This is a genomic window from Pseudomonas sp. McL0111 (genome assembly GCF_052567255.1).
Genome location: NZ_CP199585.1, coordinates 5,548,929 through 5,604,648 on the forward strand (window position 1 = coordinate 5,548,929; position 55,720 = coordinate 5,604,648).

General features: G+C 58.8%; 54 protein-coding genes and 4 tRNA genes (1 of these 58 running past the window's edge). 21 read left to right on the top strand and 37 right to left on the bottom strand.

Going from position 1 to position 55,720, the window contains the following annotated elements:
* From ACTWLJ_RS25140 to ACTWLJ_RS25150, 3 genes are all read left to right on the top strand, one after another.
* On the top strand, positions 1–81 hold the 3' portion of the coding sequence (locus ACTWLJ_RS25140; protein WP_445178915.1) for a DUF6124 family protein. Its footprint begins 258 nt before the window's first position; only the last 81 of its 339 coding nucleotides appear in the window; its start codon lies off the left edge, out of view; its stop codon occupies positions 79–81.
* A 481-nt stretch (positions 82–562) separates the two neighbouring features.
* Entirely contained in the window at positions 563–1,714 is a 1,152-nt protein-coding gene (locus tag ACTWLJ_RS25145) for a M14 family metallopeptidase (protein WP_445178916.1), read from the top strand.
* 149 nt (positions 1,715–1,863) lie between these two features.
* Entirely contained in the window at positions 1,864–3,063 is a 1,200-nt protein-coding gene (locus tag ACTWLJ_RS25150) for an MFS transporter (protein WP_445178917.1), read from the top strand.
* Here ACTWLJ_RS25150 and ACTWLJ_RS25155 read toward each other — a convergent pair.
* A complete protein-coding gene (locus tag ACTWLJ_RS25155) occupies positions 3,060–3,605 on the bottom strand; it encodes a cytochrome b (RefSeq protein WP_445178918.1) in 546 nt (181 codons plus the stop codon). The two genes, ACTWLJ_RS25150 and ACTWLJ_RS25155, sit on opposite strands and share 4 nt — an antisense overlap.
* A complete protein-coding gene (locus ACTWLJ_RS25160) occupies positions 3,602–4,696 on the bottom strand; it encodes a catalase family peroxidase (RefSeq protein ID WP_445178919.1) in 1,095 nt (364 codons plus the stop codon). Before ACTWLJ_RS25160 ends, ACTWLJ_RS25155 begins: the two co-directional genes overlap by 4 nt.
* 157 nt (positions 4,697–4,853) lie before the next feature.
* On the opposite strand from ACTWLJ_RS25160, the gene ACTWLJ_RS25165 reads away from it, so the two are divergent.
* Positions 4,854–5,360 (top strand): RNA polymerase sigma factor, encoded by a 507-nt coding sequence (locus ACTWLJ_RS25165; protein ID WP_401215608.1) that lies wholly within the window; start codon positions 4,854–4,856, stop codon positions 5,358–5,360.
* Entirely contained in the window at positions 5,357–6,109 is a 753-nt protein-coding gene (locus ACTWLJ_RS25170; RefSeq protein WP_445178920.1) for an anti-sigma factor family protein, read from the top strand. Before ACTWLJ_RS25165 ends, ACTWLJ_RS25170 begins: the two co-directional genes overlap by 4 nt.
* Before the next feature lie 138 nt (positions 6,110–6,247).
* On the opposite strand, the gene ACTWLJ_RS25175 is transcribed toward ACTWLJ_RS25170, so the two are convergent.
* The 7 genes from ACTWLJ_RS25175 to ACTWLJ_RS25205 all read right to left on the bottom strand — a co-directional run bounded on the left by ACTWLJ_RS25175 (position 6,248) and on the right by ACTWLJ_RS25205 (position 12,874).
* Positions 6,248–7,219, bottom strand: a complete 972-nt coding sequence (locus tag ACTWLJ_RS25175) for a Csu type fimbrial protein (RefSeq protein ID WP_445178921.1) — start codon at positions 7,217–7,219, stop codon at positions 6,248–6,250.
* The gene (locus tag ACTWLJ_RS25180) at positions 7,216–9,573 is read right to left on the bottom strand and encodes a fimbria/pilus outer membrane usher protein (RefSeq protein WP_445178922.1); all 2,358 of its coding nucleotides are present in this window, start codon (positions 9,571–9,573) and stop codon (positions 7,216–7,218) included. The genes ACTWLJ_RS25175 and ACTWLJ_RS25180 overlap by 4 nt, the downstream gene beginning before the upstream one ends.
* 256 nt (positions 9,574–9,829) lie before the next feature.
* Positions 9,830–10,618: a fimbrial biogenesis chaperone gene (locus ACTWLJ_RS25185; RefSeq protein ID WP_445178923.1), complete on the bottom strand. Its 789-nt coding sequence runs from the start codon at positions 10,616–10,618 to the stop codon at positions 9,830–9,832.
* Between the two features lie 34 nt (positions 10,619–10,652).
* Positions 10,653–11,153: a Csu type fimbrial protein gene (locus tag ACTWLJ_RS25190; protein WP_445178924.1), complete on the bottom strand. Its 501-nt coding sequence runs from the start codon at positions 11,151–11,153 to the stop codon at positions 10,653–10,655.
* Positions 11,154–11,157: 4 nt separating this feature from the next.
* The gene (locus tag ACTWLJ_RS25195; RefSeq protein ID WP_445178925.1) at positions 11,158–11,691 is read right to left on the bottom strand and encodes a Csu type fimbrial protein; all 534 of its coding nucleotides are present in this window, start codon (positions 11,689–11,691) and stop codon (positions 11,158–11,160) included.
* 20 nt (positions 11,692–11,711) lie between these two features.
* Entirely contained in the window at positions 11,712–12,245 is a 534-nt protein-coding gene (locus ACTWLJ_RS25200) for a Csu type fimbrial protein (protein WP_445178926.1), read from the bottom strand.
* A 107-nt stretch (positions 12,246–12,352) separates the two neighbouring features.
* Positions 12,353–12,874: a Csu type fimbrial protein gene (locus ACTWLJ_RS25205; RefSeq protein ID WP_445178927.1), complete on the bottom strand. Its 522-nt coding sequence runs from the start codon at positions 12,872–12,874 to the stop codon at positions 12,353–12,355.
* Positions 12,875–13,125: 251 nt separating this feature from the next.
* Here ACTWLJ_RS25205 and zapE point away from each other — a divergent pair, with 251 nt between their 5' ends.
* Complete coding sequence (gene zapE / locus ACTWLJ_RS25210) at positions 13,126–14,256, top strand: cell division protein ZapE (RefSeq protein ID WP_445178928.1); 1,131 nt, start codon at positions 13,126–13,128, stop codon at positions 14,254–14,256.
* A gap of 215 nt (positions 14,257–14,471) precedes the next feature.
* On the top strand, positions 14,472–15,785 hold the full coding sequence (locus ACTWLJ_RS25215) for a protein kinase (protein ID WP_445178929.1): 1,314 nt from the start codon (positions 14,472–14,474) through the stop codon (positions 15,783–15,785).
* Positions 15,786–15,911: 126 nt separating this feature from the next.
* Here the strand turns inward: ACTWLJ_RS25215 and ACTWLJ_RS25220 are convergent, their stop codons facing one another.
* Positions 15,912–16,616: a YebC/PmpR family DNA-binding transcriptional regulator gene (locus tag ACTWLJ_RS25220; RefSeq protein WP_445178930.1), complete on the bottom strand. Its 705-nt coding sequence runs from the start codon at positions 16,614–16,616 to the stop codon at positions 15,912–15,914.
* A 220-nt stretch (positions 16,617–16,836) separates the two neighbouring features.
* Between ACTWLJ_RS25220 and ACTWLJ_RS25225 the strand changes: the two genes are divergently transcribed.
* Positions 16,837–18,225: a type VI secretion system Vgr family protein gene (locus ACTWLJ_RS25225; protein WP_445178931.1), complete on the top strand. Its 1,389-nt coding sequence runs from the start codon at positions 16,837–16,839 to the stop codon at positions 18,223–18,225.
* Between the two features lie 273 nt (positions 18,226–18,498).
* On the opposite strand, the gene ACTWLJ_RS25230 is transcribed toward ACTWLJ_RS25225, so the two are convergent.
* The gene (locus ACTWLJ_RS25230; protein ID WP_445178932.1) at positions 18,499–18,858 is read right to left on the bottom strand and encodes a DUF6124 family protein; all 360 of its coding nucleotides are present in this window, start codon (positions 18,856–18,858) and stop codon (positions 18,499–18,501) included.
* 120 nt (positions 18,859–18,978) lie between these two features.
* Positions 18,979–19,353, bottom strand: coding sequence for a DUF6124 family protein (locus ACTWLJ_RS25235; RefSeq protein WP_445178933.1), 375 nt, complete (start codon positions 19,351–19,353; stop codon positions 18,979–18,981).
* Between the two features lie 866 nt (positions 19,354–20,219).
* Here ACTWLJ_RS25235 and ACTWLJ_RS25240 point away from each other — a divergent pair.
* Complete coding sequence (locus ACTWLJ_RS25240; protein ID WP_445181413.1) at positions 20,220–20,330, top strand: hypothetical protein; 111 nt, start codon at positions 20,220–20,222, stop codon at positions 20,328–20,330.
* Positions 20,331–20,443: 113 nt separating this feature from the next.
* On the opposite strand, the gene ACTWLJ_RS25245 is transcribed toward ACTWLJ_RS25240, so the two are convergent.
* Both ACTWLJ_RS25245 and ACTWLJ_RS25250 read right to left on the bottom strand, forming a co-directional pair.
* A complete protein-coding gene (locus ACTWLJ_RS25245) occupies positions 20,444–21,835 on the bottom strand; it encodes an FAD-dependent oxidoreductase (protein ID WP_445178934.1) in 1,392 nt (463 codons plus the stop codon).
* 71 nt (positions 21,836–21,906) lie between these two features.
* On the bottom strand, positions 21,907–23,232 hold the full coding sequence (locus ACTWLJ_RS25250) for an MFS transporter (RefSeq protein WP_445178935.1): 1,326 nt from the start codon (positions 23,230–23,232) through the stop codon (positions 21,907–21,909).
* A 278-nt stretch (positions 23,233–23,510) separates the two neighbouring features.
* Here ACTWLJ_RS25250 and ACTWLJ_RS25255 point away from each other — a divergent pair, with 278 nt between their 5' ends.
* Positions 23,511–24,383 carry a LysR family transcriptional regulator gene (locus ACTWLJ_RS25255; RefSeq protein WP_445178936.1) on the top strand — a complete coding sequence of 291 codons (873 nt, stop codon included), beginning with the start codon at positions 23,511–23,513 and terminating at the stop codon, positions 24,381–24,383.
* A gap of 29 nt (positions 24,384–24,412) precedes the next feature.
* On the opposite strand, the gene ACTWLJ_RS25260 is transcribed toward ACTWLJ_RS25255, so the two are convergent.
* Entirely contained in the window at positions 24,413–25,273 is an 861-nt protein-coding gene (locus tag ACTWLJ_RS25260; protein ID WP_445178937.1) for a LysR substrate-binding domain-containing protein, read from the bottom strand.
* Between the two features lie 112 nt (positions 25,274–25,385).
* On the opposite strand from ACTWLJ_RS25260, the gene ACTWLJ_RS25265 reads away from it, so the two are divergent.
* From ACTWLJ_RS25265 to ACTWLJ_RS25275, 3 genes are all read left to right on the top strand, one after another.
* Complete coding sequence (locus ACTWLJ_RS25265; RefSeq protein ID WP_401215573.1) at positions 25,386–26,495, top strand: 2-aminoethylphosphonate--pyruvate transaminase; 1,110 nt, start codon at positions 25,386–25,388, stop codon at positions 26,493–26,495.
* Between the two features lie 144 nt (positions 26,496–26,639).
* A complete protein-coding gene (gene phnX, locus ACTWLJ_RS25270) occupies positions 26,640–27,467 on the top strand; it encodes a phosphonoacetaldehyde hydrolase (RefSeq protein WP_445178938.1) in 828 nt (275 codons plus the stop codon).
* A gap of 188 nt (positions 27,468–27,655) precedes the next feature.
* Entirely contained in the window at positions 27,656–28,210 is a 555-nt protein-coding gene (locus ACTWLJ_RS25275; RefSeq protein ID WP_401215570.1) for a cytochrome b, read from the top strand.
* A gap of 176 nt (positions 28,211–28,386) precedes the next feature.
* Here ACTWLJ_RS25275 and ACTWLJ_RS25280 read toward each other — a convergent pair whose 3' ends face one another.
* Both ACTWLJ_RS25280 and ACTWLJ_RS25285 read right to left on the bottom strand, forming a co-directional pair.
* Positions 28,387–29,304 carry a 1-aminocyclopropane-1-carboxylate deaminase/D-cysteine desulfhydrase gene (locus ACTWLJ_RS25280; protein WP_445178939.1) on the bottom strand — a complete coding sequence of 306 codons (918 nt, stop codon included), beginning with the start codon at positions 29,302–29,304 and terminating at the stop codon, positions 28,387–28,389.
* 151 nt (positions 29,305–29,455) lie between these two features.
* On the bottom strand, positions 29,456–31,495 hold the full coding sequence (locus tag ACTWLJ_RS25285; RefSeq protein ID WP_445178940.1) for an oxidoreductase: 2,040 nt from the start codon (positions 31,493–31,495) through the stop codon (positions 29,456–29,458).
* A gap of 208 nt (positions 31,496–31,703) precedes the next feature.
* On the opposite strand from ACTWLJ_RS25285, the gene ACTWLJ_RS25290 reads away from it, so the two are divergent.
* Together ACTWLJ_RS25290 and ACTWLJ_RS25295 are read left to right on the top strand one after the other, a co-directional pair.
* Positions 31,704–32,834 carry a carbon-nitrogen hydrolase family protein gene (locus ACTWLJ_RS25290; RefSeq protein WP_445178941.1) on the top strand — a complete coding sequence of 377 codons (1,131 nt, stop codon included), beginning with the start codon at positions 31,704–31,706 and terminating at the stop codon, positions 32,832–32,834.
* Between the two features lie 3 nt (positions 32,835–32,837).
* Positions 32,838–33,878: an AraC family transcriptional regulator gene (locus tag ACTWLJ_RS25295; protein WP_445178942.1), complete on the top strand. Its 1,041-nt coding sequence runs from the start codon at positions 32,838–32,840 to the stop codon at positions 33,876–33,878.
* A 3-nt stretch (positions 33,879–33,881) separates the two neighbouring features.
* Here ACTWLJ_RS25295 and ACTWLJ_RS25300 read toward each other — a convergent pair whose 3' ends face one another.
* The 12 genes from ACTWLJ_RS25300 to ACTWLJ_RS25355 all read right to left on the bottom strand — a co-directional run bounded on the left by ACTWLJ_RS25300 (position 33,882) and on the right by ACTWLJ_RS25355 (position 44,729).
* Positions 33,882–34,070, bottom strand: a complete 189-nt coding sequence (locus ACTWLJ_RS25300) for a hypothetical protein (protein ID WP_401215560.1) — start codon at positions 34,068–34,070, stop codon at positions 33,882–33,884.
* A 194-nt stretch (positions 34,071–34,264) separates the two neighbouring features.
* A complete protein-coding gene (locus tag ACTWLJ_RS25305) occupies positions 34,265–35,104 on the bottom strand; it encodes a DUF2242 domain-containing protein (RefSeq protein ID WP_445178943.1) in 840 nt (279 codons plus the stop codon).
* Between the two features lie 225 nt (positions 35,105–35,329).
* Positions 35,330–37,201, bottom strand: a complete 1,872-nt coding sequence (locus tag ACTWLJ_RS25310) for a SurA N-terminal domain-containing protein (protein ID WP_401215556.1) — start codon at positions 37,199–37,201, stop codon at positions 35,330–35,332.
* Between the two features lie 232 nt (positions 37,202–37,433).
* Positions 37,434–37,706, bottom strand: coding sequence for an HU family DNA-binding protein (locus ACTWLJ_RS25315; RefSeq protein ID WP_008077714.1), 273 nt, complete (start codon positions 37,704–37,706; stop codon positions 37,434–37,436).
* A 148-nt stretch (positions 37,707–37,854) separates the two neighbouring features.
* On the bottom strand, positions 37,855–40,251 hold the full coding sequence (lon, locus tag ACTWLJ_RS25320; RefSeq protein WP_401215555.1) for an endopeptidase La: 2,397 nt from the start codon (positions 40,249–40,251) through the stop codon (positions 37,855–37,857).
* A gap of 162 nt (positions 40,252–40,413) precedes the next feature.
* Positions 40,414–41,697 carry an ATP-dependent Clp protease ATP-binding subunit ClpX gene (gene clpX, locus ACTWLJ_RS25325; RefSeq protein ID WP_008048848.1) on the bottom strand — a complete coding sequence of 428 codons (1,284 nt, stop codon included), beginning with the start codon at positions 41,695–41,697 and terminating at the stop codon, positions 40,414–40,416.
* Positions 41,698–41,809: 112 nt separating this feature from the next.
* Complete coding sequence (gene clpP / locus ACTWLJ_RS25330; protein WP_017339698.1) at positions 41,810–42,445, bottom strand: ATP-dependent Clp endopeptidase proteolytic subunit ClpP; 636 nt, start codon at positions 42,443–42,445, stop codon at positions 41,810–41,812.
* 92 nt (positions 42,446–42,537) lie between these two features.
* Complete coding sequence (tig, locus tag ACTWLJ_RS25335) at positions 42,538–43,848, bottom strand: trigger factor (RefSeq protein WP_445178944.1); 1,311 nt, start codon at positions 43,846–43,848, stop codon at positions 42,538–42,540.
* A gap of 401 nt (positions 43,849–44,249) precedes the next feature.
* Positions 44,250–44,325 (bottom strand) — tRNA-His (locus tag ACTWLJ_RS25340).
* A 76-nt stretch (positions 44,326–44,401) separates the two neighbouring features.
* Positions 44,402–44,486 (bottom strand) — tRNA-Leu (locus ACTWLJ_RS25345).
* A 58-nt stretch (positions 44,487–44,544) separates the two neighbouring features.
* Positions 44,545–44,620, bottom strand: a tRNA-His gene (locus ACTWLJ_RS25350).
* A 32-nt stretch (positions 44,621–44,652) separates the two neighbouring features.
* Positions 44,653–44,729, bottom strand: a tRNA-Arg gene (locus ACTWLJ_RS25355).
* Between the two features lie 275 nt (positions 44,730–45,004).
* Here ACTWLJ_RS25355 and folD point away from each other — a divergent pair.
* On the top strand, positions 45,005–45,859 hold the full coding sequence (folD, locus tag ACTWLJ_RS25360; RefSeq protein WP_445178945.1) for a bifunctional methylenetetrahydrofolate dehydrogenase/methenyltetrahydrofolate cyclohydrolase FolD: 855 nt from the start codon (positions 45,005–45,007) through the stop codon (positions 45,857–45,859).
* Between the two features lie 228 nt (positions 45,860–46,087).
* Complete coding sequence (gene pbpG, locus ACTWLJ_RS25365) at positions 46,088–47,026, top strand: D-alanyl-D-alanine endopeptidase (protein ID WP_445178946.1); 939 nt, start codon at positions 46,088–46,090, stop codon at positions 47,024–47,026.
* 81 nt (positions 47,027–47,107) lie between these two features.
* Here the strand turns inward: pbpG and ACTWLJ_RS25370 are convergent, their stop codons facing one another.
* The 3 genes from ACTWLJ_RS25370 to ACTWLJ_RS25380 all read right to left on the bottom strand — a co-directional run bounded on the left by ACTWLJ_RS25370 (position 47,108) and on the right by ACTWLJ_RS25380 (position 48,292).
* On the bottom strand, positions 47,108–47,314 hold the full coding sequence (locus tag ACTWLJ_RS25370) for a hypothetical protein (RefSeq protein ID WP_445178947.1): 207 nt from the start codon (positions 47,312–47,314) through the stop codon (positions 47,108–47,110).
* A 12-nt stretch (positions 47,315–47,326) separates the two neighbouring features.
* Entirely contained in the window at positions 47,327–47,533 is a 207-nt protein-coding gene (locus ACTWLJ_RS25375) for a DUF6021 family protein (RefSeq protein WP_445178948.1), read from the bottom strand.
* Between the two features lie 90 nt (positions 47,534–47,623).
* A complete protein-coding gene (locus ACTWLJ_RS25380; RefSeq protein WP_445181414.1) occupies positions 47,624–48,292 on the bottom strand; it encodes a peptidase C39 family protein in 669 nt (222 codons plus the stop codon).
* A 235-nt stretch (positions 48,293–48,527) separates the two neighbouring features.
* Between ACTWLJ_RS25380 and ACTWLJ_RS25385 the strand changes: the two genes are divergently transcribed.
* Complete coding sequence (locus tag ACTWLJ_RS25385) at positions 48,528–48,695, top strand: hypothetical protein (protein WP_401218279.1); 168 nt, start codon at positions 48,528–48,530, stop codon at positions 48,693–48,695.
* A 73-nt stretch (positions 48,696–48,768) separates the two neighbouring features.
* Here the strand turns inward: ACTWLJ_RS25385 and ACTWLJ_RS25390 are convergent, their stop codons facing one another.
* Positions 48,769–49,512, bottom strand: a complete 744-nt coding sequence (locus ACTWLJ_RS25390) for a TerC family protein (RefSeq protein ID WP_401218276.1) — start codon at positions 49,510–49,512, stop codon at positions 48,769–48,771.
* 28 nt (positions 49,513–49,540) lie between these two features.
* Positions 49,541–49,783 carry a hypothetical protein gene (locus ACTWLJ_RS25395; RefSeq protein ID WP_445178949.1) on the bottom strand — a complete coding sequence of 81 codons (243 nt, stop codon included), beginning with the start codon at positions 49,781–49,783 and terminating at the stop codon, positions 49,541–49,543.
* 134 nt (positions 49,784–49,917) lie between these two features.
* Here ACTWLJ_RS25395 and nhaR point away from each other — a divergent pair, with 134 nt between their 5' ends.
* Complete coding sequence (gene nhaR, locus ACTWLJ_RS25400) at positions 49,918–50,817, top strand: transcriptional activator NhaR (protein WP_445178950.1); 900 nt, start codon at positions 49,918–49,920, stop codon at positions 50,815–50,817.
* Here the strand turns inward: nhaR and ACTWLJ_RS25405 are convergent.
* Entirely contained in the window at positions 50,812–51,975 is a 1,164-nt protein-coding gene (locus ACTWLJ_RS25405; RefSeq protein WP_445178951.1) for an MFS transporter, read from the bottom strand. The genes nhaR and ACTWLJ_RS25405 overlap by 6 nt on opposite strands.
* A 337-nt stretch (positions 51,976–52,312) precedes the next feature.
* On the opposite strand from ACTWLJ_RS25405, the gene sstT reads away from it, so the two are divergent.
* Positions 52,313–53,545: a serine/threonine transporter SstT gene (gene sstT, locus ACTWLJ_RS25410; protein ID WP_445178952.1), complete on the top strand. Its 1,233-nt coding sequence runs from the start codon at positions 52,313–52,315 to the stop codon at positions 53,543–53,545.
* A 158-nt stretch (positions 53,546–53,703) separates the two neighbouring features.
* Here sstT and ACTWLJ_RS25415 read toward each other — a convergent pair whose 3' ends face one another.
* Positions 53,704–54,213, bottom strand: a complete 510-nt coding sequence (locus ACTWLJ_RS25415; protein ID WP_445178953.1) for a DUF1993 domain-containing protein — start codon at positions 54,211–54,213, stop codon at positions 53,704–53,706.
* A gap of 125 nt (positions 54,214–54,338) precedes the next feature.
* Between ACTWLJ_RS25415 and ACTWLJ_RS25420 the strand changes: the two genes are divergently transcribed.
* Positions 54,339–54,986, top strand: coding sequence for a YceH family protein (locus tag ACTWLJ_RS25420; RefSeq protein ID WP_445178954.1), 648 nt, complete (start codon positions 54,339–54,341; stop codon positions 54,984–54,986).
* A gap of 140 nt (positions 54,987–55,126) precedes the next feature.
* On the opposite strand, the gene ACTWLJ_RS25425 is transcribed toward ACTWLJ_RS25420, so the two are convergent.
* A complete protein-coding gene (locus tag ACTWLJ_RS25425; protein ID WP_445178955.1) occupies positions 55,127–55,645 on the bottom strand; it encodes a cupin domain-containing protein in 519 nt (172 codons plus the stop codon).
* Positions 55,646–55,720 lie beyond the last annotated feature (75 nt).

Genomic DNA, 55,720 nt, shown 5'->3' on the forward strand with positions numbered 1-55,720 from the left:
GATCTGGCGTTTTCGGTAGTGCATATGGTGGATATGGCGAAAGCGATGGTGGACCGTTCGCTGGATGGCGATAGAGATTGAGGGACGGCAGTCCCGACGGACGGGAAAGAATTTTCCAATCGCGCAGATAAAAACATTTGACTTGCAAATGATAATGATTATTATTGCATGCAGCTGGTCGCGAGATCAGTCGATGGACCAGAGACCTTAGGTCGGTCTTCTGGACTATCTCCTCATCAGGCTAATCACGGTTTTTGACCCGGCTTTTTGCCGGGTCTTTTTTTGCCCGTTTTTCGGGCTTATGTCTTCAGGCTAATGAAGTCTTCAGGTACTGCAAATTCGATGGCGCGGATAATATCAAAAGAATATCGCTTGGCAAGAGATGCCCGACGCCATTGGGGCAAACTAATGACAATTAGCACTTGAGAATCAATTGCACAGCCTCTAAGCTGCATCCGCGTCATGGAGGACGCCCCCCGCCACAGCCCCGCAATATCCCTCGGTTCTACCCTCTCCTTGCGTGTAAAGTAATCGCCATAAAAATCATATTCAGGAACCGATTATGACCGTGGCTAAATCTTCGTTCGACATCAGCGCCAATTTCGACAGCGGCAACATCCAGGTTATCGATATCAGCAATCCGCTCAGCCCGGTTCTGGCCATTCGCCCAGACACCCGCAGCGCGCATTTTCAATGGTTCCATTTCAAGGCCAGCGGCCTGCATGTTGGCCAGGAACACTGGTTTCGCCTGAACAACGCCAGCCAGTCTTCGTACAACAAGGCCTGGACCGGATATCAAGCGGTCGCATCCTACGATCACGTCAACTGGTTCCGTGTGCCGACTATTTTTGAAGGCGACTGCCTGCGCTTCGGCCTCGAAGCCACGCAGACTCACGCCTGGTTCGCCTATTTCGAACCTTACAGCCGTGGTCGCCACGACTGGCTGATCGAACAGGCACTGACCAAGGCCGGCACTGAATTGCTGGCCACCGGCAAGAGCGTCGAAGGTCGTGATATTCAACTGCTGCGCAAAGGCACGGGTGCCGAGGGCCAACGCAAGATCTGGATCATCGCCCAGCAACACCCGGGCGAGCACATGGCCGAATGGTTCATGGAAGGCGTGATCGAACGCCTGGAAAAGCAAGACGATCCGGTATTGAACAAATTGCTCGCCAGCGCCGATCTGTATCTGGTGCCGAACATGAATCCCGACGGCGCTTTCCACGGCCACTTGCGCACCAACGCCATGGGCCAGGATCTGAACCGCGCGTGGCAAAACGCCAGTCAGGAAGTCAGCCCGGAAGTCCTTTTCGTACAGCAACAGATGGAAAAGTACGGCGTCGATCTGTTCCTCGACGTACACGGTGATGAAGAAATCCCTCACGTCTTCACCGCTGGCTGCGAAGGCAATCCGGGTTACACACCACGCCTGGAGAAACTCGAAGAGCATTTCCGCAGCCACCTGAAACGCACGACCAAAGACTTCCAGACCAAGTACGGTTACACCCGCGATGAGCCGGGTCAGGCCAACATGACACTGGCCTGCAACAGCGTCGGCCAGAAATACGATTGCCTGTCGCTGACACTGGAAATGCCGTTCAAGGATCACGACGATGCACCGAACCCGGAAACCGGTTGGTCAGGCAAACGCTCGAAACAACTGGGCAAGGACGTGTTGACCACCATCGCCGACATGGTCGATACCTTGCGCTGATCCCTCCCCGTACCACCAAAAGATCGCAGCTTGTCTGCGATCTTTTGCTTTGCACCATCACCTCTTTTCGCCCAATCAGGTTGCAATATAAAACCAGCTAGCCTAACGTGACTCTGGTTTTATTTTGAAACCTGAAAAGGACATCGGACATGCAATCCCATTCACTCAGCAATGCCGTAGTGCTGCTGTTCTCCGTCGCCTGTGGACTGGCGGTTGGCAACGTCTACTACGCCCAGCCCTTGCTCGACGCTATGGCGGAAGCATTCGCCATGTCGCCGGCAACCATCGGCATCGTCATTACCCTGACTCAGGTTGGCTACGGCATCGGCCTGGTGTTGCTGGTGCCGCTCGGCGATCTGCTCAATCGGCGGCGACTGATCGTTACGCAAACCCTGTTGTCGGCAGCGGCCTTGTTAATCATCGCTTTCGCGCCAAACAGCGCCTGGCTTTTGCTCGGCATGACTCTGACCGGTCTGTTGGCGGTGGTCACTCAAGTATTGGTGGCTTACGCCGCAACGCTGGCAATACCGGCGCAACGTGGCCGAGTGGTCGGTGTGGTGACCAGCGGCATCGTCGTCGGTATTTTGCTTGCGCGTACGGTTGCCGGCGGCATGGCTGATCTGGCCGGTTGGCGGGCGATTTATCTGCTGTCGGCCGGGCTGACACTGCTGATGGCGCTGCTGTTGTTGCGTGTACTGCCCAAGGATGAAGCCCCACAACCCGCGACCACCTACACCGCGTTGATCACATCAGTATTCAGCCTGTTTCGAGAAGAACCGGTGCTGCGCCAACGAGCAATTCTCGCCCTGCTGACCTTCGCCAGCGCGATGGTTTTGTGGACGCCGATGGTGCTGCCGCTGGCCGCGCCGCCACTGTCGCTGTCACACAGCGAGATCGGCTTGTTCGGCCTGGCAGGCGCAGCGGGTGCATTGGCCGCGGCGCGAGCGGGGCACTTGGCAGATCGCGGCCTTGGCCAATGGGTCAGCGGAATGTCGTTGTTACTGATGCTCGGCTCATGGCTGCCAATCGCCCTCACCCAGTCCTCTTTGTGGGCACTGCTGCTGGGGGTGATCACTCTGGATCTGGGCTTGCAGGCCGTACACGTCACCAGCCAGAGCATGATCTATAGCGTTCGCCCGCAAGCGCAAAGCCGCTTGACCGCCGGCTACATGCTCTTCTATTCGATCGGCAGCGCTTTGGGCTCAATCGGCTCGACCGCGATCTACGCATGGGCCGGCTGGACGGGCGTGTGCCTGCTGGGCGCGGCGATCAACACTGTGGCGCTGGGTTATTGGTGGCTGACGTTGAAAAGTGGCGCACCCTCACGATGCGCCACTGAGGCCGGTTAACCGCGATCCCGCCCGCGCAACATGCTGTCGAGCACCTCGTCGCGGCGCACCCAGCCATGGAACAGCGCCGCTGCCAGGTGCAACAGCACCGTCAGGAACAGCAGGTACGCCAGATACCCATGCGCCTTGCGCAATATCGCAAACACCTGCGCATCAGCCGGCAGAATCGACGGCAACTGCAACGAATTGCCGAGCATCACCGGATCGCCCGCCGCACTGATCATTGCCCAACCGAGCAGCGGCAACACCAGCATCAACGCATACAGCAACACATGCGAAGCCTTGGCGGCCATCACCTGCCAACCGGGCAGATCCGACGGCAGCGGTGGCTGGCGAGTAGAAAAACGCACCAGCAATCGCACGATGACCAGCGCCAGTATCGCGATGCCCAACGGTTTATGCAGATGGATCAGCCATTCATGCCGTTCCGAAATCGAGGTAACCATGCCAGCACCAATAAACAGCATGGCGATGATCATCAGCGCCATCAGCCAGTGCAGCAGCCGCGCCGCCAGAGCAAAATGAGTCGGTTGCGTGCTCATGGACGAGCCTCCTGTTTGGCGGCGGGCAATTGGCTGACTTCGCTGGTGCGACGCAGGTAGGAATCGGCGTAACCGGCTGAACGAGCTGCGAGCAATGGGTCGTCGGAACCTTCGATCCCTGCAGGCAGCACCAGCGGGTCATAGTTGATATCGCGGCACTCACCGCTGAGTTGCGGCTGGGTTTTCTCCAGCACCAGCGTGCCGGCGTTCAACACTTTGCGCCCGTCAGGCCATTTTTTGCTGGCGTCATTCACCGGGTCAGCGAGATCGGCCAAGGTGATATTCAACTGCCAGCGCAGCGGCCCTTCGGCCAGACGTTGCACCAGATCCTTCTCCAGATAATCAGCGCCCTCCCCAGCCTTGGCGCCTGCCGCGTCCTGCACCAACGGCGTCATGCTCCAGCGCACCGCCTGCTTCTGACCGCTGGCGTTGACCAGATAAAACGCGTTGACGCTGTTATAGGTCTCGGTCACGTAACTGGCCGATGGCTTGGCGGTCTTCACCCACGTCAGAAACGGCACGGTTTCCGGGTGCGAGGCAAAGAATGCGGGGACTTTGGTTGGATCGGGTTTGCCGGTAGCGGGATCTGGCGACTGCGCCTGTTGCAACTGGTAGAAGGCCTCGGGCGTTCCCACCGGGAACACCGGCATGCTGTTCATCCCGGTGCGCCACTGCTGACCATTGGCCTGGGTGAAACGCAGAGCCATGCTGCGGATCGGCACACTGTTGTCCGGCGCATAAGGATTGCCCGCTGGCAACGCGAAACGTCCGACCACCGGAGTGCGTGACTCATTGAAGACTTGCGCGACAGAAAATGCCCGAACCTCCCCACTGCTCTCGAAATGCCCGATCACGCACACACCTTTGGCGTGATTGCGACGAAATCCAGGATGCACACCGTTGTTTTTTTCCAGCACATCGACCAGCGCCTTGGGCGTCAGACGTTGTGGGTCAAAGGTGCCATGCACGTAGGCAAACGCCGCGGCCACTGCGCCGACGACCACGGCAATGCCGGCCAGACGCAATACCATGCTCGCGGCGCTCAATGGCGGGCGTTGCGGCCCCCCGGGCGGTGAGGTGCGATCAACCATGAACGACTCCAGGGCCAGCGGCCACAAGTAGGAAGAATCAGCAAGACGCACCCCGTGGGGATTTATTCCATGGCCCGGTATTTATTTTTGCGAACGTGGAATAACCTCGAACGGCATGCGTCTCCCTAGTCCACAGCGTAGTGACTAGCAGAATTTCATGAGCGAATTCGACGAACAACTGAGAGAAATCATTCCCAGATTGCGCCGCTTTGCCGTGTCGTTGACGCGCAACAGCAGCAGCGCCGACGATCTGGTGCAGGCCAGCCTTGAGCGGGCCTTGTCGAGTTGGGGTGATAAACGCGCCGACGGAGATCTGCGTGCCTGGCTGTTTTCGATCCTCTATCGCCAGTTTCTCGATGCACACCGACGCTCGCGGCGTTATGCGCGGATGCTCGAATTCTTCACCGGTCGCGACGATTCCGAACCTTCGGCCGAGCGCACGGTGATCGCTCAATCGACCCTGCAAGCCTTTGATCGTCTACCTACCGAGCAGCGTGCCCTGCTGCTGATGGTCTCGGTGGAAGGCTTGACCTATAAGGAGGTCGCCGAGATTCTTGGCGTCCCCACCGGCACCGTGATGTCGCGCCTGTCCCGCGCCCGCCAGGCCTTGCGCCAAATGAGCGACGGGGAAATCAGCAGCCCTTCTTTGCGGATACTCAAATGATCAGCATGCCCCCTAGCGAGCACGACCTGCACGCTTACGTTGACCACCAACTCAGTGAAGCCGACCGACGCGTGCTAGACGCCTGGCTGGCCAATCACCCGGAACAGGCCGAACAGGTCAGAACCTGGCAACAGGATGCCCAGCAACTGCGTGCAGCCCTCGGCGGTGCGCTGCAGCAAACCGCCAATCCGGATCTTGATCCGGCCATTATTCGCCAGCGCCTTAAACGTCAGTCACGGCGTCACCTGGCCAGTGCTGCGGTGTTGTTGATCGCCGTTGGCATTGGGGGATTCAGCGGCTGGCAGGCTCGCGAGCTAACCATGATTCACCCGGCGCTGCCGATGACTGACGCTTTGCAGGCCTATCGCTTGATTGCTCAGCAAGGAATGTTGCCGGCGGATTACAAAGTCGAGGGCAAGGGTGACATTCAGCAATGGCTCGACCGGTTTTTCACCCAGGCCAATCGCTTGCCGGACCTGACGGCTGCCGGGTTTCAACCGGTCAGCGGGCGTCTGCTGAGTACCGATGAAGGGCCTGCGGCGATGGTCATGTATGAGGATGGTGGTGGGCACAAGGTCAGTTTTTACGTACGTCCGCCGGGGCCAAAAAACACCTTTTTACCGCGTGGCAGTCGCAGTGATGGCGGGTTACAGGCTGAGTATTGGTCGGGCAGCGGTTACAACTATGCGATGGTCAGCCCGGTTGATACGCCGGTGTCGAACCAACTCAAGCAATCGCTGCCGTTCTGACAACACCGAAGATCCCTGTGGGAGCGGGCTTGCCCGCGATAGCAGTGTGTCAGCCACTGGAAACAATGGATGTGCCGACGTCTTCGCGGGCAAGCCCGCTCCCACAGGTATTGTGGTGCTCAAGAAAATTACTGACCGTCAGAAACCTACGTCGAGCACCACATTATCCAGATACGTCCCGGCCGGTGGCGTGGTCTGATCGGTGTAGATCTTCGCGTTGTAATTGAAGATCTGGCTGCCGGTACCCAAACCATTGCCCGGATTGACCTCGGCATCGGTGCTGGATCGTCGCGCGCTGCCGACACTCCCCCAACGAGTAGTGCCGGCGCTTTTGAAAATGTCATAAGCCAGATAGTTACCGCTGGAAATCATCCGCCGCCGGCCACCGACGCTGATCGGGTTTTGCCCGTCGCTCAGGCCCACGGTATAGGCGCTGCCCTTGGTACAGGCCAGGTTGATGGTCAGCCCGGTGACCGGAGTGAAAGCGCTGATCACCGGCGCACTGCCGAACGCGATGTTCGGCGCAGTGATTGTGCAATCGTTGCTCACCGTCATGTTGACCGTCAACGTCGTGGTGCCGCTGTTGATGTCACGTCCGAGACAGACACTGCCAATGCCGATCCCGGAGCAATAATTCCAGTTCCAGAAAATGCTCAGGGTTTCGCTGTAAACCCCGGCGGCGACATTGCTGCCAATGGTTGTGCCCAGATACAGCGGCACGGTTTTCGGCGTCGTGCCACCGAGTAATCCCAAGGCATCGATGATGCCGTTGCGGGCGAAGTCATAAGCGGTGCCGCGAGTCAGCGGATAGCTGGTGCTGTTGTTGGCGTAGATCGTGTAGCTGATCACATCACCCGCCGGCCCGAGCAAGCCACTCTGAGTCGACGTGACCGTCGCCCAGAAATGGTCGTTGCTGGTCAGTAATGACAGCAGCGAACCGGTACAACTCAATCCGCCATTTAACGTCGAGCTGGGTTGCGTTGTAGTGCGCACGGCAATCGAACTGATCGAGCCAAATCCCGCTGGCGCGGTAGTGACCACCGAGCACAAGGCCTGCGCCGCCCCCGGCAGCATCAGCACCAGCCACAGACAAATCCGCGCACCGGTCATTGACACACCAACGGGCCAATCAGCGGGATCTGCGTCTGGTTCATGTCCACGCTGAATTTCACCTGACAGGTCTTGCCGTCCGCCAGACTCACCTGCAATGCGTTGTCTGCCTGAAGGTTCTCCAGATAGACCAGACCGTCCCAACCCACCACCGTGCGCGTGCCGCTCTGCTCATGCAGCACACCAGCGCCGAGTGGCAGTTCGCGTTGTTGCGCATCCACCAGCACGATGCTCGCGGCAACCACCCGGGTCAGCGGAAATTCCAGCAGATAACCGCTGCCACGCCGCACGGCGATGCGTTGTTCAACGTTAGGGCTGCGCACGTTGGCCGGCAGGTTCAGCGGATCGATCTCGTATTTCCCGCGGTAATAGGCACTGCTCCATGGCACCAGCAAGTGGCCATTGCTGTCGGTCTGACCGACCTGCTGGTTTTCGTAACGCACGGGGATATTGGCAAAGCCGTCAGTGCTGACCACCACAAACGCGTCGTCGATGCGATTGGCGGCGAACACCTGCCGATCCATCCACACCAGCGATCCGCTGGCGTCAGCCCAACGGGTTTCGGCATCGGAAGTGCCATAGACACCCGCCTGCAACTGCACCGCTTGCAGGCGCCAGGTCACGTCAGCCTGACGGTAATCGGCGCCGTCACCCTTGGCATAGCCGAGGTTGAAACCGACCCCGCCCTCGGTCGGCACCGCACGACTGTAGTTGACCCGTTGCTGACTTTGCCCGGTTTTGCTGCGCTCGCTGCTGACCGCCAGACTGCCGCGCAAATCGAACGGAATCACCAGTTGCGCCTGCATCGCCCAATTACTGTCACCGATCTCACGGTTGGCCGACAGATAGAAACTGCTGTTGCGCCACAGCGGTTTACTCCAGCTCAGGTTGAGCAATCGGGTACGTGAATCATCCGCTGCGCGCACGTCGAAATAGCCGGCACCGAGGCTGCCCCAACGGTCGAGATTGACGCTCAGGGTGACCTGCTCGCTGCGGCGGCTGAGGCTGATGTAAGGGCTGTCGACCACGGTCAGGTCGGCGTATTGATCGCGACGTTGCAGACGCTGATAAGAAAAGGAGTAGCGCTGGCTGCTGTACTGATAGCCGAGGCTCAGTTGCTCGCCGCCGTCGCCATCGAAACGACTCTGGCTAATGGCACTGTTGAGCACACCGAAGTTGCCCAGGCGCCAGTTGCCACCGATGCCGCCGAGGGTCAGCGAATCAGAGGCTTCGGCATGGCTTTCCAGGGTGAAGCTGTCACTCACGCCGTAGCGCAGACTGCCCGAAGTCACGCCGGGACCGTAGCTGAAATCCTTCAAACCATAGTCGCGGCGCAAGCTACCACCAGCCACCGAAAAATCGCTCAAACCTTTTTGCAGCAGAGTGCTGGTGACGTAGAACGGCACGGTGGTGGAGACTTGCCGACCGAGCGCGTCAGTGGTGACGACCACCGCTTCCCCGGCGCCATTGATGAACGGAATATTGGTCAGGGTGTAGGGGCCCGGTTGCAGATCAGCGCTGCTGGATTTGTAGCCATTGATGAACAGATCCACCGAAGACGGCACCGCCGCTTCCCCGGCAAACTGCGGCAGCGGATAGGTCACCAGATCCGGACGCACCGCGAAGTCCCGGGAGAACTGCACACCGCCCAGCCGCACCGAGCTGCTCCAGGGCAACGCGCCACTGATGACGTCACCGGCCTCGTAAGTGAGCATTCGCTCGTCATCGGAGAAGCGCCAGGTGGTGTCGTAACGCAGATAACCGTTGTTCAGCGTATTGACCGAATCCCCCGACAACGTGCGCCGGTACTGCCCGGTGTTGGACAAGGTGCCCCAACTGTCGAACAGCCGCACTTCATTCCAGGCCGCCAGATACGTTCCGCCATCGTCGGTGTCATTCAGATAAAGGTCATAGTTGAACAGTGCGCCGAAACTGCTCAGCGCCGGCGTGCGCGGATACGCCTGGCGGTTGCCGATAAACTGCTCGGGCAGCCACTCTGGCGGTACATCCAGCAGCAGTCGCTGACCGACGCTGTCGTAATCGCTGTGCATCCCCGACAGGCTGTCGAGATCGACCTCGGCTCCGACGCCGTCAGGCAGTTTCATCCCGGTTTCGCGCAACACGGTCGCTGGCAGAAACAAGCGCCCGCCGCGCTGACCCACCGCTACCACCCGCCCGGTATTCATCTGGTTGACCACCAGTTCCAGAAACAACTGAGCATCACTGACGGCCTCCATGCCGCTGGGCGGCGGCGGCAGTTCGCCGGCCCCGGATGATTGAACGAATACCAGGCAACACGCGCCGGTCATGAGCCACAACGGACGCTGAATACGACGAGCCCATCCTCGGCTCATACACGGTTTACGTCCGTCACTGGACTGAATCCTCCTGATTCAACTGTTGTCCTGGCACTATTTCACGGTGATGAAAGCTTTTGTGGTGAGGGGATTTATCCCCGTTCGGCTGCGTAGCGGTCGTGAAGCCATTCAACTTGTTCTGTCTGATGAACAGGTGTGCTGGACTGGGGCTGCTTCGCAGCCCGACGGGGATAAATCCCCTCGCCACAGGAGTCCATCGTCAACAGAAATGCCTCCGCCAACAAAAATCGTCTCACCGAGCTGGCGTAATGCTCTGCACTTGCGGCGCGCCGTTGACCCGCACCTGCAACGCCGACTCCTGCGCCAACGCACTCGGTGCCGGCCAGCGCATCACAGCGCCCGGCAACACATAACCCAGCAGCCCTTCGGCCAGCGGTTTGCTCTGCCCGCCCTGTTTGATCGCTACATCAGTCAACCGCGCATGCACCGCCCCCTGATTGCGCACTTCGACAAACGGCCGACCGTCCACCGCCACGGTGCGCCAGCTCAATTGCGGCAAGCCAATACCTTTCGGGTCACGCGGGCGAGTGCTGTCTTCCTTGCTCCACAGCCCTGCGCCGTAGGCAAACAGCGGCACGGAATAACGCATCTGGAAACGGATTGCTGCCGCTGTCTTGCCACCGTCGGCAGCGGGCGGTTGAGCGGAAGGAATTTCATCGATGATGATGCGGTAAGCCAGTTCCTGACCTGGCGGCACGTCTTTGGTTCGGGTCAGGCGTACCAGTTGTTTCTGCCCCGGCTCGATCTTCGCCACTGGTGGGCTGCCAATCACATCGCGCTGGTTCTGGTACTGCTCTTCAAACCCGCTCTGGCTCCAGCCGAACACGCGAATTTGCAGGTTTGCCGTCTCGTTGCCACGGTTCTCCAGCCACAACGCGCTGGCCTGTTGATCGGCTTCCAGCACCGGATCGATCGGCCAGATCAGCACCGAACTGGCGGCATGCGCATTGACCGCCCCCAACATGACCCCAACCGACATCGCGCACTGCACGAACAAGCGTCGTAACGTTACTGCCCCCATCAACCTGCTCCTTGTCGGCAATTCAAACTACGCCTTACCACGACAGTTGCACCTGCAACACGTCGCTGTACGTCCCCCCAGGCTGATTGCCCGGTAACTGCACCTGACCGTAAATCGGCAGGCTGATGTTGTTCGCATCGCTATAAGCCACCGCCACGCTCTGGCCGATACCCAGGCTCTGGCTGTAAGCCGCATCGCGGAACAGCGCATAGGCCACCCGCGAACTACCGCTGTTGAGCTGCATGTGCCGCCCACTGCTGTTGTATTGGCCGCCATCGACGCTCATGTTCAGCGTCACTCCCGGCGTGCATTGCAACTGCACACCGCCGGTCAGCGCCACTTGCACGGTGCCGGTGGCCAACGCCGAACGCGAGCCGAAGTTCAGCGCGCCATAGTTCGATACGCCGCCAACCACCAGACATCCTGGCGTCACCGTCGCGCTGACCTGAAAGCTCTGACTGGTCGCGGCCGTTAGCGGCGACGGCACACTGCCTGCGCAGAGCAAAAGCAGCGCGGCACAGCCATGGCGGACCATGACACTAGAACGTCAGTTCGACGGCGACAGTGTCGGTGTAGGTGCCCGCCGGCAATCCGGCCTTGCCCACCGCCTGACCGTAGATGTTCACCGTTTGTGCCACACCCGTACTGGCGGCGAGGTTGATCGTCCCGTCGATAGCAAGCAGCTGCGAATGCCCTGCATCGGTGTAAAAGTCGTACGGCACATAGTTGGCGACCCCGTCGTACAGCGCCCGCGTGCCACCCGGAGATTTCCCATCGTTGGCGCCGGCACGCACCTTGACTGTCGGAGTGGTGCCGCTGGAGCAGAGAATCGACAGCGCCCCGCCGCCACCGCCCAGCACTTGCCCGGTGGCCGTGGTGAACAGACTGTTGGCGGTGCCGAAGTTCAACGCGCCGAAGTTCAAGCCAGTCGAGCCGCCGGAACCGTTGACCTGGCAACTGCTGATCAGGATCAGGCTGGAGGTGATCTGGCCGGTGACAGTGGTGGCGGCGTTGGCACTGGAAACCAGCGCCAGGCCAAGCAGCGACAAACCAATCCTTGATGCAATACGCATGGTGTCCGTCCTCTACGGTTTTACCAGTCGAGCGTCACCGTCAGGGTGTCGGTATAGACCCCTGCCGGAACCGCGCGGGTATTCGCCACCACCGAGCCAAATACCGGAATGGGTATCTGCGCACCGCTGGTGACAGCGAAATTGTGTGTTTGACCAATGCTGTAGCTCTGCCTGCCCGAGGCATCGAGAAACAGTTGATAAGGGATGGTCTGGCGGCCATTGCTCAGGCGCCGGGTGGTGCCGTCACCGTGAGTACCGCCGTTGATGGTGACGGTGAAGCCGGTGACCGAAGGGTTGCAGGCAACGTTGAGTTTGCCGCTGCTGTCGTTGTCGAGGCTGGCCTTGATCGGCGCACTCCAGGTCGGCCCCTGCTGACCGAAATCAAGGGTGCCAAAGTCGCTGACCGGACTGCCGGGGTTGGCACCGTTGGTCACTTCGCACGCGGCGATCAGGATCAATCGCGCGTGGATCTGCCCGCTGACCATCGCCTGCGCATCCTCGGCGAGCAACAGCAGCGAACCTGCGGCGACGACCATCCAGTACTTGCTTGTCATTGCGCCCGCCCCTACTCCTTCAGGATCTATCGAACACCACGCTCGTCATTGAGCGCTCCTTCCTTGCGCAGCCCGAATCCGCCGGGTTGCCATCTGTAACCCTGTACTCACCAGGTGACCGTCACCTTGACCAGATCCGAATAGCGGCTGACCCGCGGCACCTGCGCCAACTGTTCGATCCGTGCATACAACGGCAACTCCACGCTGCCACTGTCCGGCACCCGCCCGCTGATGGGCACATCGACCATCAGCGGCACCTGTCGTGCGGCATCCCGATACAACTTGTAAGGGATCGGAACACCGCCAGCACCACCCGCCATGTAACGGACTTCACCGACACCGCCGTGCAGGCCGCCATCGACGCGCATCTGATACGGCGTATCAGGGTTGCATTCCAGACGCGGCAAGCGCTGATTGAGCAGCGCCGCGCCCAGTGGCCCGGCCGGATCATCCAGTCGCGCCGTGCTGCCGAAATCCAGCACACCCAGTTGCTCAATACCCGCCCCGCGCTGCTGGCCGATCAACTGGCAGCCGCGCAGTACATCCACACGCACTTCGACCTGAAGCTCCGCTGCATAAGCGGGTGCAACCAGCGCTGCCAACAATCCCATGACCACACGTGCATTCACTGCCCCATTCCTTGTCAGGGAGTCGCCCGGATAGCGTTACTGTGTTTCAGGTTAGCAACGGACCACGAATCCGCCAGTCGCTTGGATCCATCGGTCTGTCGGGATATGTTTCGAAAGGTTGGCAACATCTGGAATGTGTTCAGTTATCGCCCAGTCTCGACCAAGCGCAATGGAACGTCGGGATGCCGGCCAGTTAAACTACGCCGCCGCGCTCTGGGGAGCCGGTTTGACCGATACGGAGTGATTGCCCAGTGACCGTCCGCCCGCCCAATCGACCGCGCCTGAGCCAACGCTGGCCGGTGCTGCGCCGCCTGTTGGGCAAGGGCATGCCGGCCAATGCCGGTCACGATGACGGCGCCCAAACCATCCGCGATTATTTCCGGCACAAGGCGCTCGACCAGGGTTACACCCTTAGCCACGGACAGCAACGGGTGATCGACTGCATGGCGCAGCAAGCGGCCGTACTGCTCGGCGCCAATACAAAAACGCCGCCGAGTCTGTACCTGTATGGCGCCGTCGGGCGCGGCAAGAGCTGGCTGCTTGATGGCTTTTTTCAGGCGCTGCCCATCGAGCAAAAACAGCGTCTGCATTTCCATGAGTTCTTCGCCCGGTTGCATCAGGACATGTTCCGCCATCGCCAGCAGGATGACGCGCTTGCCGCCGCCCTTGATGAGCAGTTAAAGGACTGCCGAGTGCTGTGTTTCGACGAGTTTCATGTGCATGACATCGGTGATGCGATGCTGATCACGCGGCTGTTCAAGGCATTGTTCCAGCGCCGAATTCTGTTGCTGGTGACCTCTAACTACCCGCCCGAGGGATTGCTGCCGAATCCGCTCTATCACGCGCGCTTCAAACCGGTGATCGAGCTGATCAACACTCGTATGCAGGTGATGGAAGTCGGTGGCCCACACGATTACCGCAGTCAGGCGCGCAATCATGCGCATCAGCTGTTCACCCAGGGCAATTACGTGTGGCCCGCCTCGGCGGCGCAACGCCAGACCTTGAATCTGCCGCAGCAGAACGCGCCGGCACTGCCATTGACCGTCGGCACCCGGCAGTTTCAGGCGCGCCTGTGTGATGACCGCAGCGTCGGTTTCACCTTCGATGATCTGTGCGAGCAACCGATGGCGGTGATGGATTATCTGGAACTGTGCCGACGCTTCGACCGCTGGATCATTGACGATCTACCGCAATTGAGCGAATGCTCGACCGCCGCGCAGCAACGTTTCATCAACCTGATCGACGTGCTTTACGATCAGGACAAGCACCTGACCCTGCTCAGCCCAATGCCGCTGCACGAGAGCCTCGGTGGCAATGCTATCGATCTGGCTCGCACGCGTAGCCGTTTGGGGCAACTACAGGAAAAACACAAACCAGACTGACCGCCACAAATCCTCTGTGGCGAGGGAGCTTGCTCCCGCTGGACTGCGCAGCAGGCCCGAAAGTTGACGATACCCTTTACCTGACACGCTACGGTGGCCGCAATTGCGACTGCTTCGCAGCCGAGCGGGAGCAAGCTCCCTCGCCACAGTTTTAGTGAGCTTTTGCGGCTATCATGTCGGCCATTCTCAGCGACCTCTTTATTGCGAACTCATACATGCATACCCTTGCTCAATTGCGCGCCGGCGAGTTGTCGGGCATCACTCGGCTGGATCTGTCCTGCGGTCTGACCGAGTTTCCGCCGGAGATCTTCAATCTGGCCGATACGCTGGAAGTGCTCAATCTCAGCGGCAACGCCCTGAGTAGCCTGCCCGACGACTTGCATCGCCTGACCCGCATGCGCGTGCTGTTCTGCTCTGATAACCAGTTCACCGAGTTGCCCGAATGCATCGGCCAATGCGCCGCGCTGACGATGATCGGCTTCAGGGCCAATCGCATCGTCAACGTCCCGGGCGCCGCCCTGCCGCCGCTGTTGCGCTGGCTGATCCTCACCGATAACTGCATCGAAACCCTGCCTTCTGAGCTGGGCGAGCGACCATTGCTGCAAAAGTTCATGCTGTCCGGCAATCGTCTGCAAACGCTGCCGCCATCGCTGAGCAATTGTCATCGGCTGGAACTGCTGCGCATCGCCGCCAACCAATTCACCGAGTTGCCGCAGTGGCTGCTGACATTGCCGAGCCTGACGTGGCTGGCCTACGCCGGCAATCCGCTGGAAACCGAGGCCGATGCCGCCGCGCTTGAAGCGACTCCGCTGATCGACTGGTCGGCGCTGCGTCTTGAGGAGCGCTTGGGCGAAGGCGCTTCGGGGGTGATTTCCCGGGCGATCTGGCAACGCGCCGATCACTCATCGCAAGCGGTGGCGGTAAAGATCTATAAAGGTGAAATGACCAGCGACGGTTCGCCGCTGCACGAAATGAATGCCTGCATTACCGCCGGGCTGCACCCGAATCTGATCCGCGTCGAAGGTCGCATCAGCGGTCATCCTGACGGGCAGCAAGGGCTGGTGATGCAACTGATCGACCCGAGCTATCGCAACCTCGCGGCCCTGCCGAGCCTGGCGTCCTGCTCGCGTGATGTTTACACCGAGGATTGCCGTTTTACTACCGACGTCGCACTGCGCATCGCCCGCGGCATTGCCTCGGCTGCCGAACATCTGCATCAGCAAGGCATCACCCACGGCGATCTCTACGGTCACAACATCATGTTGAACGACCAGGGCGATTGCCTGCTTGGGGATTTTGGTGGCGCATCATTCCATGCCACCGAGGACACGCTGGAAACCCGAGCGCTGCAACGCATCGAAGTGCGGGCCTTCGGGATTTTGCTGGAGGAATTGCTGGTGCGCATCGACTCGGGGTTGAGTGATGAGTTGCGCGGGGGGCTGGAAGGGTTGGTGCAGCGTTGCTGTCAGCCGGATGTGCTGGCACGGCCGGGGTTCAACGAAGTTGTAGCGGTATTGCAGAAACTGTGACCGCTACGCGGTCAATCGCGGGCAAGCCCGCTCCCACAGGTTCAGCGGCGTGCACACATGTTGTATACGACGCGAACCCTGTGGGAGCGGGCTTGCCCGCGATAGCAATCTTACTGAAACCGTAAATCAGCCAGCCAGACCAACAAACATATCCTGCACGTCATCATGGTTGTCGAGACCTTCAAGGAAGGCTTCAACTTCTGCCATCTGCTCATCGCTCAGGCCACTGACCGGGTTTTTCGACTGGTAGCCGAGTTTCGCCGACAGCACGGTGAAGCCTTGCTCCGGCAGGGCTTTCTGCACGGCGTCGAGGTCGGTTGGTTCAGTCAGGAACAGGGTCGCGCCCTCTTCGCCTTCTTCAAAATCCTGTGCACCGGCTTCGATAGCGGCCATTTCCGGATCAGCGTCCGGGGTATCGGGGGACGCTTCGATCATGCCGACGTGGTTGAAATCCCAGGTGACCGAACCGGAGGCGCCCAGTTGACCCTTGCGGAATGCCACGCGGATTTCCGCCACGGTGCGGTTGATGTTGTCGGTCACGCATTCAACGATCAGCGGCACCTGATGCGGGGCGAACCCCTCGTAGGTCACGCGATGGTATTGCACGGTCTCGCCCAGCAGACCCGCGCCTTTCTTGATGGCGCGGTCCAGGGTTTCCTTGGGCATCGAGGCTTTTTTAGCCTGTTCAACGACCAGACGCAGGTGTGCGTTGGTGGCGATATCTGCACCGTTGCGGGCAGCAATGGTGATTTCTTTCACCAGTTTGCCGAAGATTTTGCCCTTGGCGTTGGATGCCGCTTCTTTGTGTTTAACCTTCCACTGTGCGCCCATTACTCACTCTCTTGATCTGTGGCGCCGAGACATCTATTGGCCGACGCATGGCGCCAAGTTTATACGGCCTAAAGTCGGCAATCGACCAAAAAAACACATCGATGAATCGACATCTTCACCACAGCTTGTAGGGCGATTCTGAAAAGCCCATTGGTCATGACCATTCGGTCGCGCGGTTTCGTACCCTCTGTCATCCGTATTGCCTACAGAGCCCGTGCAAATGCGCAATGACAAGGAAAGTCCGTTTACCCTGACCCTGACCGACAGCCAACTGTGCCTGCCGGTACTGCGGTTCAGTGGCCTGGAAGCACTCAATCAGCCTTTCCGTTTCGAGATCGAGGTGATTGGCCTGGCGCCTGCCATGCCTCCCGATCAGCTCTTGCAGCGACCGGCGTTTCTGCACTTGGATAAACATCACGGGATTCACGGCGTGATCCACAGTGTCAGCTGCGAACATCGCGGCACACATCGAATTGGCTATCGTCTGGTATTGGTGCCGTACCTTTTGGATCTGGCACAAACACTTGAACGCCGGGTGTTTACGCAATCGAGCGTGCCGCAGATCCTTGAGCAATTGCTCGCCGAGCATGCCGTGCCGGCAGACAGTTACCGAATCGAACTGACCGTCGGCCATTACCCTGCCCGGCCGTTCTGCATTCAGTACGATGAAAGCGCGCTGGATTTGCTGCAACGTCTGTGTGAAGAGGAAGGCCTCCACTATCACTTCAAACATCAGCCGGGCGGGCACGTCGTGGTGTTTGCCGATGACAGTCAGAGCCTGCCGCAGGAACCACTGACGATTGCTTTCGATACAGAAGACGCATCATCGCCGTGCGTCAGTGCATTGTTCCAGCGTCATGACCCACCACCAGTCATGACCACACAAAGTGTTCGCAATCGTGGGCAACAGGCTTTCATCGAGGATGCGGCCAATCAAAATGTACCCAGACCTGCGCCGCTGAGCGCTTCATCCGAACAACGTCATGCAGAACAACGCAGCCGTCGTTATCTGGAGCGCCAGCGCTGCCACTATCGTTCGATTCAGGGTCGTAGCAACTGCACCGATTTACTCAGCGGACATTTGCTACAAGTCACGGAACACCCGGTCAGCAGTTTCAACGAGCAATGGCTGATCACCGAACTGCGGCATCAAGGACAGCAGCCATCGATCCTCGAGCCCACGCTTGCCAGCCGCCGCTATCACAACGATTTCACCGCCCAGCCGTGGTCCACCGATTTTCGCCCAGCGCTGAAACAGCCACGCCCGAATATTGCCGGCTATCACTTGGCGAGAGTGCTCGGCTCACCCGGGCAGCCCCCACAAATGGATGACCAGGGACGCATCGGTGTCAGTCTGTGGCCCTCGCCAGAGGTACAAACCAATGACGGCATCTGGCTGTCGATTGCCCTGACCAGCGCCAACGGCCGTATCGCTCCCCACGAGTTGCCGCGCGCCGGTAGCGAAGTGTGGGTGAGTTTTCTCGACAGTGACCCGGACCGCCCGATTCTGTGCCTCGGCACCCAACGCCATACGCCACCACGCGATACGCACCCAGAGCCGGAAAGCAGCCTGCTACTGGACTGGCTGCTCAACAGCGCCGAACGCTGAAAACGCCACCCCTGTAATTAAATGGACTCGCCCAAGCCGAGGCGTCCGTGCGCCAAGGTGGCATTCTTATAAAAGCCAGCGACAGCGAGGGTGAGGCCTTCGGGCTTGCCCAGCTCCTGCACCCGGTTCTCTAACCTGCGCCGAACCGGTCTTGGCGAGGGGATAAGCCGTTTGATTGATCGGTTACCATCGCGAGCAGGCTCACTCCTACAGGCGATCTTTGTAGGGCGTATAACCGTGAGCCTGCTCGCGATGAGGCCGTAACTGTTGCGCCTATTCCTTTGGCACAACGTTATCCAGTGCCTGATTCACCGCCAACTCCCCCAGCATCACAACCTGGGCAATGCCCAGCGCCGTGTTGCGACCCGGCCCCTCCAGTGTTCCGGCGAAATCACCGAGCATCACCGTGGCCGAAGCCAGGGATTCGCAGGCGTTGGCCAGCAGGGATTCGGTGTCGGTTTGCGGGTTGACCATGAACATGCTGCTGGGGGTGTAGGGAGTTGCCATGATTTGCGCGGGAGTGAGGTAGTGGTCGAGGGCACGTTCGGCGGCTTCGTGGAGTTTTCTTGAGTTGAGGGATTCGTACGGCGATACCGAATCCGTTATCGGCGGGTTGGGTGTAGTTTCGGGCATCAGCTGGAACTCCGGACAAGTACCCATCGAGGTACTTTGAAAGAATGACTTCCTGTCGTTGCCGCAGGCTGCGATCAAAGGATCGTAGCCTGCGGCAGCTTCTACAGGGATACCGGGTAACTAGTTCGGTAAGCGGCGGCTATCCAGTACCCGGTTCACCATGAGTTCACTCAACATGATCACCTGATGCAGCATCAGCATGGCCCGGCGCTGTGAGTCGTCGAGCGCGCTGCCGATATCGCGGGCCATGTCGCTGGCAGCCGCTAATGATTCGCAGGCTTCGACGAGCAGTGTTTCTTCGTCCACGGTGGGATCGATGAGGAAGATCCTGCTCGACTTGCGTAACGGTGTTGAAGGTATCGAGACCTTCAGTGAGCCAGGGCTGAGGTAGAAGTTGATGGCGCGATCGGTCGCCTCTTTGATCTTCTGGGGGTCGAGGGCTGGATCGTACGGGATCGGGTCTGTGTCTGGGGGATTGGGTGTGGCTTTGAACATAGGTGACTCACTGTTTTTAAATAATGAGGAGCCATCACTCTCGCTACCAAACGAAGGGTGGCGGCCATGCGTGGGTTGGTAGACCGGACAAAACAGTAAACCCGGCGCTCCCGAAGGAGCCCCACGCATGGCCACCATAAAAACAGAGTCCCAAAAGCGGACTTTATAAAATGGCAGTACACGACTGTAATGTAACGGGCTACCAAACCCGATCACTGTTTTGCAGTGACAGGCAAACGATATAGCCCGGCCCATAGTCGTGTAAGCCGGCGGATTCTGGCGTACGCGTAGGTAACGGCGCAAGGCGTTGTAGCCTTTATGGCGTAACGGTTCGTGTACTTTAAACATGCGCGTCGGATTACGTTTAGGGACAGCTGATACACCGCTTTCGCGAGCAAGCTCGCTCCCACATTTGGGACGGGTGCATCAGTGAGGGGGTGGTCGGCTCGTAGGCCGCTATCGCTGGCAAGCCAGCTCCCACAGGGATTGAGTGAACCTGCAAGGGATTGGGTGGCTGTCAGGCCGCTTTCGCGAGCAGGCTCACTCCTACAGGGGATCTTTGTCGGGTACAAAATAGGTGACCATCACAAATCCACTGTGGGAGCGAGCTTGCTCGCGAAGGCTGGGTAACAGACACCCAATTTCTTCCAGACATAAAAAAACCCGCCGTCCCGATCAACCGGGGCGGCGGGTTTTGTTGTTCAACGATCAGGTCAAACCGTATCCACCTTCAACGAATGATCATTCAACATCCCGCTGATGATCGTCGCCGTGTCGTGCCCGCTGGCGATCACCCCGCCCGCTCCCGGAGTCACGCCGTAGTGGCTGGCGAGGACTAAGGCTCCGCTGTCAGTGACGGCGAATCCCTGGCCTCGGCGAAGGTGATGGCCAGTGACTTCGCCGGTTTTCTGGACGGGCCGCAGCGCAAGACGCTGCTGGGGGTTGCGCAGCAGTCGTTAAAGCTGAGTACGCGGTGAAACTGATACACCGCATACTCAGATTTCAGGGTCGCCTCTCAACCCAACGGGGATAAATCCCCTTGCCACAGTCGACCTTACTGCACAGGCAGCTACAGGATTGAGGTGTCCTTTCAGGCTTTATCAGCCTTGCCCGCCGCTGCGGCGAACTTCGCCAGGCGCACGTCCAGATGTCGGGGGCGGTTGCCGTGATCCTCGGCGCGCTCCTTGCGGCGGATGGCGTTGCGCACCATCAATGAACCGAGGTAGCGAATCGGCTCCGGCGGGAAGTAGCCAAGCGGCCCGTTGACCAGTGGCGAGCGTGTCCACGGGTTATCGAGCCCTTGCACCAGCGAGGCAAGTATCTGCCCGCCCATGTGACACGGGCCGACACCGCTGCCGGAGTAGCCGAAACCGTAAAACACGTTGCCACTGGCGCTCATCTGCCCGAAAAACGGTAACCCGGTGACGGATCGATCCGAGGGACCGTTCCAGGTCGCATCGACTTTGACGTCGGCGAACGCCGGGAAAAAATCGCCGAGACTGCGCTTGAGCAACCCGGCATACGGCGATGGCTGATCGAACACCGGCAACATCCGCCCGCCATAGGCGAAAGTGTTGCCGCCCTTGCCGAGCATGATCCGGCCGTCCGGAGTGTTGTGGTAGTAGTGCACGAAAATTCGCGAGTCGAGCACGGTGACGCCGCTGGTCAAGCCTATTTCCTGCAACAAATCCGGGCGCGGTTCGGTGATCAGCATGTCGCTGGAAACAATCGCCACGCTGCGCTCGAACTGCGGAAACGCCCGGGCCATCCACGCATTCATCGCCAGCACCACGCGGTCGGCAACGATGCTGCCGTTGGCGGTTTGTATCCGCGCTGGGGTTCCTTCTTCGAGACCGGTCATCGCGGTGTTTTCGTGAATTTTCACACCAAGCTGCAACGCCACCCGACGCAATCCGCGCACCAGTTTGCCCGGTTGCACACTGGCAGCCGCCGGCGAGAACCAGCCCTCCAGATGCTTGGCCGAACCAGCCATACGCTGCACATCGGCGAGCGGACGCTGGGTGAACGAGTTGATACCGTTGCGCTCAAGCGCGGCGATCACTGCATCGGTCGAACCGACCTGCGCCCGGTTGGTCGCGGTGTACAGCGTGCCGTCGAGGCGGTAATCGGCATCTACGCCGTACTGCTCGCAGAACTCGCCGATGGCGTGAATGCTGCGCTCGGATTCCTTGACCAGGCGCACCGCTTCTTCGACACCGAACAAGCGCTCAAGGGTGAAATACTTGGCCGACCACGACAGCGCACAGCCACCGTTGCGACCACTGGCCCCGGCGCCGCAGATGTCGGCTTCGATCAGCAGCACATCGAGTTCCGGGTTCTGTTGTTTGAGCATGATTGCCGTCCACAACCCGGTGTAGCCGCCGCCAACAATGCACACATCGCTGCGCACTTCGCCTTGCAACGGCGGGCAAGTCTCGGACGTGTCGGCCTGCAAGGCCTGCTCCAGCCAAAACGGTCTCATGGGATTCTCCAGTCATCTGGCCACGACACAGCCTGCCGCGAATGCCGCAGCAGGCCGCGAGGCAAAGGTTTTCAGGTACGCAGGGGTTTGATTGTCAACGCACGATTGGGGATCGACGCACGCGGTTCCATCACGCCGGCCGGGCGACTGTTCCAATGTGGAATCAGCACCAGCGCCGAGAACAAAGCGCAACCGGCGAACACGATGAACACCGTCACCGAGTCGAAATAGCCCGGCAGCAAGCCACCGAGTACGGCACCGACCGAGCCGCAGCCGTTGACGAATCCGGCAGCGGTGGCGCCCGCCTTGGCTTTGCCGAAGTCGATGGCGGCCGCACCGCTGATCATCGAGTCCGGTCCGTACAAAGTCAGGCCCATGACAAACAGCAGCGCCACCACCAACAACACGCTGCCGGTGTGCAAGGCGCCCATGAACAACGCGAGCGTCACGGTCAGTGCCAGCAGACTGATCACGCAGGCCGGCATGCGTCGGGCGCCGAACAGTTTGTCCGAAGCCATGCCGATCATGATCGGGCCGAGCAGCCCGGCCAGCTCAAACGAGGTCGGAATGATCGCCGCGCCGACTTTGCCAACGCTGGGCATTTGTTCGAAAACTATCACCGGGCCCCACAGCAGAATCGCGTAACGCGCCGGTTTCAGCATGAAGTACGCCAGCCCGAGCACCAGCACCGTGCGGTTGCGCATGATTTCCTTCAAGGGCTCCCAGACGCTGAGTTTGCTGTTGGCCTCAGTTTCTTCAGCGCTTAGTACAGGCTCTGGCTCCACCGCTGGCAGGCCGACATCTTCCGGTTTGTCGCGCTGAAAGATGAAGAACAACACTGCGACCACCGCGACCACCGCTGCACTGGAAATAAACGCCGCGTGCCAGGTTCCGACCAGCGTATACGCCCACCATCCGGCAAACGGCGATGCCACCAGACCGCCAAATGCATAGCAGGAACTCCATAGCCCGAGCACGCGCCCGCGCTGTTCGGACGGAAAAAAACTGCCGAGGTTTTTACATAAGCCCGACCAACCGGTGGACTGCGCCAGCCCCTGAATCAACATGCAGGTGGCGAAGATCGGTAGCGTCGCGTAACTGCCCATCACCAGCGCCGCCGCCGCGGAGATCAGCAACCCGCCGAGCACCACGACCCTTGGGCCAAAGCGGTCGGCGAGCATGCCCCAGGTGAATTGGCCGATGGCATAAGCCGCCAGATAAATCGCGTCGAGGTTGGCCATGGCCATTTTGTCGAGCATGAAGGTCGGGTCTTCACCGATGCCCAGTTTGGCCACCGAAAAAGCTTTGCGGGTGAAGTAGAAAGCGGCGTACGCAAGCCAGGTGATCGCAAAAATCTGCACGCGCCAACGTGCGATGGTGCCGATGTGCTTGTTCATTGTGGTTCTGACCTCAGGGTGTGAGTGTGCCGGCAGAATTGGAAGAAAACGCCTGTGTTTTTATTGTTGAGCACTGCGCAATCGCCCTTCGTCCGGGGCGGTTGCGGTCAGATGAGTCCTGCAGTTGCACGCACAGGCTCATGGCCATCGTGCTGCTCGACCGAGCAGTCAGCGTTGGCGTGAGCCGATCAAAGCAATTACTGTTTAATAAATAAAATCGATTTATCGTATTTCACACATAAGCTCAGCTTGTTACTGACTTTGTAATCGGAGTAACGATGTCCGTCTCTCACGCCCAGCTCAAAGCTTTCCACGCCGTCGCCGTACACGGAAGCTTCACCCGTGCCGCCGAGCGGCTTTATCTGACGCAACCGGCGATTTCCGATCAAGTGCGCAAACTCGAAGAGCGCTTCGGTGTTTTGCTGTTTCATCGCAACAAACGTTCGGTGCGCCTGACTGATCTGGGCGAGCGTCTGTTGTCGATCACTCAGCGGCTGTTTGTCATAGAAGCCGAGGCGCAGGAACTGCTGCAAGAGTCTCAGGCATTGCAGACCGGCAGCCTGATTCTGGCGGTGGATGCGCCGGTGCACGTGCTGCCGCAGATTGCGCGGTTCTGCGAGCGCTATCCGGGAATCAGCGTGAAAATCGAGACGGGTAATACCGATGAATCGCTGTTTCGGCTGTTCAACTATCAGGCGGATCTGGCCTTGCTTGGGCGTGATGTCAGTGATGAACGCCTGCTGTGTGTGCCGTTGCGTAACGATCCGATGGTCGCGTTCGTCTCGCGCAATCATCCGTGGGCCGAGCGCGATTCGATCTGCCTCGAAGACCTGGACGACACACCGTTGGTGCTGCGGGAAATCGGCTCGGTTACTCGGCAGACGCTGGAAGAGGAAATGGCTCGCGCAGGGTTTCGCATTCGTCCGGCGATTCAGGTTGAAGGCCGGGAAGCGGCGCGTGAGGCAGTGGTGGTGGGGATTGGCGTGGGTGTGGTGTCGGCGGCGGAATTTGGCGCGGATTCGCGGGTGTGTGCGTTGCCGATTATTGACTGTACCCGGCGCTTGACCGAGACGCTGGTGTGCTTGCGTGAACAGAGTTCGCGGCGGGTGGTGGCGACTTTCCTCGACATGGTACGCGAGAGTCTTGTGTAGACACTGCCAGCGATGAAGGCGCCTCGGAATCAGGTTGGTGCCAGCCCGAAGAATGCCTGAATCAGGCGCAATTCCCGTCGCCGCTCCATACACCCGATCATGTGCCGATTCACCAGCCCCTCGCCGACAATTGGAATCGCCACCACCCGTGGGTCGTGGCTGACCTCCACCGATGACACCACGCCCACCCCCAACTCTGCCGCCACCGCCTCGGTCACCGCCTCGCGGCTATCGAGTTCCAGCAACACCCGCGGATGCACCGCCGCCTGCGCACAAGCCTGATCAAACGTGCGCCGAGTGATCGAACTCGGCTCGCGCAGCACCATGATCACCTGATCCAGCTCCTTCAACTTCAGCTCGGACGAGCGCTGCGCCCAAGGATGCCCCGCAGGTACCAAAGCGCAGATTCGCGATTCGCTCAGCGCCTGCAAATGCAGACCTTTACGCGGTTCAACCTCGGTCAATACCGCGACGTCAGCATGCTCGGACAACAATGCACCAAGGGTTTCCTGCGCGTTGCCCAGCCGCAGATTGACCGTGATCCCCGGATATCGCGCACGCAGGCTCGCAAGCATCGGCATGACCATGTGCGGGCCGTCCGCCGCCACTTCCAGCCTGCCCGTCAGCAACTGGCGGTTGGCTTCGAGCATGGTCTGCGCCTCTTCGGCCAGACCGAACATCGCCCGGGTGATCGCCGCCAGTTTGGTGCCCTCCTCGGTCAGCTCCACTCGTCGTGCCGTACGCCGCAGCAGGGTGATCTGGTAGTGCTCCTCCAGCGCCTTGATGTGCCCGGTGACCGCCGGCTGACTGATGAACAGCCGCTCGGCAGCGCGGGTGAAGCTGCCCTCACGGGCCACGGCGTCGAAAGCGCGGAGCTGGAACAGGTTCATGAATAACTCTCACTGATGGCTGGCATAACAACAAACAATTTGATTGATGGAACGCCGAATTGCAACTTATGCCCCGTAGCTTCATCCCACAGCGCTTTGCGAGGACACAAGCATGAGTATTGCCGCACCCATCCTGCTCACTCCCGGCCCGTTGACCACTTCGGCCCGCACCCGTCAGGCAATGATGGTTGACTGGGGGTCATGGGATGACCGCTTCAATCAACTGACCGCCAGCCTTTGCGAACAATTGCTGGCGATCCTTAATGGCGCCGCGACCCACCATTGCGTGCCATTGCAGGGCAGCGGCACCTTCGCTGTCGAAGCGTCCATTGGCACATTGGTGCCGCGCGACGGCAAAGTGCTGGTGCTGATCAACGGCGCCTACGGCAAGCGTCTGGCGAAAATCTGCGAAGTGCTCGGCCGCTCGTTCAGCACTTTCGAAACTGCTGAAGACGAACCGACCACCGCTGCCGACGTCGATCGCCTGCTGCGTGCCGACGGCGACATCACCCACGTCGCGCTGATCCACTGCGAAACCAGCACCGGCATCCTCAATCCGCTGGCGGAAATTGCCCAGGTCGTCGCGCAACACGGCAAGCGTCTGATCATCGACGCCATGAGTTCCTTCGGCGCGCTGCCGGTGGACGCGCAAAAAATCCCTTTCGATGCACTGATCGCCGCTTCCGGTAAATGCCTGGAAGGCGTGCCGGGGATGGGGTTTGTCTTCGCTCGCAAGGAGTCGCTGGCCGCCGCTGCCGGCAACTCCCACTCGCTGGCGATGGATCTGTTTGACCAGCACAGCTACATGATGAAAACCGGCCAATGGCGCTTTACCCCGCCGACCCATGTGGTCGCGGCGCTGCACGAAGCCCTGCTGCAATACAACGAAGAAGGTGGCCTGCCGGCGCGTCATGCCCGTTACGCGGCCAACTGCCAGGCGCTGATGGAAGAGATGGCCAAGCTCGGCTTGAGCAGTTTCCTGCCGGCAGCAATTCAGGCGCCGATCATCGCCACGTTCCACGCACCGAAAGATCCGCGCTACCAGTTCAAGGAGTTCTACGAACGGGTCAAGGCCAAGGGTTACATCCTTTACCCGGGCAAACTGACCCAGGTTGAAACCTTTCGGGTCGGCTGCATCGGCCACGTGACCCCGGACGAAATGCGCGAAGCGGTGGCCGCTGTCGGCGATGTTTTGCGCGAGATGGAAGTGCTCGAAATCTGATTCCCCACACAAATCCCCCTGTGGGAGTGAGCCTGCTCGCGATTGCTATCTGTCATCCACCATGAATGTCGACTGACACACCGCCATCGCGAGCAGGCTCACTCCCACATTGAACCGTGTTGCCAACATAGGATTCTTATTGCCATGAACTACACCAACCCAACCAAGCTGCAAGCCGCCATCCTCGACTGGGCCGGTACCGTGGTCGATTTCGGTTCTTTCGCACCGACTCAGATTTTTGTCGAAGCCTTCGGCGAGTTCGACGTTCAGGTTTCCATCGACGAGGCCCGTGGCCCGATGGGCATGGGCAAGTGGGACCACATCCGCACCCTGTGCGATCAGCCGCAGGTTGCCGAGCGTTATCGCAAAGTGTTCGGCCGCACTCCGACTGACGATGACGTCACCGCTATCTATAACCGCTTCATGCCGCTGCAGATCGAGAAGATCGCCGAGCATTCGGCACTGATTCCCGGCGCACTGGACACCATCGCCAACCTGCGCCAGCAAGGGATCAAGATCGGCTCCTGCTCCGGCTATCCGAAACAGGTCATGGACAAAGTCGTCGAACTGGCCGCCACCAACGGTTACGTCGCCGACCACGTGGTCGCCACCGACGAAGTGCCGAACGGCCGACCATGGCCGGCTCAGGCGCTGGCCAATGTGATTGCGCTGGGCATCGATGACGTCGCCGCCTGCGTGAAGATCGATGACACCGTGCCCGGCATTCTGGAAGGTCGCCGCGCCGGAATGTGGACGGTCGCGCTGATCTGCTCCGGCAACGCGCTGGGTCTGGATTACGAGGGTTTCCGCGCCCTGAGCAGCGATACACTGGCCAGCGAACGCAAGCGCATCCACGCCCTGTTCGAAAGTTCGCGCCCGCACTACATGATCGACACCATCACCGACCTGCCGGAAGTGATCGCCGACATCAACAAGCGTCTGGCCAAGGGAGAAATGCCGCAATCGAGCTGATCCAGCCTGTTGCTGCAAACAAAAACGCCAGTGTCTGCCCGACACTGGCGTTTTTTTTGGCAAACCCCTGACTCAGCGCATTGAAAGACCGATCAGCATCAGGCAAATCCGCCAAAGCGGATTACAGTTAAAGCATGCCGTCGCACAAGAACGGCACATGTCGACCCTGATAGCTGAGGAAACACCGTATGCCGTGGACAAGTTCCGAATCACGTTACAGCACCGTGTCGGTCCTGCTGCACTGGCTGATGCTGGTGTTGTTGGTGCTGGTGTATGCCAGCATGGAATTACGCGGTATTTTTCCCAAGGGCAGCGGCGGCCGCTCGCTGATCCGCGAAGTGCACTACATGCTCGGCCTGACCGTGTTCGTGCTGGTGTGGTTTCGCCTGCTGGCGCGCAGCATTGGCCCGGCGCCGAAGATCTTCCCGGCTTCGCCGCAATGGCAAACTATCCTGGCGCGGCTGATGCACTGGGCGTTGTACCTATTCATGATCAGCATGCCGATACTCGGCTGGCTGATTACCAGCGCCGAGGGGCATCAGGTGATGTTCTATGGCTTTGATCTGCCGCTGCTGGTCAATGAAGACAAGGCTTTCGCCAAGCAGGTCGAGCACTGGCATGTGCTCGTCGGCACGATCGGTTACTGGCTGATAGGGCTGCATGCGCTGGCGGGGATTTATCATCATTACGTGGTGAGGGATAACACGTTGCTGCGGATGATGCCCAAGCGCGCTGAACGCTGACCTTGCCGCTACGTGGTTACCTGAGGTGAAGGGATTTCCTGTGGCGAGGGGATTTATCCCCGTTGGGCAGCGAAGCGGCCCCAGCTCTACGCTTGCATTCAGCCTGAATTATCGCGTGCGCAGGGTATGGGACTGCTGCGCAGTCCAACGGGGATAAATCCCCTCGCCACAAGGTTTCAGAGAAAGCCTCGGCGGCCCTGCAGGCCGCCGGTGTGCACGAAGATCAGGCGTGTGCCTGCGGGGAACCTGCCGCTTTCGATCTGCTGCCTGAGCGCCAGCAGCGCCTTGCCGGTATACAGCGGCTCCAGGGGAATGCCACTGGCCTGTTCGGCCTGATCGATGAACTCAAGCAACAGCGGATCAACCTTGGCAAAACCTCCACGGCTGGCGTCGATCAGCTCGTACGCCCGCCCCTGCAAACCCGCCTCATGAACAATCGCCTCGACCTGCGGCGCCACGCCGTGATCATCGGGCACCGCCAGTGCGCCATAGACCGGATGTTCACCCGCCTCCGCCAGTACCAGTCCCGCGAGTGTCGTCCCGGTGCCGCAGGCCAGCCACCAACCGTGATAATCGTTCCAGCCCAATCCGGCCAATTGCGCGTTGACCTGTGCCTTCAACGCCACGCATCCAAGCGCCCCGAGCAACCCGCCGCCGCCCTCCGGCACTGCATGCAACGTCGGATATTGCTCGCGCCACGGCAACCAGAAGTCCGGCTCATGCCGCGCCCGATACCCGGCGAAACCCAGCCAGTGCAGTTGCATGCCGAACGCCTGCAAATCCTTCACGGTCGGGGTTTCCTGCGGATGTCCGCGCAACAGCCCTACGGTTTTGAATCCCAGACGCTTGCCCGCAGCCGCGAGTGCATGCAGATGATTGGAGTGCGCACCGCCGAGACTGATGATGCCTTCGGCCCCCGCAAGGTCGGCGGCTTTGAGGTGTTCGACGAGTTTGAACCACTTGTTGCCGCTGATCAGCGGGTCGATCTGGTCCAGACGCAGGATCGCGACTTCAATGCCGGCGGCGGCGAGCCAGTCCAGCTGAAGCGGTTCGAGGGGGGCTTGGGATAGCCAGTTTGCTGAAGGATAAAGCATGGATGCCAGGTGAGCTCAGATAGAGCGGGCATTCTAGTCGCTCATAAGCAGCCATCGCGAGCAGGCTCGCTCCCACATTGGATTTGATCGATACAAAACCTGTGGGAGCGAGCCTGCTCGCGATGGCCATTGGCACGCTAAACCTGCAACCTTAGAGTTCAGCCGCCAGACGCGAACCCTGGTTGATCGCACGCTTGGCATCCAGTTCGGCCGCCACATCGGCGCCGCCGATCAGGTGTACGCTCTGCCCTGCTTCGACCAGACCGTCATGCAACTCACGCAGCGGGTCCTGGCCGGCGCAGATAACGATGTTGTCCACCGCCAGCAACTGCGGCTCGCCGGTTTCGCCGATGCGGATGTGCAGGCCTTCGTCGTCGATCTTCAGGTATTCAACGCTGTTGAGCATCTGCACCTGCTTGTTCTTCAAACCGGTACGGTGAATCCAGCCAGTGGTTTTGCCCAGACCGTCGCCGACCTTGGTTTTCTTGCGCTGCAACAGGAACACTTCACGGGCCGGCGCATGCGGCGCGGCTTTGATTCCAGCCACACCACCGCGCGCCTCAAGGTTGGTGTCGATGCCCCACTCTTTCCAGAACGCGGCGCGATCCTGACTGGTGGCCACGCCTTCATGGACGAGGAATTCCGATACGTCGAAACCGATACCGCCGGCGCCGATCACCGCTACGCGCTTGCCCACTGGTTTGCGTTCGAGGATCACGTCCAGATAGCTCAGTACCTTGGCGTTCTCGACACCCGGAATCGCCGGGGTACGTGGTGCGATGCCGGTAGCGAGGATGACTTCGTCGTAACCGCCTTCAACCAGCTTCGCCACGTCGACGCGGGTGTTCAGGCACACCTCGACGTTAGTGGTCTGCAACTTGCGTTTGAAGTAGCGCAGGGTTTCGAAAAACTCTTCCTTGCCAGGCACACGCTTGGCGATGTTGAACTGCCCGCCGATTTCACTGGCCGAATCAAACAATGTCACTTGATGCCCACGCTCGGCGGCCACGGTCGCGGCGGACAACCCGGCAGGACCGGCACCCACCACGGCGATTTTCTTGATCTGCTTGACTGGCAGATAGTTGAGTTCGGTTTCGTGGCAGGCGCGCGGGTTGACCAGGCAACTGGTGAGTTTGCCGCCAAAGGTGTGGTCCAGACAGGCCTGGTTGCAACCGATGCAGGTGTTGATTTCGTCGGCGCGGCCTTCGGCAGCCTTGTTGACGAAGTCCGGATCAGCGAGGAACGGCCGCGCCATCGAGACCATGTCGGCATCGCCTTCAGCCAGAATCTGCTCGGCAATTTCCGGCGTGTTGATGCGGTTGGTGGTGATCAGCGGAATGCTCACCGAACCGCGCAGCTTGGCCGTGACCTTGCTGAATGCCGCACGCGGCACTTTGGTGGCGATGGTCGGAATCCGCGCCTCGTGCCAGCCGATGCCGGTGTTGATGATGGTTGCGCCAGCCTGCTCAATGGCTTTGGCCAAGGTCACGATTTCATTCCAGGTGCTACCACCCTCGACCAGATCGAGCATCGACAGGCGGAAGATGATGATGAAATTCGGGCCGACCGCTTCGCGCACGCGGCGAACGATTTCCACCGGCAGACGCATGCGGTTTTCGTAGCGGCCACCCCAACGGTCGGTGCGATGGTTGGTGTGCGCGGCGAGGAACTGGTTAATGAAATAACCTTCCGAGCCCATGATTTCCACGCCGTCGTATTCGGCGGTTTGCGCCAGAACTGAACAGGTGACGAAATCGCTGATCTGCTTCTCGATGCCTTCCTCGTCCAGCTCTTTTGGCTTGAACGGGTTGATCGGCGCCTGAATCGCACTTGGCGCGACCTGCTTCGGGCTGTAGGCATAACGGCCGGCGTGAAGGATCTGCATGCAGATCTTGCCGCCCGCCTCGTGTACCGCACGGGTCACGATCTGATGTTTGAGCGCTTCTTCTTCGGTGGTCAGTTTGGCCGCACCGGAATAAACGCCGCCCTCGTCGTTCGGGCCGATACCGCCAGTCACCATCAGGCCTACACCGCCGCGCGCACGCTCGGCGAAGTACGCGGCCATGCGCTCAAAGCCGCCCGGCTTCTCTTCCAGGCCAGTGTGCATCGAGCCCATCAGGGTGCGGTTGCGCAGCGTGGTGAATCCCAGGTCCAGCGGGGCCAACAGGTGCGGGTAATGAGCGGCGGTCATCGGTAACTCCACAACGAGCAATCACGGAAAAGTTGCAGGAGCTCTTCGTCTCCCGTCAGGCATGTTCGACAGACTAAGAGTCGCACCGCTGTCACTCAATGACCGTAACTGACAAGTTAATGATCAAAATGCGCAGCGCCCCTTGGCAAGTGCGGGCATGGGCCCTACCCTAGGCATCACACTCTGTACCCGGTTGTTGTTGGTTTTCATGCGCAAACTTTTATACCTGACTTTTTCCATGGCCCTTGTCGCCGTCCTCACCACCTACGCCATGTGGGCGGCAGACCGGCCCGCGGGGCATTATCTGTCGGACCTGCGCATCAAACTGGCGGTCGATCAAGGCACTCCAGCCGATCGCGGCAATCTTCTTGGCATCCAGCCGGAATTGTTTCCCACCGACTACCAAAGCCCCGACCGTTTGCACCGCAAGCTCGCGGCTTATTTGCAGCAAGCGCAGAATCAGGGGCTGCTCAACGACAAGACCGTCGTGGTGCTGCCGGAGAATGTCGGTACCTGGCTGATGATCAGCGGCGAGAAAGACGAGCTGTATCAAGCCGCCACCTTCACTGAAGCAATGAACTGGCTGGCGGCGAGCAATCCGTTGCTGTTTGCCCGCGCCTGGCTCAACGCCAAGGGCAGCGACCGCCTCAATGACGCGCATCTGCGGATGAAATCCAAAGCCATGGCCAAGGACTATCAAGCGCTGTTTGGCGGTCTGGCCAAGGAATTCCATGTAACCCTGGTCGCCGGTTCGATCGTGCTGCCCGAACCGAGTATCCGCGATGGCCAGCTCAAACCCGGTAGCGGCCCCCTGTTCAACAGCAGCGTGGTCTTCGGCAGTGACGGCGTGCCGCTCGGCCAACCGCAGCGGCAGATGCACCCGATCTTCGATCTGCGTGATGTGATCGACGCAGAAGACAAACAGTCGATCAACGTCGTCGACACCCCGGCCGGGCGTCTGGGCGTGTTGATCGGCAGCGACAGCTGGTATCCGGACAACTACCGCAAGCTCGACGAGCAAGGCGCGCAAATTATCGCGGTGCCGGCGTACGTGAGCGGTCATGATGCGTGGGATAAACCGTGGCGCGGCTACAAGGGTTCGAGCACCCCGGGTTCGGTCAGCCTTAAACCCGGTGAAGTCAGCGAAGGTCAGGCTTGGCATAGACTGACGCTGATTGCGCAACCGCCCAGCAGCCGGGCGATTGCCGGAATGAGTGTGTTCCTGCGTGGCCAGCTCTGGGACAAGTCGAGCGCGGGGCAAAGCTTCCTCAGCAGCAACGGCCAGCAATTCGCCGATGGCGAGGCCCGTGGCGCACGCTTGCTGAATGTCTGGTTGTAAGCAATGAAGCCGCTGCCGATGCGCCTCGGGGATTTGTCGGTCGGTTTCGTCCATAGCCTTGCAGATGCCGTGCGCAGTCATGATTCCGACCCGCAACCGCTGCTGGAGCAATACGGTCTGGACGCCGCACGCCTGGCCGAGGCCGGTGCGCGATTGTCGATTCCGCGTTACATGCGCCTTGGGCATGCTGCGATTCAATTGACCGGCGACCCGGCGCTGGGTTTGCGCATGGGTCAGCTCAGCCGCTTGAGTCAGGCCGGGCTGGCCGGCGTCACCGCTGCGCAAGCACCCACCGTTCGCGAAGCAGCTCGCTGCCTGATCCGTTTTGAACCGCTATACGGCTCCAACTATCGCGGCCAGGCGAGTTTTCACGAGGATGCCAACGGGGCCTGGCTGCGCTTCTATTCGATCAGCCCTTACAACGCCTACAACCGCTTCGTGGTGGATTCGATCATTGCCGGGTGGTTGCATCAGCTATCCAGCCTGAGCCACGAACCACTGCGCGCTGAACGCATTGAAATCGAGTTCGACGCCCCGGACTACCGCGAGGCTTACACCGTACTCGGTGACTGTCCCATCCAGTTCGGCGCGGAGCAGAATCAATTGCGCCTGAGCCTCGCCAGCCTCGCCCGGCGCAATCCGGAACACTGCCCAAGCACTTGGCGGCATCTGCTGCAATTGTGTGAGCGGGAACTGGAACAATTGACCCGCACCCGCAGCCTGCGCGAACGCATCACCCAATTGCTCGGGCCGCTACTCAATGGTGGTCGGGAACCGGATCTGGAAGAAGTGGCGGCACGCTTGAAACTGCCAACCTGGACTTTGCGGCGCAAACTGGCCGAGGAAGGCACGCAGTTTCGCGCGATCCTCAATGACACTCGCCGTGATCTGGCGATGACCTACATTCGCGATACCGAACTGGCGTTCGGCGAAATCGCTTATCTACTGGGTTTTGCCTCGGCCGAAGCTTTCCAGCGCGCCTTCAAGCGCTGGAACGGCCAGACACCGGGCGAGTTCCGCCGCAGTCACCGCAAAACCGCCTGACGCTTACAACTCGGTGGCGTCTTCCGCGGGTTCTGGCGAATCCAGCTCGTAAGCTTGGTATTCGAGCAGTTCTTCTTGATAGTCATCCATCGTGTAATCCCCCTGCTGCTCGCTTGAAAGTGGCCTGATCAATCGACCCGTGCCCCGAGCATAAAGTGCCCGTGTGAAGGAAAAATGAAACGCGTCCTTCATGAAATAAAACGTAGCAGGTGGTCAGGAATTTATCGCAGGATTTTTGTCAGACGAATGTAACGAAATTTGAAGGCGGGCAGAAACAACTGTGGGAGCGAGCTTGCTCGCGAAGGCGTCGTGCCAGCCAATACAAATGTTGACTGAGATGACGCTTTCGCGAGCAGGCTCGCTCCCACAGGGGCAGCGTTGCGAAGTTACTGGCCGGAAGCAGGCATCGCCGGAATCGGCTCGGATGGCGGTGCCAGGTTCGGCGGGTTGGCTGGCGGCGTGATTGTTTCCGTGGCAGGCGCAGGTTCTGCGCTCGGCTCCGGGGTGATCGGCGCTGCTTCCGCTGGCGGTGTCACCGGCTCGGAACTCACCGGTGCAGCTTCAACCGGTGCAGCCAACGGCGCAGGTACTGGCGCCGGAACCGGCTCCGCTGCTGGCACTGCCGGCGTTGGATTGGCCTTCGGTTCAGGCACACCCAGATCAGGTTTCGGCTGCTCTTCGATGTGCGCCTTTTTCTTGGTATCCGCCGGCAAGAACTGTTCGACCAACGCAAAGAAACGCTCGTAGAACTTCTGCGAGTTCACGGTTTCACTGGCAACCTTGACCATCGAGTCGTCCGACGAGCCAATTGGCATCGACACCGAGCCCAGCACGCCAACACCCAGACTGGCCGAGTTGTTGGTCTTCTTCAGCGCATAACGATCCTGCAAGGCGTTGGCGAACACCGTGGCGTGATGCCCGGCGCTGCCATCTTCGGCACAGACGATGTTGAAGCTGATCTCCAGATGCGACTCACCCGTTTGCTGGAAGCTTTTGTGGCCGCTGACCAGTTTCGGGTCGCTGCTGGTAATGATGTAGCCCTGACTGAGCAACGCACGACGGGCCGCTTCGCAACTCGCGGTGTCGGTCACCGGGTAATTGCGCGAAAACGTACCGGAGTCGTCGAAGTTCTCATGCTCATAGAGAGGCTTGTCCTTCGAGCAGCCGGCAACAGCGGTCAACAACAGCGCCAACCCAACGACACGCATGGGAGTTGAAATCAACATTAAACATCCTGAGGGAAAACAGTCCGGGGCGTATTGTGCAACAGATCACGCCCCGACGGCGCATGGATTAGTGTCATAAGACAGTTACAACTGTATCGACCATCAACGACGGGAAAAAGTCGAATCGATGCATGATCGATGAAAACTCTGTCATTTGGCCACTATCGAACATAAAAAAGCCCCGGCGGTTAGGCCAGGGCTCTTGTCTTGCCGCTCAGTCAGACATCAGTAACGCTTGATGTCAGCCTGGGTTTCCAGTTGCTTGCGGAACGCCGCGAAGTCTTGCTGACCTTCACGGGACGCGAGGAAGCGACGGTACTGAGCCTTCTCTTCGTCGGTCGGTGCAGCCGCTTCGTTGACGCTGTTCAGGCGCACGATCATCAGGCTGCCGTCCGGCAGAGTTACGCTGCTGAAGGTCGGTTTGTCCTTGGCAGCCGGTTTCGGCATGCGGAACAGCGCCTGCAGCACGGTTGGGTCAACCCCTTCCTGAGCGCGGGTGGCCGCCTGGACGACTTTCCAGCTCTGACCGTCAACTGGCTTGTCCAGTGCAGTCTTGCCATCGCGCAGGCTGGCGATCAGTTGATCGGCCTTGGTCTTCGCGGCAGCGCTGGCGTGCTCTTTAGCCAACTGGGTGCGAATGGCGGTAGCCACGCTTTCCAGCGGCAGTTGCGCAGGCTTCAGGTGTTCCTTGGCGCGCAGCACGACCACGGTTTCCGGGTCCAGCTCGATGGCGGTGCTGTTGGCGTTTTCTTCCAGCACTTCCGGGCTGAACGCAGCAGTCACCACGGCACGGTTGGCCGCAATGCCTTCGCCACCTTCACGGCCGAACGGCTTGGAAGTGTGCACCGTCAGCTTCAGATCCGAGGCTGGTTGCACCAGGTCAGAAGCTTCGAACGAGGCGTCTTCCAGTTGCTTGGTCGCCTCAACGAAACGCTGCTCGACCTGCGCGGCTTTCAGCTCGCGGGTCAGCTTGTCTTTCAGGCTGGCCAGCGTCGGCACTTCCGGCGCTTCAACACCCAGCAGCTTGATCAGGTGGAAACCAAAATCGGTGCGAACCGGCTCGGAAACCTGATCTTTATTCAGCGAGTACAAAGCTTTTTCGAAGGCTGGGTCGTAGACGCCAGGGCCTGCATAACCAAGGTCACCGCCATTGTTGGCCGAACCCGGGTCCTGCGAGAACTCTTTGGCCAGCGCTTCGAATTTCTCGCCCTTGGCCAGACGCGCCTGGACTTCTTCGATCTTCGCCTTGGCCTGAGCTTCGGTGGTCTTGTCGTTCACTTCGATCAGGATGTGCGCGGCACGACGTTGCTCGGACAGGTTGGCGATCTCTTTCTGATACGCCGCCTGCAAGTCTTCGTCCTTGACGGAGACCTGGTCGAAGAACGAAGCCTTCTTCAGTTCGAGGTAATCGATGACCACCTGATCCGGGGTCATGAATTCCTTGGCGTGCTCGTCGTAGTAAGCCTTGACCTCATCGTCGGTCAGTTTGACCGCCGCCGGGTCAGCCTTGACGGTCAGCGAAGCGAAATCGCGGGTCTGTTTTTCCAGACGGGCAAAGGCCAACACTTCAGCGTCGGTCACAAAACCGCTACCGGCAACACCGGCGCGCAGTTGGCCGATCAGCATTTCCTGAGCCAGCATCTGGCGGAACTGCATGCGCGAGTAGCCCAGTTGACGGATCACCTGGTCAAAGCGATCGGAACTGAACTTGCCGTCCACCTGGAATTCAGGTGTCTGCAGGATCACTTGGTCCAATGCGCCTTCGGAGAAAGCGAACTTCGATTGTTCGGCGCCCTGCAGCAGCAGCTTGCGATCGATCAGACCTTTGAGGGCCGATTCACGGAGCATTTTTTCGTCAAGCAAGGAAGCATCGAAGTCCTTGCCCAGCTGTTGCATCAGCTGACGGCGTTGCATGTCAACGGCCTGGCTCAGCTCGTTCTGGCTGATTTCTTCACCATTGACCTTGGCCGCATCGTTGGAATGCGTGGTGGCCTTGAAAATGGCGTCGAAACCGGTCAGAGCCATCAGTGCAACGATGACTCCGATAATGGTCTTGGCAATCCAGCCTTGTGAATTGTCCCTGATATTCTGCAGCATGCGTCCCCCAGAAACGGTTGAACTTCAAAAATTAGGCAACCGTGGAGCGTGGGTAGAATCCGGATAGAAGAAAGGCGCATCCGAGGATGCGCCTTCTCGTAACTGGCGGAGCGGACAGGGCTCGAACCCTCGATCCCGGCGTTACAGGCAACTGATCCAGCTACCTGCTCTACCGCTCCGCTGCCAAGTCAGGGATGACCCCGACCCGGATAGGTAAAAACCTGAAACGAACTTAGTTGACCGCTTCTTTTAGTGCTTTACCGGCTTTGAAACCTGGTTTTTTAGCAGCAGCGATCTGCAGCGTCTTGCCGGTCTGTGGGTTACGACCAACGCGAGCTGGGCGATCAGTTACGGAGAACGTACCGAAACCAACCAGAACAACGGAGTCGCCAGCCTTGAGAGCGCCAGTGACGGATTCGATTACAGCGTCCAGCGCACGGCCAGCAGCAGCTTTCGGGATATCAGCGGATGCAGCGATAGCATCAATCAGTTCCGACTTGTTCACTCTAAGTCCCCTTATATCTATTTTGAGTTGATTCTAAGTTTTTTGGTGAAAGCAAAAACGAGTGCTGAATGGCCTACAGACACTTAAGAGCCGCTTTATAACAAGGGCTCTAAAAAGCTGTCAAGGAAGCCACCCAGGCAAAAACGTATTAATGCGTGCTAATTCTTTCCTTAGAGTCAGACTCGCGTTTTTCGTCCTTGGCAACTATCTCCGGAGCCACATCCGGCAAGGGCTCCGGCGCGTATTGCAGCGCAATTTGCAGGACCTCGTCAATCCATTTAACCGGTTTAATCTGCAGATCCTGCTTGATGTTGTCCGGAATCTCCTTCAGATCACGTACGTTCTCTTCAGGAATAATCACAGTCTTGATTCCGCCGCGGTGTGCCGCGAGCAGTTTTTCCTTCAAGCCACCAATCGCCAGCACCTGACCACGCAGGGTGATTTCGCCGGTCATGGCGACATCGGCGCGCACCGGAATGCCGGTCAATGCCGAGACCAGTGCCGTGCACATGCCTACACCAGCGCTAGGCCCGTCTTTCGGGGTCGCCCCTTCCGGCATGTGGATGTGCGTGTCGCGCTTCTCATGGAAGTCCAGAGGAATGCCCAGGCTCTTCGCCCGGCTCCGCACTACGGTGAGCGCAGCAGTGATCGATTCGACCATTACGTCACCGAGGGAACCGGTCTTGATCAGTTGACCTTTACCCGGTACGACAGCGGCTTCGATGGTCAGCAATTCACCGCCAACCTGAGTCCAGGCAAGGCCGGTGACCTGACCGATCTGATCCTGTTGCTCGGCCAGACCGTAGCGGAATTTACGCACACCGAGGAAATGCTCCAGCAGTTCAGCTGTCACTTTCACCGAGAAACGTTTTTCCAGCGCATGCTCTTTGACTGCTTTGCGGCAGACCTTGGCAATCTGCCGCTCAAGGCCACGCACACCGGCTTCACGGGTGTAATAACGAATGATGTCGCGGATCGCTTCAGCGTCGAATTCCAGCTCGCCCTTCTTCAAGCCATTGGCCTGAATCTGCTTTGGCGACAGGTATTTAACGGCGATGTTGATCTTCTCGTCTTCGGTGTAGCCCGGCAGACGGATGACTTCCATCCGGTCGAGCAGCGCCGGCGGGATGTTCATCGAGTTCGAGGTGCACAGGAACATCACATCGGACAGGTCGTAATCGACTTCCAGATAGTGATCGTTGAAGTTGTGGTTTTGCTCAGGATCGAGCACTTCCAGCAACGCCGACGCCGGATCGCCACGCATGTCGCTGCCCATTTTGTCGATTTCATCGAGCAGGAACAGCGGGTTGCGGACACCCACCTTTGTCATCTTTTGAATCAATCTTCCCGGCATCGAACCGATGTAGGTCCGGCGGTGACCACGAATTTCCGCTTCATCACGCACGCCGCCAAGGGCCATGCGCACGAATTTACGGTTGGTGGCATGGGCAATCGACTCAGCCAGCGAGGTTTTACCCACGCCAGGAGGACCGACCAGGCACAACACCGGGCCACGGATTTTCTTCACGCGTTTTTGCACAGCGAGGTACTCAAGGATGCGTTCCTTGACCTCTTCGAGACCGTAGTGATCGGCATCGAGAATGTCTTCTGCACGCGCCAGATCAAGGCGAACCTTGCTCTGTGCTTTCCACGGCACTTGCACCAGCCAGTCGATGTACGAGCGCACCACGGTGGCCTCAGCGGACATCGGCGACATCTGCTTGAGCTTGTTCAGCTCGGCAGTCGCTTTGGTCAGTGCGTCTTTCGGCAGGCCGGCAGCATCGATGCGCTTTTTCAGCTCTTCGATTTCATTGTGACCTTCGTCACCGTCGCCCAGCTCCTTCTGAATGGCCTTCATCTGCTCATTCAGGTAGTACTCGCGCTGGCTGCGCTCCATCTGCTTTTTGACACGGCCGCGAATGCGTTTTTCAACTTGCAGCAGATCGATTTCGGCATCCAGCAGAGCGAGCACGTGCTCGACGCGGGCCGACAAATCGATGATTTCGAGGATTTCCTGCTTCTGCTCGATCTTCAGCGCCATGTGCGCGGCCATGGTGTCTACCAGACGACCCGGCTCTTCGATGCTGTTGAGCGACGACAGGACTTCAGCCGGGACTTTCTTGCCCAGCTGTACATATTGTTCGAACTGCGACAGCAGGCTGCGCACGAAGACTTCCGACTCGCGGTCGGGGGCATCAACTTCGTCGATCAGCGAGACTTCGGCACGGCAGTGGCCGTCGACTTCGCTGAAGCGCTCCACGGCGCCCCGCTGCTCGCCTTCGACCAGAACCTTGACGGTGCCGTCAGGCAGCTTCAGCAGCTGCAGAACAGTGGCGATCGTACCGACGCGATACAGCGCATCTTCACCGGGATCATCATCAGCCGGGTTTCTCTGGGCCAGCAACAGGATTTGCTTGTCGCCCGTCATCGCTGCCTCGAGGGCTTCGATGGATTTCTCGCGCCCCACGAACAGCGGGATAACCATGTGCGGATAAACCACGACATCACGCAATGGCAGGAGAGGCAATTCGATGGTTGTCTTCATGATTTCGCCTCTACGGCGGCCATATGGCCGTAAACAGATGGAAGTAAGCTTGAAACCAAGATGGGGGCTGCCTTGAAAAAAAACAAGCGCAAAGCGGATGTTAAAACGCGTTAATAAAAAAGGGGCCCGAAGGCCCCTTCTTTATTCCAGCAGGCTGGACGCTTAAGCGTCCGGCGCTGCCTTGGCAGTCGGCTCACTGTTTTCGTAGATATACAGTGGCTTGGACTTGCCTTCGATAACACTTTCATCGATCACGACTTTGCTCACCTCGGACTGCGAGGGGATTTCGTACATCGTGTCGAGCAGCACACCTTCGAGAATCGAGCGCAGGCCACGGGCACCGGTTTTACGTTCCAGGGCACGCTTGGCGACCGATTTCAGCGCATCTGTACGGAACTCCAGATCAACGCCTTCCATCTCGAACAGCTTGGCATACTGTTTGGTCAGAGCATTTTTCGGCTCGGTGAGGATCTGCATCAACGCAGCCTCGTCAAGCTCGTCCAGCGTCGCGAGGACCGGCAGACGACCGACGAATTCCGGGATCAGACCGAACTTGACCAGATCGTCAGGCTCGACTTCACGCAGGGACTCACCAACCTTCTTGCCTTCTTCCTTGCTGCGCACTTCTGCGTTGAAGCCGATGCCGCCTTTGGTGGAACGGTTTTGAATAACCTTTTCCAGACCAGAGAACGCACCACCGCAGATGAACAGGATGTTACGGGTGTCGACCTGCAGGAATTCCTGCTGCGGATGCTTGCGGCCACCTTGCGGCGGAACGGAAGCGACCGTGCCTTCGATCAACTTGAGCAAGGCCTGCTGCACGCCTTCACCGGAAACGTCCCGGGTGATCGACGGGTTGTCGGACTTGCGCGAAATCTTGTCGATCTCATCGATGTAGACAATACCCATCTGGGCCTTCTCTACGTCGTAATCGCACTTCTGCAGCAGCTTCTGAATGATGTTCTCGACATCTTCACCTACGTAACCCGCCTCGGTGAGGGTGGTTGCGTCAGCGATGGTGAACGGAACGTTCAGCAAGCGGGCCAGTGTTTCGGCAAGCAGGGTTTTACCCGAGCCTGTCGGGCCGATCAGCAAGATGTTGCTCTTGCCGAGTTCGACGTCGTCATTCTTTTTGTCACGCTGGTTCAGGCGCTTGTAGTGGTTGTATACCGCTACGGCCAGAACCTTTTTCGCACGCTCCTGACCAATTACATACTGATCAAGGATGCCGCTGATTTCTTTAGGCGAAGGCAATTTATGCGCGCTGCTCTCGGCCTGTGCTTCCTGCACCTCCTCGCGGATGATGTCATTGCACAGGTCGACGCACTCGTCGCAGATAAAGACCGAGGGGCCGGCAATCAATTTGCGCACTTCATGCTGGCTTTTGCCACAGAAGGAGCAATAGAGCAGCTTGCCGTTGTCCTCGCCGTTGCGGGTGTCAGTCATTCGTTCGATCCAAATCCGATAGGCTTGCAACACAAGATGAAGGCTATTGCGGGCTTTTTCAAGCCCGCCGCTGATCAGACGAGCCGACCAAGCCTATTTTGAGCTGCTTATTTTAAGCTGGGCGCTGGGTGATCACTTCATCGATCAGGCCGTACTCGCGTGCGGCTTCTGCACTCATGAAGTTATCGCGGTTGGTATCACGCTCGATTTCTTCGAGGGTGCGCCCGCTATGCTTGGCCATCAGCGTGTTGAGACGCTCGCGGATGAAGAGGATTTCCTTGGCATGGATTTCGATATCCGAAGCCTGGCCCTGGAAACCGCCCAGTGGCTGGTGAATCATCACACGCGAGTTCGGCAGGCAGAAACGCTTGCCGGGAGCACCGGCCGTCAGCAGGAATGCACCCATGCTGCACGCTTGACCGATACAGGTAGTCGATACGTTGGGTTTGATGAACTGCATGGTGTCGTAGATCGACATGCCCGCTGTCACCGAACCGCCCGGGGAGTTGATATAGAGATGGATGTCCTTGTCCGGGTTTTCCGCTTCAAGGAACAGCAGTTGCGCACAGATCAGGTTGGCCATGTAGTCCTCTACCGGACCAACCAGAAAGATCACACGCTCCTTGAGCAGGCGCGAGTAAATGTCGTAAGCGCGCTCGCCACGAGCAGACTGCTCGACAACCATCGGGACCAGGCCGCCTGCGGCCTGGATATCAGAGTTCTGCTGAATATACGAATTACGGAACATGCTCTGCAGTCACTCCCAAATAGTTATGTCTTGAATACGCATAAGCCAGCTCGAAAGCTGGCTTATGGTGTGTACGTCTAACGCAGAAACGATCAGTCGGCTTGTGGAGCTTCTACCGGCTTGACTGCTTCTTCGTAAGAGACCGACTTGTCGGTCACACTGGCTTTCTGCAGAACAGTATCCACAACTTGTTCTTCAAGCACAACCGAACGCACTTCGTTCAGTTGCTGCTCGTTCTTGTAGTACCAGGACACAACCTGCTCAGGCTCTTGGTAAGCCGAAGCCATTTCCTGAATCATTTCGCGAACGCGAGCGTCGTCAGGCTTGAGGTCGAATTGCTTGACCACTTCAGCAACGATCAGACCCAGCACAACGCGGCGCTTGGCTTGCTCTTCGAACAGCTCGGCCGGCAGTTGATCAGGCTTGATGTTGCCACCGAATTGCTGAACAGCCTGCACGCGCAGACGGTCAACTTCGCTGGACAGCAGAGCCTTGGGCACTTCGATCGGGTTGGTGGCCAGCAGACCGTCCATAACCTGATTTTTTACCTTGGATTTGATCGCCTGACGCAGTTCACGCTCCATGTTCTTGCGAACTTCGGTGCGGAAGCCGTCGATGCCGCTTTCCTTGATGCCGAATTGAGCGAAGAACTCTTCGTTCAGCTCTGGCAGTTTTGGCTCGGAAACGGTGTTGACAGTCACGGTGAACTCGGCGGTTTTGCCAGCCAGGTCCAGGTTCTGATAGTCCTCAGGGAAGGTCAGGTTCAGAACGCGCTCTTCGCCGGCTTTAGCGCCAACCAGGCCTTCTTCGAAGCCAGGGATCATGCGGCCGGAACCGATAACCAGTTGAGTACCCTTGGCGGAACCGCCAGCGAACACTTCGCCGTCAACCTTGCCAACGAAATCGATGTTCAGCTGGTCGTCGTTCTGAGCGGCACGCTCGGTCACTTCAAAACGGGTGTTCTGCTTGCGCAGCACGTCCAGCATTTTGTCCAGATCAGCGTCAGCCACTTCGGCGCTCAGGCGCTCGACAGTGATGCCGTCGAAGCCGGCAACGGTGAACTCAGGGAACACTTCGAATACGGCTACATACTCCAGGTCCTTGCCAGCTTCGAGCGACTTAGGCTCGATCGAAGGCGAACCAGCCGGGTTCAGCTTCTGCTCAACCACAGCTTCGTAGAAGGAGGACTGGATCACGTCGCCTACAGCTTCCTGGCGCGCATCAGCACCGAAACGGCGCTTGATTTCGCTCATTGGCACTTTGCCTGGACGGAAGCCAGCAATCTTGGCCTTTTGGGCAGTCTGCTGCAGACGCTTGTTGACCTGGCTCTCAATGCGCTCAGCCGGCACGGTGACGCTCATGCGGCGCTCAAGAGCAGTAGTATTTTCAACAGAAACTTGCATGGATATTCCTCGTTGCACAGACGTTAGCCGGCCGTTTCCGACCCCAGAATCAAGGGCATGCATTCTAGTGGGTCAAACTCAAGAAGTCACCCTACTGAAAACGGGTAAAAACGCAGCAGGCAATTTATAGGTGCGAATGCACGAGTGCACTTCACCCCGAAGACGAATACAGACAATCACGCCAGGGCTCTGCGCCAACCTCTTCTATATATAGAAGACACTGCAATCATCTCCCTGACGGCCAATCCTGCAAGCAGGACCGACGGGCAGCGCGGCATCATCGAGAAACATGAATACGACGAAACGCCCTGCCCCGCGACCCAAAACCGGCTATTACCGAGTTTCGAAACCGCTAAAACAAAAAAGGCGCCAGACTGTTAAATCTGGCGCCTTTCGAAATATGGGGTGGACGATGGGGATCGAACCCACGACAACGGGAGTCACAATCCCGTGCTCTACCAACTGAGCTACGCCCACCATATTGCGTAACAAAAAAGCCAATTAACTTCTTTGTCGAACTCCGCTCAAGCCAAAGGCATGAATGAAGCTTGTTTGGTGCGGATGAAGAGACTCGAACTCTTACGCCTCGCGGCGCTGGAACCTAAATCCAGTGTGTCTACCAATTCCACCACATCCGCGGATGAAGCTCTTTAAAACAAAAGCGTCAGACTGTTAGATCTGACGCTTTTCGAAATATGGGGTGGACGATGGGGATCGAACCCACGACAACGGGAGTCACAATCCCGTGCTCTACCAACTGAGCTACGCCCACCATATCGCGTTACTTGTGCCAAAGCTGCCTAATGGCGCACCCGGCAGGACTCGAACCTGCGACCATCCGCTTAGAAGGCGGATGCTCTATCCAGCTGAGCTACGGGCGCCTTGTTAATCTGTACTCTTAAAGGACTACAAACTAAGTGCTTTCCAGTCTCGCAGAATCGTAATCCCGCTCAACCTTCTTAACCAGTGCTAGGCTGTGCCCGACAAGTGCGACGAATAGTATAGAGCGCCCCGAAGGTCGTCAAATCCTTTTTGAAAAAAATTCATTTAATTAAAGGAGTTAGGGGAATTTGCTGACCAAGCGCCTTTGCCCTCACCGCCCGACATGCGAGAATGCGTTCTCTTTTTTTCACCTCTCGATGGTTAATCACGCGCAATGACTGCACAACTAATCGACGGCAAATCGATCGCCGCCAGCCTGCGCCAGCAGATCGCCAAACGAGTTGCCGAGCGTCGCCAGCAAGGCCTGCGCACTCCCGGCCTCGCGGTGATCCTGGTCGGCAGCGATCCTGCCTCTCAGGTTTATGTCTCGCACAAGCGTAAAGACTGTGAAGAGGTCGGCTTCCTCTCTCAAGCCTACGACCTGCCTAGCGAAACCACGCAAGAAGCGCTGACCGATCTGATCGATCGCCTGAATGACGATCCGGCAATCGACGGCATTCTGCTTCAGCTTCCGCTGCCCGGGCATCTGGATTCCTCGCCACTGCTGGAGCGTATTCGTCCGGATAAGGACGTCGACGGTTTCCACCCTTATAACGTCGGCCGCCTCGCCCAGCGTATCCCGCTGCTGCGCCCGTGCACCCCTAAAGGCATCATGGCTTTGCTGGAAAGCACTGGCGTTGACCTTTATGGCATGGACGCAGTGATCGTCGGCGCTTCCAACATCGTTGGTCGTCCGATGGCGATGGAACTGCTGCTGGCCGGTTGCACCGTAACCGTCACCCACCGCTTCACCAAGGATCTGGCCGGCCACGTCGGTCGTGCCGATCTGGTGGTAGTGGCCGCCGGCAAGCCGGGCCTGGTCAAAGGCGAGTGGATCAAGGAAGGCGCGATCGTGATCGACGTCGGCATCAACCGTCAGGACGACGGCAAACTGGTCGGCGACGTGGTTTATGAAACCGCCCTGCCCCGCGCTGGCTGGATCACGCCAGTTCCGGGCGGTGTTGGCCCGATGACCCGTGCCTGCCTGCTGGAAAACACTCTGTATGCAGCGGAAACCCTGCACAGCTGAGTCAGTTTTCCCGCATTGAAGAACCCCGCCTGGTGCGGGGTTTTTCGTATCTGAGAATAAACTGTAACCGTTCGACGGAAACCTCTCTTTTTACAGGGCTTTTCACGAGATTTTCAGGCTATTCAAACAACCATCGACAGTTCTTCAACCATAATCCTAGAATGCGACGTTTTAAAGAAATAACCCGTTACAAATAACGGAATATCCAACCTTTATGAGTTCGCCCGCGTGAAAATTCGTCTTTCGATTCTGAGCCTGTTTTTTGCATTTTCAGGCACATTCATCACGCCAACGATCAACGCTGCGGAAACCACCGCTGCCCCTCGTGACGCTTCGCAACTGAAGATCGCCTCCGGCAGCGCCCTGCTCATGGATATGCAGACCAATAAAGTCATTTATTCCAGCAACCCTGACGTGATCGTGCCGATCGCTTCCGTCAGCAAACTGATGACTGGCCTGGTTGTGGTTGAAGCCCGACAGAACATGGACGAATGGATCAGCGTAGACATCAGCAACACGCCAGAAATGAAAGGCGTGTTCTCCCGAGTCAAACTCAAGAGTGAACTACCGCGTCGCGAGATGCTGTTGATCGCCCTGATGTCCTCGGAAAACCGTGCAGCTGCCAGCCTCGCGCACCACTACCCGGGCGGTTATGCAGCCTTTATCGCGGCGATGAACGCCAAGGCCAAGGCGCTGGGCATGACCAACACCCACTATGTCGAGCCGACCGGGTTGTCGGAGCGCAACGTTTCCACCGCGCGCGACCTGAGCAAACTGCTGGTGGCCGCGAGCAAGCATCCAATCCTCAGCGAACTTACGACCACCAAGGAAAAGACCGTGTCGTTCCGTAAACCCAATTACACCTTGGGTTTCCGCAATACCGATCATTTGGTTAACAAGGCCGACTGGGATATCAAGATCACTAAAACCGGCTTTACCAATCCTGCCGGTCACTGCCTGGTATTAGTCACGCGGATGGGCAATCGTCCGGTGACGCTGGTGATTCTCGACGCGTTTGGCAAATTCACGCATTTTGCCGATGCCAGCCGGATTCGCAGCTGGGTCGAGACTGGGCGCAGCGCCAATGTTCCGGCGGTGGCTCAACAGTACAAGGCCGAGAAGAACCTGAAAAATCGCCAGACTGGCGTGGTTGAGGCTTCGAAGTAACGGCTTCACTGCTATCTGTGGATATGTGGCGAGGGAGCAAGCTCCCTCGCCACATTGAGATCTCACTGAACCTGAGAGATCTCAATCATTCGGCAACGGCATCTGATCATCATCAGGAATGCCATCCCCCTTGTTCGGGTCCCGCACGGGGTCCGGCGTCAGCACATTCGGCCGGGCCAGCGGATCGCGCAGCGGACTGTCCGGATCAAGCACTGGATCGACCTCAGGTTCAGGCGTCGTCGGTACGCTCTCGGGTTTTTGATCATCGAAGCTTGAATCGGTACTCATACGCACCTCACATCAAGGTTTCAGATTGGCTAACGGGTCGTAGGGCTTGGCCGGCTTTTTATCGTCGCCGTCCGGTTTCACGTCTTTCGGCGCCTTGGCAGGGCCGACGGGATCGACTTGAGGATCATCGAGATCCGGTGAATCCGGATCGAATCCCAGATCATGGCCCGAGGAATGCTCGGACGAGTGCGGGCCTTTCGGGGATGGGGAATCTGCCATGTTCGCCTCCTGGGTTCAGCCGCAAAATCGGGCTATTTCCTTAAGAGGCTTGCCGGGCCTGGCAGTGCCCGGCAGATGACGAACGGAAACTTAGTGTGCTTCCAAAGCTTTCTTCGCCTGCGCCGCTTCCCGCTCCTGACCGGCCTGAGCCAGCTCATCGGCAGCCTTGAGCCAGCGATGGCGGTCGACTGCCGCTGGAATCTGCGTCGGCTTCTGGATCAACACCGCCCAGCCGCCGGATTTTTCGAAGGCTGATTCAAAGGAACTGAAACTCATCAACTCACGACGATTCATTCCGGCGCGCAACAGCACTTTCTGTTTTTTCCGGTCGTATCCGGAAAGGATCGCGTAACGCGGTTCACCCCAGAATGAGCCTTCGCTGAAGCGCACCATCACCGGATATCCCGCCGCAACCTGAGTCAGCAGCGCCGGCAAATTGCTGTCCAGCGGATACACCACCATCCCGTACTCACGAGCCAGATCTTGCAGATTCTGCTGCAACTTGTCTTCGGCGCCCGGCAAATGCAGCGGCTTTTCCAAGAGTCCCGGCGTGATCATGATGCCCTGCTGCGCCAACAGGCTGGCGAGCACCTGCGGCCCACTCTGGTTGGCGTCACCCCGATAGAACGTGCCGCTGAGCTCGACCCGCTCCGGCAGACGCTGAATCTGCGGCGCCACACTGCCCGCACACCCGACCAGCACCGCCGCACAACCGGCCACCAGCAACGCCGCACGAATTCGAGAAATTACCTGCACCATCATCACTCTCTATTCAGACGCCGGTCATCGTGTTCCGGCTTGGGCGATGATCATAGGACGAGGACCGGCTGCGGTATAGCCTTAAACCGCAGACATATCGACTACATAGAGCAAACTGATTGGTCACCAACGACCTTTGGTCAATAGCCTGAAACACCCCAGTGACTAGACTGTCACTGAAAAGGACTGATTCGAAGAATGTGCGCGCCCGACGCAGGGCAAAGAGGAGGCACTGATGAGCCTGACCATGACTATCGTAATGTTGATTGCCGGCTGGCTGGCCGTTGCCAGCGCCATGCTGTGGGGCGTGCTGCGTATTGCCCGGCGCCACCATCATCCAGTTCAGCCCGCTGCGGTCGAAAAGACTGAAAAGCACGACAGCCGTCACGCGACCGCGCACTGATTACTGAACGCTACACAAACAAAAAGGCCGCCTGGACTCGAGGAGTTCAGGCGGCCTTTTGGCTTATTGCCGATTACACAGTCAGCTTTTTCTGCCTGGCCCGTCGCGACATCATGTTCAGCACTTCAATCGCAGCTGAGAACGCCATGGCGGCATATACGTAACCTTTCGGTACATGGGCGCCGAAGCCTTCGGCGATCAGCGTCATGCCGATCATGATCAGGAAGCCCAGAGCCAGCATCACCACCGTCGGGTTGTCGTTGATGAACTTGGCCAGCGGATCAGCCGCAAACAACATCACCAGTACCGAGGCCACGACCGCGATGATCATGATCGGCAAGTGTTCGGTCATGCCGACAGCGGTAATGATGCTGTCGATCGAGAACACCATGTCCAGCATCAGGATCTGCCCGATAGCCGCAGCGAAACCCAGAGTCACTTTGGAAGTCACCGAGGTTGGGTCTTCCGGTGCCGGGTCCATGCTGTGATGGATCTCGGTAGTGGCTTTCCACAACAGGAACAGGCCGCCGGCGATCAGGATCATGTCCTTCCACGAGAACGCATGGCCCATGATTTCGATGACCGGAGCGGTCAACTGCACAATGAAGGCGATGGTGCTCAGCAAGCCCAGACGCAGGATCAGCGCCATGCCGATACCGATACGGCGGGCCTTCTGCCGGTGCTCTTCAGGCAATTTGTTGGTCAGGATCGAGATAAAGATCAGGTTATCGATGCCGAGCACGATCTCCATCACCACCAGTGTGGCCAAGGCAACCCATGCGGTCGGGCTGGCGGCAAGTTCTAACAGATATTCCATGGGTCAGTCCTGACTCTTGTAAAACGGATTAGATGGTCTTGGAGGAAGATTCGGTTGTTTCCGCTTCTTTTTCCGGTGCTTGTTTTTTCTCGATCAGGCCGCCAGTGGCGTCGCTGAGCGCTTGTTCAGCGGCTTTATGGGTGTCGTCGATGGCTTGCTTGGCGGTTTCGGCAGCCTTGCCCATCAACTGTTGGGCACTCTTTTCGGCCTGGTCGCAACCGGCCAGCACCACTAAAGAGGTCAGCAGCAACGCAGTAATTTTCAGTTTCATCATGCTTCCTTCGAAAGAACAGACAGGGCCTACAGGCCGGCCGTCGATGGATGGGCATTCTAGGGAGGCAAACACTTCAGGAAAATTCGTATTTTTAGCGTCTATACTTCGGTTTTAACGAACTGTAGACGTCCATGCTCAATTACCGACAACTGCATTACTTCTGGGTGGTAGCCAAGACCGGCAGCATTGTCCGCGCCTGCGAGCAACTGAACCTGACGCCGCAGACCATCAGCGGGCAGATTTCCCTGCTGGAACAAACCTACGGCATAGAGTTGTTTCGACGGGTTGGCCGACAACTTGAACTCACCGAAGCCGGGCGTCAGGCCCTGCCCTACGCCGAACAGATGTTTCAGCTGGGCGGCGAGCTGGAACTGATGTTGCGCGCGCAACCCAATGAACAGCAGATTCTGTTTCGCGTCGGCGTGGCGGACGTGGTGCCCAAGTCCATCGTCTATCGGCTGATCGCACCGACCATGGAACTGAGCGAGCCACTGCGCATCACCTGCCGCGAAGACAAACTCGAACGATTGCTGGCGGATCTGGCGATTCAGCGTCTGGATCTGGTGATTTCCGACAGCCCGATGCCCTCGCACCTGGACATTAAAGGCTATAGCCAGAAACTCGGCGAATGCGGGATCAGCTTCTTTGCCACCGCCGAACTCGCGGCCCGATACGGTCAGGACTTCCCGCGCAGCCTGCATGGCGCGCCATTGCTGATTCCCGGTGCGGAAACCGTGGTGCGCAGCCGTTTGCAGCGCTGGTTTGCCGAGCAGCAAATCCAGCCGAAAATCGTCGGCGAGTTCGATGACAGCGCCTTGATGCAGGCGTTTGGTCAGTCGGGGAGCGGGATTTTTATCGGCCCGAGCGTGATTGCCGAAGAAGTGAAGCGCCAGTACGGCGTCGAGCTGATTGGCCAGACCGACGCGGTGACCGAGTCGTTCTATGCCATTTCGGTGGAGCGCAAGGTCAAGCACCCCGGCATCGTTGCGATTACCGAAGGTGCCCGACGCGAATTGTTTACCGCGTTATGAAGCTTCTGCGCAAACGTCACGCGGCTTGAGCGTCATCAGCACCATGGCGAGGAACACCGACAGCAGGATGAACCCGGCAGCGGCGAAACCGAGGAAGCCCAGACCCGCGCTGTCGATTACCCGACCGCCAACCATCGCGCCAAGGCCGATCCCGAGGTTGGCCCCGGCGATATTCAGCGAGGCGGCGAAGGCCGGCGCTTCCGGCGCGGCTTTCATCAGGCGCACATGGCTGACCAGGAACAACGCGGCCTGAGTCACACCCCAGATCCCCATCGCCATTGCCAGCCCTACCGGCGAATGAATGTTCGGCACCAGCGACACCATGCCGGCAATCATGAACGCACAGAACAACACCGACGCCCCCAGCGGATGCCGGTCAACTGCGCGACCACCCAAAGAGTTGCCGATCAAGCCGACCGCGCCGAAGCCCATCAGGCACCAGCCGACCACGGTGCCGTTGAAACCGGCGAGGCGCTCAAGAATGTCCGCCAGATAGGTGTAAGCGGTAAACATGCCGCTGAACACCAGAATCGACAGCAGTATATGGCCGAGCATCAGCGGGCTGCGCAGGATCTTGAATTGCGAACGGAAGCTGACCTGATGCTGGTGCAGATCGGTTTTCGGCAGATAAACAAACAGCAACAGCGCCTTGGCGAACGCGATGACCGCGAGAATGCCAAAGGCGCTGCGCCAGCCGAACGCATCGGAAATCAGCGTGCCGACCGGGATGCCAAACACCGTGGCGCAGACAATTCCGAAGCCGATCTTGGCGATGGCGCGCCCGGCGTAGTCCGGGCCGACGATGTCCACGGCAGTCTCACTGGCCAAGGCCCAGAACACCGGCAGACCGAGCGCCGGAATCAGCCGGGCGATCGCCATCACCCAGATATTCGGCGCCAGCATCGCCACCGTGTTGGCCAGGCCAAACATGATCAGGATGCTGATAAACAGTTTGCGGCGCTCGAAGCGGGCGAAATATGCGGTCAAGAATGGGCCGAACATCGCCACGGTGAAAGCGAATAGAGTCACCAGCAGGCCAGCCTGCGGGATGGTCACTTCAAGATCACGGGCAATCGCCGGCAACAGGCCGACGATAACGAATTCCGTGGTCAGCACCGTAAATCCGGCGGCAGACAACAGAAGAATGGGCAACAGCATGGGGAACTCCAGCAAAACGACGACACCAGCGTTGACCCGAAGGCCCGCCGGCAGAACTTGAAAATGAGGATGGAGAATCTTAACAGAGTGTTTCCGAGCTGACTTGCACAAAGCTGTCTATCTCGAAGACCAATCAGGTGGCAGATCGTCACATGCCTGAAGGACGAGGCCCACGCTGTGCTAAAGTCCGCGCCCTGAAAAACGTACAGCCTATTCAACGGCCTGTTCACTGGCGTTGATTTCGCGCCAGCCCCTTGGGTTCGTAGCTGTGGTCTGCCCTCGATTTGCCACAGGTTTTACGCAACCTTGCACCCTATAAAAAATCAGAGATGCCGTTATGACTGCTTCATCCCCTTCTCTATTGCAACGCCTGAAAAGCCTGAGCCTGGTCACGCAGATCGTGTTCGGCCTGATTGCCGGTATCGTACTGGCCCTGGTGGCCCCCGAGCTGGCCAAGTCCACCGCGTTCATCGGCAAGGTCTTCGTTTCGGCGTTGAAAGCCGTGGCACCGATTCTGGTGTTCGTGTTGGTGATGGCCTCGATTGCCAACCACAAGCACGGTCAGGAAACCCACATCCGCCCGATTCTGTTCCTGTACCTGCTGGGCACTTTCAGTGCCGCGGCAGTGGCGGTGGTTGCCAGCATGATGTTCCCGTCTGTGTTGGTGCTGTCCACCGACAACGTCGCGGTGACGGCACCCGGCGGTATCGGTGAAGTGCTGCAAAGCTTGCTGTTGAGCGTGGTTGATAACCCGGTCAGCGCGCTGATGAACGCCAACTTCATCGGCATTCTCGCTTGGGCGATCGGCATGGGCGTTGCGATTCGCCATGCTGGCGACACCACCCGCGAAGTGCTTGGCGACCTGTCCAACGGCGTGACAGTGATCGTGCGTCTGGTGATTCGGTTTGCGCCGTTGGGGATTTTCGGCCTGGTCGCCTCGACCCTCGCCACTTCCGGTTTCGGCGCACTGATCGGTTATGCACACCTGTTGATGGTGCTGCTCGGCTGCATGCTGTTTGTGGCGCTGGTGATGAACCCGCTGATCGTGTTCTGGAAGCTGCGTCGCAACCCTTATCCGCTGACCCTCCAGTGCCTGCGTGAAAGCGGCATCACTGCATTCTTCACCCGCAGTTCGGCGGCGAACATTCCGGTCAACCTGGAATTGAGCAAGCGCCTGGGCCTGCATGAAGACACGTATTCGGTATCGATCCCGCTGGGTGCGACCATCAACATGGCTGGCGCGGCGATCACCATCACCGTACTGACCCTGGCTGCCGTGCATACCTTGGGTATTGCCGTAGACATTCCGACCGCCATTCTGCTGAGTCTGGTAGCGGCGATCTGCGCTTGCGGCGCCTCGGGCGTGGCCGGTGGTTCGTTGTTGCTGATTCCACTGGCGTGCAGCCTGTTTGGCATTCCGAGTGAAATCGCCATGCAAGTGGTTGCGGTGGGTTTCATCATTGGCGTGTTGCAGGATTCGGCGGAGACTGCGCTGAACTCGTCGACCGACGTGCTGTTTACTGCGGCGGCTTGCCTGGGTGAAGAAGAGAAGGCTCAGCGTACTGCCTGAAAGCATCCCCTGTAGGAGTGAGCCTGCTCGCGATGAGGCATGACATCAAACAATATGTTGGCTGACAGTCCGCAATCGCGAGCAGGCTCACTCCTACAAAGGGCAATAAAAAGCCCGCCAAGGCGCAAACCTTGGCGGGCTTTTTTGTGGCTGGGTGTTTAGAACGCGCCCATGTAATCGCGCTTGCCCACTTCAACGCCGTTATGACGCAGCAGATCGTAAGCAGTCGTAACGTGGAAGAAGAACTGCGGCAGGCCGTAGGTCAGCAGGTAAGCCTGGCCAGTGAAGCGCTTCTCTTTCGGCGTGCCCTGACGGGTGATGATTTCGATGCCTTCCTTGCCATTGATCTGCTCTGGCTTGATCTCGCCGATAAACGCCAGAACCTTGGCAATCAGGGCTTGCAGCTCGGCGAAGGTGGTTTCGCTGTCCTCATACTTCGGCAGTTCGACTTCGGCCAGACGCGCGGAAACGCCTTTGGCGAAGTCAACGGCGATCTGCACCTGGCGCACCAGCGGGAACATGTCCGGGTACAGACGGGCTTGCAGGAAAGCGTTCGGGTCGATGTTTTTCTCGGTGGCGTGGGCTTCAGCCTTTTTCAGCACGTTGCTCAAAGCGTTGAGCATTTGCTGGAAAACCGGGACGGATGCAGCGTGCAGGGAAATGGTCATGGCAGTCTCGTGTGGTGGCGGGATTGAATCGTGGGGCGATTATAGCCGTGCCCGCGCGCGCTGCGGCTTGTCTTTTATACAGCAAGGATTAGGCTAGGCGCCTTCGACTGCAAAGGAAACGCGCGATGACCACCGAACAAGAAACCAGCTTTGACGAACCACGGCTCAATGCCACGGAAATCCGCATTCTGGGTTCGCTGATCGAAAAACAGGCCACCAGCCCCGAATCCTATCCTTTGACCCTCAACGCACTGGTGCTGGCCTGCAACCAGAAAACCAGCCGCGAACCGGTGATGAACCTGACCCAGGGCCAGGTCGGCCAGAGCCTGCGGGCGCTTGAAGGTCGCGGTTTCGCCAAACTGGTAATGGGGAGTCGTGCCGACCGCTGGGAGCACAAGGTCGACAAGGCGCTCGAACTGGTTCCGGCGCAGGTGATTCTTTCAGGCTTGATGTTTCTGCGCGGTCCGCAAACCGTCAATGAACTGCTGACCCGCAGCGGGCGCATGCACGAGTTTGAAGACGCCGAACAGGTAGTGCATCAGCTCGAACGCCTGATTGCCCGGGGTCTGGCGGTGCTGATTCCGCGTCAATCTGGCCAGCGCGAAGATCGCTATACCCATGCGCTGGGCGATCCGGCGGATATCGAGGTGATTATGGCCGCGCGGCAAAATCCTCAGGAACGCAGTGCGGGCGGCGCGGTGTCGGTCGAGCGGATCGAAGAGCTGGAAGCGCGGATTGCGGCACTGGAAGAGCGCTTGTCGCGCCTCGAATAATCAAGCGCACGCGATAACTGTGGGAGCGGGCTTGCCCGCGATTGCGATGGTTTTACCGCTAAATATGTGTCGGGTGTACCGGCCTCATCGCGGGCAAGCCCGCTCCCACAGGGTCTGCGGCAGCTTGGGGATTTCCAACACTATTCACCATCCCAGTAATCCACGCCATCCGCTTGCCGTGCCACGGCAACGAAACCTGACGCATTGCCCTCGGCATCGATCTTGAAGTTGTCCATCACCGCATATTTGTTCGAATCAGGATATTCACAGATGTCCGGCTGCTGCTGGGTGCTGACCGCCAGATAACGCAACTCTGCGTCACTGGTATTGATGATCTGATGCGCAGTTTCCGGGCCACCCGGCGGGCAGGCGATCACATCGCCAGCACGGATCGGGAAACGCTCGGCGCCAAGCCGAACCTCGCCCTCCCCGGCCACCACGAAAAACATCTCTTCATTGACCCGATGACTGTGAAACGGGCTGCCGCGCATGCCCGGTGGCAGCGCATATAAACGGTAGCCGAGCTTCTGCGCGCCCAGTTGCTGGCCGACTCGGGCCATGCTCTGCTGATATCGTCCGGCGGTTTCGCCTTCGGGGGCGAGAGCTTCGGGCAGCGGTTCGAGTTCGACCTGGTGCAGGTTGAGAATGGGCGGATGCATGCAAACCTCGGCTTTTTTGTAATGGGCAAGTCTGTGCTTGCTGGGGATTCAGTATAGGCAAACACGCTTTGAAAC

Coding starts and splice junctions, on each gene's coding strand:
- ACTWLJ_RS25145 (WP_445178916.1), top strand. CDS start 563: ATGACCGTGGCTAAATCTTCGTTCGACATCAGCGCCAATTTCGACAGC.
- ACTWLJ_RS25150 (WP_445178917.1), top strand. CDS start 1,864: ATGCAATCCCATTCACTCAGCAATGCCGTAGTGCTGCTGTTCTCCGTC.
- ACTWLJ_RS25155 (WP_445178918.1), bottom strand. CDS start 3,605: ATGAGCACGCAACCGACTCATTTTGCTCTGGCGGCGCGGCTGCTGCAC.
- ACTWLJ_RS25160 (WP_445178919.1), bottom strand. CDS start 4,696: ATGGTTGATCGCACCTCACCGCCCGGGGGGCCGCAACGCCCGCCATTG.
- ACTWLJ_RS25165 (WP_401215608.1), top strand. CDS start 4,854: ATGAGCGAATTCGACGAACAACTGAGAGAAATCATTCCCAGATTGCGC.
- ACTWLJ_RS25170 (WP_445178920.1), top strand. CDS start 5,357: ATGATCAGCATGCCCCCTAGCGAGCACGACCTGCACGCTTACGTTGAC.
- ACTWLJ_RS25175 (WP_445178921.1), bottom strand. CDS start 7,219: ATGACCGGTGCGCGGATTTGTCTGTGGCTGGTGCTGATGCTGCCGGGG.
- ACTWLJ_RS25180 (WP_445178922.1), bottom strand. CDS start 9,573: ATGAGCCGAGGATGGGCTCGTCGTATTCAGCGTCCGTTGTGGCTCATG.
- ACTWLJ_RS25185 (WP_445178923.1), bottom strand. CDS start 10,618: ATGGGGGCAGTAACGTTACGACGCTTGTTCGTGCAGTGCGCGATGTCG.
- ACTWLJ_RS25190 (WP_445178924.1), bottom strand. CDS start 11,153: ATGGTCCGCCATGGCTGTGCCGCGCTGCTTTTGCTCTGCGCAGGCAGT.
- ACTWLJ_RS25195 (WP_445178925.1), bottom strand. CDS start 11,691: ATGCGTATTGCATCAAGGATTGGTTTGTCGCTGCTTGGCCTGGCGCTG.
- ACTWLJ_RS25200 (WP_445178926.1), bottom strand. CDS start 12,245: ATGACAAGCAAGTACTGGATGGTCGTCGCCGCAGGTTCGCTGCTGTTG.
- ACTWLJ_RS25215 (WP_445178929.1), top strand. CDS start 14,472: ATGCATACCCTTGCTCAATTGCGCGCCGGCGAGTTGTCGGGCATCACT.
- ACTWLJ_RS25220 (WP_445178930.1), bottom strand. CDS start 16,616: ATGGGCGCACAGTGGAAGGTTAAACACAAAGAAGCGGCATCCAACGCC.
- ACTWLJ_RS25225 (WP_445178931.1), top strand. CDS start 16,837: ATGCGCAATGACAAGGAAAGTCCGTTTACCCTGACCCTGACCGACAGC.
- ACTWLJ_RS25230 (WP_445178932.1), bottom strand. CDS start 18,858: ATGCCCGAAACTACACCCAACCCGCCGATAACGGATTCGGTATCGCCG.
- ACTWLJ_RS25235 (WP_445178933.1), bottom strand. CDS start 19,353: ATGTTCAAAGCCACACCCAATCCCCCAGACACAGACCCGATCCCGTAC.
- ACTWLJ_RS25245 (WP_445178934.1), bottom strand. CDS start 21,835: ATGAGACCGTTTTGGCTGGAGCAGGCCTTGCAGGCCGACACGTCCGAG.
- ACTWLJ_RS25250 (WP_445178935.1), bottom strand. CDS start 23,232: ATGAACAAGCACATCGGCACCATCGCACGTTGGCGCGTGCAGATTTTT.
- ACTWLJ_RS25255 (WP_445178936.1), top strand. CDS start 23,511: ATGTCCGTCTCTCACGCCCAGCTCAAAGCTTTCCACGCCGTCGCCGTA.
- ACTWLJ_RS25260 (WP_445178937.1), bottom strand. CDS start 25,273: ATGAACCTGTTCCAGCTCCGCGCTTTCGACGCCGTGGCCCGTGAGGGC.
- ACTWLJ_RS25265 (WP_401215573.1), top strand. CDS start 25,386: ATGAGTATTGCCGCACCCATCCTGCTCACTCCCGGCCCGTTGACCACT.
- phnX (WP_445178938.1), top strand. CDS start 26,640: ATGAACTACACCAACCCAACCAAGCTGCAAGCCGCCATCCTCGACTGG.
- ACTWLJ_RS25275 (WP_401215570.1), top strand. CDS start 27,656: ATGCCGTGGACAAGTTCCGAATCACGTTACAGCACCGTGTCGGTCCTG.
- ACTWLJ_RS25280 (WP_445178939.1), bottom strand. CDS start 29,304: ATGCTTTATCCTTCAGCAAACTGGCTATCCCAAGCCCCCCTCGAACCG.
- ACTWLJ_RS25285 (WP_445178940.1), bottom strand. CDS start 31,495: ATGACCGCCGCTCATTACCCGCACCTGTTGGCCCCGCTGGACCTGGGA.
- ACTWLJ_RS25290 (WP_445178941.1), top strand. CDS start 31,704: ATGCGCAAACTTTTATACCTGACTTTTTCCATGGCCCTTGTCGCCGTC.
- ACTWLJ_RS25295 (WP_445178942.1), top strand. CDS start 32,838: ATGAAGCCGCTGCCGATGCGCCTCGGGGATTTGTCGGTCGGTTTCGTC.
- ACTWLJ_RS25300 (WP_401215560.1), bottom strand. CDS start 34,070: ATGAAGGACGCGTTTCATTTTTCCTTCACACGGGCACTTTATGCTCGG.
- ACTWLJ_RS25305 (WP_445178943.1), bottom strand. CDS start 35,104: ATGTTGATTTCAACTCCCATGCGTGTCGTTGGGTTGGCGCTGTTGTTG.
- ACTWLJ_RS25310 (WP_401215556.1), bottom strand. CDS start 37,201: ATGCTGCAGAATATCAGGGACAATTCACAAGGCTGGATTGCCAAGACC.
- lon (WP_401215555.1), bottom strand. CDS start 40,251: ATGAAGACAACCATCGAATTGCCTCTCCTGCCATTGCGTGATGTCGTG.
- clpX (WP_008048848.1), bottom strand. CDS start 41,697: ATGACTGACACCCGCAACGGCGAGGACAACGGCAAGCTGCTCTATTGC.
- clpP (WP_017339698.1), bottom strand. CDS start 42,445: ATGTTCCGTAATTCGTATATTCAGCAGAACTCTGATATCCAGGCCGCA.
- tig (WP_445178944.1), bottom strand. CDS start 43,848: ATGCAAGTTTCTGTTGAAAATACTACTGCTCTTGAGCGCCGCATGAGC.
- folD (WP_445178945.1), top strand. CDS start 45,005: ATGACTGCACAACTAATCGACGGCAAATCGATCGCCGCCAGCCTGCGC.
- ACTWLJ_RS25370 (WP_445178947.1), bottom strand. CDS start 47,314: ATGAGTACCGATTCAAGCTTCGATGATCAAAAACCCGAGAGCGTACCG.
- ACTWLJ_RS25375 (WP_445178948.1), bottom strand. CDS start 47,533: ATGGCAGATTCCCCATCCCCGAAAGGCCCGCACTCGTCCGAGCATTCC.
- ACTWLJ_RS25380 (WP_445181414.1), bottom strand. CDS start 48,292: ATGGTGCAGGTAATTTCTCGAATTCGTGCGGCGTTGCTGGTGGCCGGT.
- ACTWLJ_RS25385 (WP_401218279.1), top strand. CDS start 48,528: ATGAGCCTGACCATGACTATCGTAATGTTGATTGCCGGCTGGCTGGCC.
- ACTWLJ_RS25390 (WP_401218276.1), bottom strand. CDS start 49,512: ATGGAATATCTGTTAGAACTTGCCGCCAGCCCGACCGCATGGGTTGCC.
- ACTWLJ_RS25395 (WP_445178949.1), bottom strand. CDS start 49,783: ATGAAACTGAAAATTACTGCGTTGCTGCTGACCTCTTTAGTGGTGCTG.
- nhaR (WP_445178950.1), top strand. CDS start 49,918: ATGCTCAATTACCGACAACTGCATTACTTCTGGGTGGTAGCCAAGACC.
- ACTWLJ_RS25405 (WP_445178951.1), bottom strand. CDS start 51,975: ATGCTGTTGCCCATTCTTCTGTTGTCTGCCGCCGGATTTACGGTGCTG.
- sstT (WP_445178952.1), top strand. CDS start 52,313: ATGACTGCTTCATCCCCTTCTCTATTGCAACGCCTGAAAAGCCTGAGC.
- ACTWLJ_RS25415 (WP_445178953.1), bottom strand. CDS start 54,213: ATGACCATTTCCCTGCACGCTGCATCCGTCCCGGTTTTCCAGCAAATG.
- ACTWLJ_RS25420 (WP_445178954.1), top strand. CDS start 54,339: ATGACCACCGAACAAGAAACCAGCTTTGACGAACCACGGCTCAATGCC.
- ACTWLJ_RS25425 (WP_445178955.1), bottom strand. CDS start 55,645: ATGCATCCGCCCATTCTCAACCTGCACCAGGTCGAACTCGAACCGCTG.